The organism is Flavobacterium sp. LC2016-01 (assembly GCF_009711135.1).
In the GTDB taxonomy this organism is placed as follows: domain Bacteria; phylum Bacteroidota; class Bacteroidia; order Flavobacteriales; family Flavobacteriaceae; genus Flavobacterium.
In genome coordinates this window covers 1-57,671 of record NZ_WMIC01000008.1, presented here as the reverse complement: position 1 = coordinate 57,671, position 57,671 = coordinate 1, and the positions used below count along the sequence as shown (strand labels likewise).

Annotated in this window: 51 protein-coding genes and 2 tRNA genes (1 of these 53 running past the window's edge); 22 read left to right on the top strand and 31 right to left on the bottom strand. The window is 32.9% G+C overall.

What is annotated here, in order from left to right:
- The 5 genes from GKZ88_RS16500 to GKZ88_RS16480 form a co-directional block, all read left to right on the top strand.
- A protein-coding gene (locus tag GKZ88_RS16500; protein ID WP_155103453.1) for a glycosyltransferase crosses the window boundary here: on the top strand, positions 1-922 show its 3' portion. Its footprint begins 185 nt before the window's first position; only the last 922 of its 1,107 coding nucleotides appear in the window; the start codon falls outside the window, past its left edge; the stop codon is at positions 920-922.
- A complete protein-coding gene (locus GKZ88_RS16495) occupies positions 913-1,464 on the top strand; it encodes a sigma-70 family RNA polymerase sigma factor (RefSeq protein ID WP_155103452.1) in 552 nt (183 codons plus the stop codon). Before GKZ88_RS16500 ends, GKZ88_RS16495 begins: the two co-directional genes overlap by 10 nt.
- Positions 1,465-1,619: 155 nt before the next feature.
- On the top strand, positions 1,620-2,447 hold the full coding sequence (locus tag GKZ88_RS16490; protein WP_155103451.1) for an energy transducer TonB: 828 nt from the start codon (positions 1,620-1,622) through the stop codon (positions 2,445-2,447).
- 111 nt (positions 2,448-2,558) lie between these two features.
- Positions 2,559-3,296 carry a DUF4184 family protein gene (locus tag GKZ88_RS16485; RefSeq protein WP_155103450.1) on the top strand — a complete coding sequence of 246 codons (738 nt, stop codon included), beginning with the start codon at positions 2,559-2,561 and terminating at the stop codon, positions 3,294-3,296.
- A gap of 66 nt (positions 3,297-3,362) precedes the next feature.
- Positions 3,363-3,743, top strand: coding sequence for a PH domain-containing protein (locus GKZ88_RS16480; RefSeq protein WP_155103449.1), 381 nt, complete (start codon positions 3,363-3,365; stop codon positions 3,741-3,743).
- A gap of 54 nt (positions 3,744-3,797) precedes the next feature.
- Here the strand turns inward: GKZ88_RS16480 and GKZ88_RS16475 are convergent, their stop codons facing one another.
- On the bottom strand, positions 3,798-4,676 hold the full coding sequence (locus tag GKZ88_RS16475) for a M48 family metalloprotease (RefSeq protein ID WP_155103448.1): 879 nt from the start codon (positions 4,674-4,676) through the stop codon (positions 3,798-3,800).
- Positions 4,677-5,007: 331 nt separating this feature from the next.
- On the opposite strand from GKZ88_RS16475, the gene lipA reads away from it, so the two are divergent.
- From lipA to GKZ88_RS16460, 3 genes are all read left to right on the top strand, one after another.
- A complete protein-coding gene (gene lipA / locus GKZ88_RS16470) occupies positions 5,008-5,874 on the top strand; it encodes a lipoyl synthase (RefSeq protein ID WP_155103447.1) in 867 nt (288 codons plus the stop codon).
- A gap of 74 nt (positions 5,875-5,948) precedes the next feature.
- A complete protein-coding gene (gene gap, locus GKZ88_RS16465; RefSeq protein ID WP_155103446.1) occupies positions 5,949-6,947 on the top strand; it encodes a type I glyceraldehyde-3-phosphate dehydrogenase in 999 nt (332 codons plus the stop codon).
- A 26-nt stretch (positions 6,948-6,973) separates the two neighbouring features.
- Positions 6,974-9,148 carry an ATP-binding protein gene (locus GKZ88_RS16460; RefSeq protein WP_155103445.1) on the top strand — a complete coding sequence of 725 codons (2,175 nt, stop codon included), beginning with the start codon at positions 6,974-6,976 and terminating at the stop codon, positions 9,146-9,148.
- A gap of 24 nt (positions 9,149-9,172) precedes the next feature.
- Here GKZ88_RS16460 and lpxK read toward each other — a convergent pair whose 3' ends face one another.
- Positions 9,173-10,195, bottom strand: a complete 1,023-nt coding sequence (lpxK, locus tag GKZ88_RS16455; protein ID WP_155103444.1) for a tetraacyldisaccharide 4'-kinase — start codon at positions 10,193-10,195, stop codon at positions 9,173-9,175.
- 128 nt (positions 10,196-10,323) lie between these two features.
- Between lpxK and GKZ88_RS16450 the strand changes: the two genes are divergently transcribed.
- The 3 genes from GKZ88_RS16450 (at position 10,324) to GKZ88_RS16440 (ending at position 13,251) form a co-directional block, all read left to right on the top strand.
- On the top strand, positions 10,324-11,418 hold the full coding sequence (locus tag GKZ88_RS16450) for a Nif3-like dinuclear metal center hexameric protein (protein ID WP_155103443.1): 1,095 nt from the start codon (positions 10,324-10,326) through the stop codon (positions 11,416-11,418).
- Positions 11,419-11,421: 3 nt separating this feature from the next.
- Positions 11,422-12,201 carry a C4-type zinc ribbon domain-containing protein gene (locus tag GKZ88_RS16445; protein ID WP_155103442.1) on the top strand — a complete coding sequence of 260 codons (780 nt, stop codon included), beginning with the start codon at positions 11,422-11,424 and terminating at the stop codon, positions 12,199-12,201.
- Positions 12,202-12,390: 189 nt separating this feature from the next.
- The gene (locus GKZ88_RS16440) at positions 12,391-13,251 is read left to right on the top strand and encodes an alpha/beta hydrolase (RefSeq protein ID WP_155103441.1); all 861 of its coding nucleotides are present in this window, start codon (positions 12,391-12,393) and stop codon (positions 13,249-13,251) included.
- Positions 13,252-13,339: 88 nt separating this feature from the next.
- On the opposite strand, the gene GKZ88_RS16435 is transcribed toward GKZ88_RS16440, so the two are convergent.
- Entirely contained in the window at positions 13,340-14,032 is a 693-nt protein-coding gene (locus tag GKZ88_RS16435; protein WP_230392539.1) for a winged helix-turn-helix domain-containing protein, read from the bottom strand.
- Between the two features lie 62 nt (positions 14,033-14,094).
- Between GKZ88_RS16435 and GKZ88_RS16430 the strand changes: the two genes are divergently transcribed.
- From GKZ88_RS16430 to rluF, 3 genes are all read left to right on the top strand, one after another.
- Positions 14,095-15,246, top strand: coding sequence for a cytochrome P450 (locus GKZ88_RS16430; RefSeq protein WP_155103440.1), 1,152 nt, complete (start codon positions 14,095-14,097; stop codon positions 15,244-15,246).
- Between the two features lie 13 nt (positions 15,247-15,259).
- The gene (locus GKZ88_RS16425; protein ID WP_155103439.1) at positions 15,260-15,604 is read left to right on the top strand and encodes an antibiotic biosynthesis monooxygenase; all 345 of its coding nucleotides are present in this window, start codon (positions 15,260-15,262) and stop codon (positions 15,602-15,604) included.
- A 111-nt stretch (positions 15,605-15,715) separates the two neighbouring features.
- A complete protein-coding gene (gene rluF / locus GKZ88_RS16420; RefSeq protein WP_155103438.1) occupies positions 15,716-16,540 on the top strand; it encodes a 23S rRNA pseudouridine(2604) synthase RluF in 825 nt (274 codons plus the stop codon).
- Positions 16,541-16,597: 57 nt separating this feature from the next.
- Here rluF and GKZ88_RS16415 read toward each other — a convergent pair whose 3' ends face one another.
- From GKZ88_RS16415 to GKZ88_RS16325, 19 genes are all read right to left on the bottom strand, one after another.
- A complete protein-coding gene (locus GKZ88_RS16415; protein WP_155103437.1) occupies positions 16,598-17,356 on the bottom strand; it encodes a trypsin-like peptidase domain-containing protein in 759 nt (252 codons plus the stop codon).
- A 42-nt stretch (positions 17,357-17,398) separates the two neighbouring features.
- Positions 17,399-17,623, bottom strand: a complete 225-nt coding sequence (locus tag GKZ88_RS16410; RefSeq protein ID WP_155103436.1) for a hypothetical protein — start codon at positions 17,621-17,623, stop codon at positions 17,399-17,401.
- The gene (locus GKZ88_RS16405) at positions 17,620-18,168 is read right to left on the bottom strand and encodes a DUF2589 domain-containing protein (RefSeq protein ID WP_155103435.1); all 549 of its coding nucleotides are present in this window, start codon (positions 18,166-18,168) and stop codon (positions 17,620-17,622) included. Before GKZ88_RS16405 ends, GKZ88_RS16410 begins: the two co-directional genes overlap by 4 nt.
- The gene (locus tag GKZ88_RS16400) at positions 18,165-18,935 is read right to left on the bottom strand and encodes a hypothetical protein (RefSeq protein ID WP_155103434.1); all 771 of its coding nucleotides are present in this window, start codon (positions 18,933-18,935) and stop codon (positions 18,165-18,167) included. Before GKZ88_RS16400 ends, GKZ88_RS16405 begins: the two co-directional genes overlap by 4 nt.
- A 30-nt stretch (positions 18,936-18,965) precedes the next feature.
- Entirely contained in the window at positions 18,966-19,901 is a 936-nt protein-coding gene (locus GKZ88_RS16395; RefSeq protein WP_155103433.1) for a DUF2589 domain-containing protein, read from the bottom strand.
- A gap of 278 nt (positions 19,902-20,179) precedes the next feature.
- A complete protein-coding gene (locus GKZ88_RS16390; RefSeq protein WP_155103432.1) occupies positions 20,180-20,926 on the bottom strand; it encodes a response regulator transcription factor in 747 nt (248 codons plus the stop codon).
- Entirely contained in the window at positions 20,919-22,667 is a 1,749-nt protein-coding gene (locus GKZ88_RS16385) for a tetratricopeptide repeat-containing sensor histidine kinase (protein ID WP_230392538.1), read from the bottom strand. Before GKZ88_RS16385 ends, GKZ88_RS16390 begins: the two co-directional genes overlap by 8 nt.
- 101 nt (positions 22,668-22,768) lie before the next feature.
- The gene (locus GKZ88_RS16380) at positions 22,769-23,227 is read right to left on the bottom strand and encodes a hypothetical protein (RefSeq protein WP_155103431.1); all 459 of its coding nucleotides are present in this window, start codon (positions 23,225-23,227) and stop codon (positions 22,769-22,771) included.
- 215 nt (positions 23,228-23,442) lie between these two features.
- Positions 23,443-24,837 (bottom strand): DUF4173 domain-containing protein, encoded by a 1,395-nt coding sequence (locus GKZ88_RS16375; protein ID WP_155103430.1) that lies wholly within the window; start codon positions 24,835-24,837, stop codon positions 23,443-23,445.
- Between the two features lie 57 nt (positions 24,838-24,894).
- On the bottom strand, positions 24,895-25,185 hold the full coding sequence (locus tag GKZ88_RS16370; protein ID WP_155103429.1) for a transcriptional regulator: 291 nt from the start codon (positions 25,183-25,185) through the stop codon (positions 24,895-24,897).
- Between the two features lie 4 nt (positions 25,186-25,189).
- The gene (locus GKZ88_RS16365; protein WP_155103428.1) at positions 25,190-25,804 is read right to left on the bottom strand and encodes a hypothetical protein; all 615 of its coding nucleotides are present in this window, start codon (positions 25,802-25,804) and stop codon (positions 25,190-25,192) included.
- Between the two features lie 327 nt (positions 25,805-26,131).
- Positions 26,132-27,058: a magnesium transporter CorA family protein gene (locus GKZ88_RS16360; protein WP_155103427.1), complete on the bottom strand. Its 927-nt coding sequence runs from the start codon at positions 27,056-27,058 to the stop codon at positions 26,132-26,134.
- A gap of 222 nt (positions 27,059-27,280) precedes the next feature.
- Positions 27,281-28,168 carry a tetrahydrofolate dehydrogenase/cyclohydrolase catalytic domain-containing protein gene (locus GKZ88_RS16355; protein WP_155103426.1) on the bottom strand — a complete coding sequence of 296 codons (888 nt, stop codon included), beginning with the start codon at positions 28,166-28,168 and terminating at the stop codon, positions 27,281-27,283.
- A 166-nt stretch (positions 28,169-28,334) separates the two neighbouring features.
- Positions 28,335-29,687, bottom strand: a complete 1,353-nt coding sequence (gene ffh / locus GKZ88_RS16350; RefSeq protein ID WP_133525404.1) for a signal recognition particle protein — start codon at positions 29,685-29,687, stop codon at positions 28,335-28,337.
- Between the two features lie 338 nt (positions 29,688-30,025).
- Positions 30,026-31,708 (bottom strand): MBOAT family O-acyltransferase, encoded by a 1,683-nt coding sequence (locus tag GKZ88_RS16345; protein WP_155103425.1) that lies wholly within the window; start codon positions 31,706-31,708, stop codon positions 30,026-30,028.
- A 1-nt stretch (position 31,709) separates the two neighbouring features.
- A complete protein-coding gene (locus tag GKZ88_RS16340) occupies positions 31,710-33,128 on the bottom strand; it encodes a GDSL-type esterase/lipase family protein (RefSeq protein WP_155103424.1) in 1,419 nt (472 codons plus the stop codon).
- The gene (locus tag GKZ88_RS16335) at positions 33,121-34,602 is read right to left on the bottom strand and encodes an SGNH/GDSL hydrolase family protein (RefSeq protein WP_347343890.1); all 1,482 of its coding nucleotides are present in this window, start codon (positions 34,600-34,602) and stop codon (positions 33,121-33,123) included. The genes GKZ88_RS16340 and GKZ88_RS16335 overlap by 8 nt, the downstream gene beginning before the upstream one ends.
- 277 nt (positions 34,603-34,879) lie before the next feature.
- Positions 34,880-35,959, bottom strand: a complete 1,080-nt coding sequence (locus tag GKZ88_RS16330; protein ID WP_155103423.1) for an HmuY family protein — start codon at positions 35,957-35,959, stop codon at positions 34,880-34,882.
- Between the two features lie 17 nt (positions 35,960-35,976).
- Complete coding sequence (locus GKZ88_RS16325) at positions 35,977-38,082, bottom strand: TonB-dependent receptor (protein WP_155103422.1); 2,106 nt, start codon at positions 38,080-38,082, stop codon at positions 35,977-35,979.
- Positions 38,083-38,185: 103 nt separating this feature from the next.
- Here GKZ88_RS16325 and GKZ88_RS16320 point away from each other — a divergent pair, with 103 nt between their 5' ends.
- The gene (locus GKZ88_RS16320) at positions 38,186-39,091 is read left to right on the top strand and encodes a DUF6607 family protein (protein ID WP_155103421.1); all 906 of its coding nucleotides are present in this window, start codon (positions 38,186-38,188) and stop codon (positions 39,089-39,091) included.
- 413 nt (positions 39,092-39,504) lie between these two features.
- Here GKZ88_RS16320 and argS read toward each other — a convergent pair whose 3' ends face one another.
- The gene (gene argS / locus GKZ88_RS16315; protein ID WP_155103420.1) at positions 39,505-41,283 is read right to left on the bottom strand and encodes an arginine--tRNA ligase; all 1,779 of its coding nucleotides are present in this window, start codon (positions 41,281-41,283) and stop codon (positions 39,505-39,507) included.
- 323 nt (positions 41,284-41,606) lie between these two features.
- Here argS and GKZ88_RS16310 point away from each other — a divergent pair, with 323 nt between their 5' ends.
- On the top strand, positions 41,607-44,024 hold the full coding sequence (locus GKZ88_RS16310) for an outer membrane beta-barrel family protein (RefSeq protein WP_155103419.1): 2,418 nt from the start codon (positions 41,607-41,609) through the stop codon (positions 44,022-44,024).
- A gap of 89 nt (positions 44,025-44,113) precedes the next feature.
- Here the strand turns inward: GKZ88_RS16310 and GKZ88_RS16305 are convergent, their stop codons facing one another.
- Together GKZ88_RS16305 and GKZ88_RS16300 are read right to left on the bottom strand one after the other, a co-directional pair.
- Complete coding sequence (locus GKZ88_RS16305; protein ID WP_155103418.1) at positions 44,114-44,785, bottom strand: copper homeostasis protein CutC; 672 nt, start codon at positions 44,783-44,785, stop codon at positions 44,114-44,116.
- A gap of 144 nt (positions 44,786-44,929) precedes the next feature.
- Positions 44,930-45,937, bottom strand: coding sequence for a beta-ketoacyl-ACP synthase III (locus GKZ88_RS16300; protein ID WP_056200855.1), 1,008 nt, complete (start codon positions 45,935-45,937; stop codon positions 44,930-44,932).
- A gap of 263 nt (positions 45,938-46,200) precedes the next feature.
- On the opposite strand from GKZ88_RS16300, the gene GKZ88_RS16295 reads away from it, so the two are divergent.
- Entirely contained in the window at positions 46,201-48,612 is a 2,412-nt protein-coding gene (locus GKZ88_RS16295) for a prolyl oligopeptidase family serine peptidase (protein WP_155103417.1), read from the top strand.
- Between the two features lie 120 nt (positions 48,613-48,732).
- On the opposite strand, the gene GKZ88_RS16290 is transcribed toward GKZ88_RS16295, so the two are convergent.
- From GKZ88_RS16290 to GKZ88_RS16280, 3 genes are all read right to left on the bottom strand, one after another.
- Complete coding sequence (locus tag GKZ88_RS16290; protein ID WP_155103416.1) at positions 48,733-49,683, bottom strand: ABC transporter ATP-binding protein; 951 nt, start codon at positions 49,681-49,683, stop codon at positions 48,733-48,735.
- Between the two features lie 107 nt (positions 49,684-49,790).
- A complete protein-coding gene (locus GKZ88_RS16285) occupies positions 49,791-50,486 on the bottom strand; it encodes an OmpA family protein (protein ID WP_155103415.1) in 696 nt (231 codons plus the stop codon).
- A 30-nt stretch (positions 50,487-50,516) separates the two neighbouring features.
- Positions 50,517-51,020, bottom strand: coding sequence for a lipocalin family protein (locus GKZ88_RS16280; protein WP_196216488.1), 504 nt, complete (start codon positions 51,018-51,020; stop codon positions 50,517-50,519).
- A gap of 202 nt (positions 51,021-51,222) precedes the next feature.
- Between GKZ88_RS16280 and htpG the strand changes: the two genes are divergently transcribed.
- The 5 genes from htpG to GKZ88_RS16255 all read left to right on the top strand — a co-directional run bounded on the left by htpG (position 51,223) and on the right by GKZ88_RS16255 (position 56,452).
- Positions 51,223-53,106 (top strand): molecular chaperone HtpG, encoded by a 1,884-nt coding sequence (htpG, locus tag GKZ88_RS16275; RefSeq protein WP_155103414.1) that lies wholly within the window; start codon positions 51,223-51,225, stop codon positions 53,104-53,106.
- 172 nt (positions 53,107-53,278) lie between these two features.
- Positions 53,279-54,205: a thrombospondin type 3 repeat-containing protein gene (locus GKZ88_RS16270; protein WP_155103413.1), complete on the top strand. Its 927-nt coding sequence runs from the start codon at positions 53,279-53,281 to the stop codon at positions 54,203-54,205.
- Positions 54,206-54,631, top strand: a complete 426-nt coding sequence (locus GKZ88_RS16265) for a hypothetical protein (protein WP_155103412.1) — start codon at positions 54,206-54,208, stop codon at positions 54,629-54,631.
- A 144-nt stretch (positions 54,632-54,775) separates the two neighbouring features.
- The gene (locus GKZ88_RS16260) at positions 54,776-55,582 is read left to right on the top strand and encodes a hypothetical protein (RefSeq protein WP_155103411.1); all 807 of its coding nucleotides are present in this window, start codon (positions 54,776-54,778) and stop codon (positions 55,580-55,582) included.
- A 132-nt stretch (positions 55,583-55,714) separates the two neighbouring features.
- Positions 55,715-56,452, top strand: a complete 738-nt coding sequence (locus GKZ88_RS16255; RefSeq protein WP_155103410.1) for a DUF4369 domain-containing protein — start codon at positions 55,715-55,717, stop codon at positions 56,450-56,452.
- Positions 56,453-56,519: 67 nt separating this feature from the next.
- Here GKZ88_RS16255 and GKZ88_RS16250 read toward each other — a convergent pair whose 3' ends face one another.
- From GKZ88_RS16250 to GKZ88_RS16240, 3 genes are all read right to left on the bottom strand, one after another.
- Positions 56,520-56,978 carry a hypothetical protein gene (locus GKZ88_RS16250; RefSeq protein ID WP_155103409.1) on the bottom strand — a complete coding sequence of 153 codons (459 nt, stop codon included), beginning with the start codon at positions 56,976-56,978 and terminating at the stop codon, positions 56,520-56,522.
- Between the two features lie 381 nt (positions 56,979-57,359).
- A tRNA-Thr gene (locus GKZ88_RS16245) sits at positions 57,360-57,433 on the bottom strand.
- A gap of 107 nt (positions 57,434-57,540) precedes the next feature.
- Positions 57,541-57,614: transfer RNA gene (locus tag GKZ88_RS16240), tRNA-Thr, on the bottom strand.
- Positions 57,615-57,671 lie beyond the last annotated feature (57 nt).

The window sequence follows — 57,671 nt, the reverse complement described above, 5'->3', positions numbered from 1 at the left end:
AGCAGAACAAGATTATCCTGATTTTGAAATTGTTTTGATTGATGACGCTTCAAGTGACGAAACTTTAGAAGTTTTTGAAGAATTTGAAAAACAATATTCTAACATTCGTTTAGTAAAAGTTCAAAATAACGAAGCTTTCTGGGGAAATAAAAAATACGCTTTAACTTTAGGAATCAAAGCTTCTAAAAAAGATTACCTGTTATTTACAGACGCTGACTGTTATCCGGCTTCTAAAAACTGGATTACCTCAATGACATCACAATTTACCATGAACAAAACTATCATTTTGGGTTATGGAGGTTATGAAAAAATTGACCGTTCGCTGTTAAATAAAATCATTCGTTTTGAAACTATTTTAACTGCAGTTCAATATTTTGCGTGGGCAAAAATTGGAGTTCCCTATATGGGCGTTGGACGAAATTTGGCTTACAAAAAAGAAGAGTTTTTTAATGTAAACGGCTTCATTGACCATATTCAGGTGCGTTCTGGCGATGATGATTTATTTGTAAATCAAGCAGCAACCAAATCAAATACTACAATTGCATATAATCCAGAAAGTTTTACTTATTCAAAACCAAAGGAATCTTATAAGGAATGGTTCACTCAAAAAAGAAGACATGTTTCTACAGCAGAACATTATAAGTTTTTTGACAAAATGCAATTAGGGATGTTTTACACCTCGCAATTATTTTTCTTTATATCGTTTATTGTTTTATTGGCGTTCCAATTTCAATGGATTGCGGTACTGGCAATTTTAGCAACACGCTATACTGTTGCATGGACTGTAATGGGATTTTCGGCTGGAAAATTAAAAGAAAAAGACCTGAAAATTTGGTTTCCAGTTGTAGAGATAGTGCTTATATTAACACAAATTAATATCTTTATAACTAATATCTTTTCAAAACCGGTACATTGGAAATAAATTCTAAAATAGAAAAAGCAAAAAAAGGCGATCAGATCGCCTTTACTTTTTTATTAGATTTTTACTGGAATGAAGTGTACGGCTTTATGCTGAAACGCACAGAAAATGAAACAATTGCCGAAGATATTACCATCGAAACTTTCTCAAAAGCTTTCGACAAAATTGCCACTTACAACTCCGAATTCAAATTCAATACTTGGTTAATCAGTATAGCAAAAAATGTCTATATTGATTTGCTCCGAAAAAAGAAAACCAGTCTTTTTATCGAAATCACAGACAGTGAAGATCAACAGGCATACAATATCGCCGACCCTACTCCCTCTGCAGAAGATGCTTTAATTAAAGAGCAAAATTTATCCCGTTTGCTTTTATGCATCAAAGAACTGAAACCCCATTATCAGGAAGTTATTCAGTTGCGTTATTTTCAGGAAATGACATATCAGGAAATTGCTCTTAAGATTGATGAGCCTTTAAGCAATGTAAAAGTAAAATTACTGCGTGCTAAAAAATTATTAGCAGAAATCATTGAACGTAACAGATAATTCATTATCTTTAGGTAAAGAATAAAATATAATCATATTTTTTCTTAAAAAACTTAATTTCTAACATAATAAAACAACAACTTCCACGTTGTTTGCTAAAACCAAATCCTAATCGCGTATGATTTAAAGTTACTTAACCTTAAAATCCAAAAATCATGTCTAAATCAAGCATCTATGAAAGCAAGTGGATAAACCTTGTTTTCGAAAACAAAAACAAAGAGTACGGGGCGTATCAATTACGCCAAGAAAATTCTAGAACAACAATCAATGCCTTATTTATTGCATTGTTGTTAATCGCCGCCTTAGGAAGTGTATCGATGCTGATTAATAAGTTTAGAACACATGAAGCTGCTGGGCCTATCACTACTCTTCCAGATCCAATAGTTATTGTGAATGTAGATCCATTGGTAAAACCAAAAACAGAAGAAACTGTTGCTCCACCGGTACAAAAACCTGCAGTTACTGAACCAATTACTTCTGCACAATTAACAAATCCTGTGGTGTCTCGTACAGAAGAAGCTGTTCAGGAAATTGCAACTAATACTGAAAACACTCCTGTTGTAGACAATGCTACACCTGGGGATGGAACAATAACAAATGCAATACCAGGAAGTGGCAATACTGGAGGTGAAGCAATTAGTGAACCGCCAGTAATTAATGACCCTCTTCCTCCTACCGCATTAGACAAAATGCCTGGATTTCCTGGAGGAATGGACAAATTTTACAGCTATGTTGGAAATAATTTTAAAAGACCAGAATTGGATACTGAAATGACTCTTAAAGTATATGTTTCTTTTGTAATTGAAAGAGATGGCTCAATAACTGACATTATGGTACAAAAAGATCCTGGCTATGGAATGGGTAAAGAAGCTATTAGAGTATTAAAATCATTGAAAACAAAATGGACTCCAGGTATCTTAAACGGAAAACCTGTAAGAACAGCATATAATCTTCCTATCACAATTAAAACACAACCCGAATAAAATAATAATCGAAAAACTGAAAAAGCAGAACCTAGGTTCTGCTTTTTTTTTGATTTTCAGTTATTAAAATATCTTTATCTTTAAATCTATTTTACACAAACTAAAAACAAAATGCCATTTACATTTGCTCATCCTGCAATAATTTTACCGCTAAAATATTTCCCTAAAAAATGGTTTTCCTGCACAGGATTAATCATCGGAAGTTTAACTCCAGATTTTGAGTATTTTATTAGAATGAAAGTCCAGAGCAATTACAGCCATACAGTTGCCGGAATATTTTGGTTTGATTTGCCACTTGCAATTCTGCTGACTTTTGTATTTCATAATTTGATTCGAAATGAATTATTTTTCAATCTTCCAAATTATTTGAAATCAAGAACAATTGTTTTTACAGAATTTAATTGGACGAATTATTTTAGCAACAATCTATTTATTGTTTTATTATCTACAATCATTGGCATTGCTTCTCATCTTTTTTGGGATGCTTTTACTCATGAACATGGCTATTTTGTAAATCACATTCCAGAGTTGAAAAACACTTTTATTGTTTTTGGAAATAAAGTATCTTTTTGGAAAGCAACACAACATCTAAGCACTTTAGTTGGTACAATTGTCATAATAACAGCATTTTTGAAACTTCCAAAAAAGCATTCTTATAAATCTCAAGAAAATTTAAAATACTGGCTTATCATCATTATTGTTTCAACAGTTGTTCTTATACTGAAATTTTCCATTTCTTTTAATTTAAAAACTTACGGAAATATAATTGTTTCTATAATTTCATCCTTTTTACTTTCATTAATTATCACTCCTTTTTTAATTAAATCAAACAGCAATTATAAAATTTAACAAAATCCGTTACCTTTACATCTCCTTAAAAAGCAAAACAATTTTATTAAAATTAAAAACTAAAAAATGGGAATATTTTCTGCACTAATGGGCAACGCAGGTACTGTCAGCCAAGATGATCTATTAAAAAAATACGGTCAGCTTTTAACTGATAATGAAGAAATTGAAATGGGTTTCAAATTAATTCGTGATACTTTTATTTTCACAAATAAAAGATTAATCCTGGTTGACGTACAAGGAATTACAGGAAGCAAAACGGAATACAAATCAATCGCTTATAAAAGCATTACCCGCTTCAGCGTAGAAACTGCAGGTACTTTTGATTTGGATGCCGAATTAAAAATTTGGGTTTCAAGTGAATTACAGCCAAGTATTGTAAAGCAATTCAATAAATCTGTAAATGTGTATGATGTTCAAAAAGTTTTAGCACATCACGTTTTAGGATAATCTTTAAAATAAAAAAAACGGCAAATTCAAAATTTGCCGTTTTTTTATAGATTATTATTTCTTCTTAACCGTTGTTTTCTTAGTTGTTGTTGCTTTTTTTGTTGTAGTAGCTTTTACAACTGGAGCAGTATTTACAATTTTCTGCTGTACGTATGGTTTGTATAGACCATCGCTTTCAGCTCTCTTTTTTGCATCGTCAGCTCTTTTGGCAGAATCAGGATGCGAGCTCATCATTTTATCAAGAAAAGAAGCTTCATTTCCTTCGCTCATTTTTGCCAAAATTCTAAAAGCAGATTCTTCAGCATTGACATTATATCCGTTTTTCTTTAGAAAATTATACGAAAACAAATCGGCCTCAGCTTCTTGTTTACGGCTATGTTTACTGTCAATCATTGCGCTTCCAATTTTTCCTAGCTGACTGTCAGTGACAGCACTGATTTTTACAGATTGTGAAGATGCTCCATCGATTAAAGCTTCTTTTTGGTAAGCAGCGCGCATAGCATCTCTTGTATCATTATTGGCAACGTGACCAATTTCGTGACCAATAACTGCAAGCAATTCATTATCATCCATGATATCCATTAAACCAGAATATACACGAACGCTTCCGTCAGCTGTTGCAAATGCATTTACTTCTTTCAATTTATAAACTTTATAATTCAGCGTATATCCTTCACCTGAAGTATATTTTCCAAAAACTCGGTTTAATCTTAAAGTATAACCATCATTTGGTCCTGCAACTTCATTCGTAGAATCTAATTTACGAACAGCTTCTTTAGACAAAGCTACAGCATCTGCATTAGTTAAGGTAAAACTAGTAACACCTTTTTGCAGCGCTCCCATCGCTTTATCACCTAAACTAATTTGCGCATTCATTTTAGTTAACCCCAATGTGGCAAACAAAACTCCTAAAACTATTAATTTCTTTTTCATGTTTTTAATCTATTACAATTTAACAACAAATGTACTACATTATATTTCTATTTTTATTTTGAAAAACGCTATTTTATAACAAATAAAGGTATAAAAATTAAAGGATTAAAAGTCAATTAGATATCATAATTATAGGACTTACAGGCACAGAGAAACAAAAACAGAAATATTTTTACAAATGCGATTCAGAAAAACTTCATTTTTAACATTTAATGCAAATTATACTCAAAAACAGCTTCACCCTTCATAAAACATCAATGCATCAAATTAACCCGTAAACAAATCCCTAAATAAACTACATTGCTTATCTTTGTGTTTTGAATTTTGATATATGGAAACAGTCATTGAAAATATACCAGCAGGAAAACCGAAATGGTTAAAGGTTAAACTTCCTATTGGACAAAAATATACTGAACTTCGAGGTTTAGTTGATAAATACAGCTTAAACACGATTTGCACTTCTGGAAGTTGCCCAAATATGGGTGAATGCTGGGGTGAAGGAACAGCTACTTTTATGATTCTTGGAAATGTATGTACTCGTTCGTGCGGCTTTTGCGGTGTAAAAACCGGAAGACCTGAAACGGTAGACTGGGATGAACCTGAAAAAGTAGCACGTTCTATTAAAATCATGAACATCAAACACGCTGTAATTACAAGTGTTGACAGAGATGATTTAAAAGATGGCGGTTCTATCATCTGGATAGAAACTGTAAAAGCAATCCGCCGAATGAACCCAAATACTACCTTAGAAACTTTAATTCCGGATTTTCAGGGAATCGAAAGAAATATTGACAGAATTGTTGAAGCAAATCCTGAAGTAGTTTCTCATAATGTTGAAACGGTTCGCCGTTTAACTCGTGAAGTGCGTATTCAGGCAAAATATGACCGCAGTCTTGAAGTTTTGCGTTATTTAAAAGAAAAAGGAATCAACAGAACTAAATCTGGCATTATGCTGGGTCTTGGCGAAACTGAAGAAGAAGTTTTTCAAACTATGACGGACTTACGCAATGCAAATGTTGACGTTGTAACTATTGGTCAATACTTACAGCCAAGTAAAAAACATTTGCCTGTAAAGGAATTTATTACTCCCGAACAATTTGAGAAATACGAAAAATTTGGACTTGAATTAGGTTTTCGTCATGTCGAAAGCGGGCCGTTAGTTCGTTCTTCATACAAAGCACAAAAACATATTTTATAAAAAAGTTTAGCCGTTTAATCGTTTAATTGTCAAACCGATTAAACGAATAAACGATTAAACAAATCAACTAAAAATTGAAAACAAGAATTGCTATAAATGGTTTTGGAAGAATTGGAAGAAATTTATTCCGCTTGCTTTTAAACCATCCCGAAATTGAAGTTGTTGCTATCAACGATATTGCTGACAACAAAACAATGGCACATTTAATAAAATACGACAGCATTCATGGTGTTTTGCCTTATGCCGTAAGCCATAATGAAGAATCAATTATTGTTGATGGAAAACCGTTTGTATTTTTTCATGAAAAAAGCATTTCTAATTTAGACTGGAAAAGCCATAATATTGATTTTGTAGTTGAATCGACTGGAAAATATAAAACGCACGAAGAATTAAATGCGCATCTAGAAGCCGGGGCAAAAAAGGTGATTCTTTCAGCTCCATCAGAAGTTGACACAATTAAAACAGTAGTTTTAGGTGTTAATGAAAATATTTTAGACGGAAACGAAACAATCGTTTCAAACGCAAGCTGTACAACAAACAATGCTGCACCAATGATTAAAATCATTGACGAATTGTGTGGTATTGAACAAGCTTACATTACAACAATACATTCATATACAACTGACCAAAGTCTTCACGACCAGCCACATAAGGATTTACGCAGGGCGAGAGGCGCAAGTCAGTCAATTGTTCCAACAACTACAGGTGCAGCTAAGGCATTAACAAAAATTTTTCCTAAATTGCATCAAAAAATCGGAGGATGTGGCATTCGTGTTCCAGTTCCCGATGGTTCATTAACAGATATTACATTTAATGTAAAACGTGCTGTTACTATTGAAGAAATTAATAACGCATTTGAACTAGCCTCAAAAACAAATTTAAAAGGAATACTAGATTACACAGAAGATCCTATCGTTTCTGTTGATATAATTGGCAATACGCATTCGTGCTTATTTGACGCGCAACTTACTTCAGTCATTGATAAAATGGTAAAAGTAGTGGGCTGGTACGACAACGAAATTGGTTATTCGTCAAGATTAATAGATTTGATTTTACTGATAAGAAAAAAATAGAATTCATTGTAAAAGCATTGCCATACATGAAATACCGCATTCTTATTCTTGTTTGTTTTTTAAATTCATTTTTGTATTCTCAATCTAAAAAGAATACAGATAGTGTTTCCTATTATAATAAACTAGTCAACTCAAATCTTAATAAGAAAAAGTATAATCAGGCCGTTTTTTACACAAAAAAATCTATTGATTTTTGCCAGACTAACAACAAAAGTGAAAATCTAGCCAATCAGACTTTCAAACTGGGAAAAATTTACTACAACCAGCAAAAATTTGATGCGGCATTAAAAAACTTTCATAAAAGCGTTTCTTTATTTGATAAAGTAAAACCAACTTGTACCAAAATATTGGCTTTACATTATATCGGCGCCACCAATACAGCACAAGGAAACTTTGAAATCGGTAATATTTATTATAAAAAAGCCGACAGTCTATTAAAAGAGCTAAAACTTGTTGATCACGCTGAAGTTTTGAATTATCAAAAAGCAACCGCGCTTAAAACTGGTAAAAACTTACCGCTTGCCGCTAAAACTTTTCAAAAAATAATAAAGAAACCTGATAATCCAAAAATCATTAAAACCAAAGCCGATTCTTATTATCAGCTTGGATTGATTGAAACAACATTGAAACGAAATGATTCTGCTTTAGTTTATTTTGACAACGCATTGGATTATAGCGCCAAAAACAATGACTTGTTTCAAAAATCGAAGATTATTCTCGCTATCAGTCAGTACTACAAAAAAAACAGAAACTTCGACCTTGCCTATTCTTATCTCGACGAACATTATCAGATCGAGAATTATATTTTAAAACTTAAAAATGCGAAACTGGATCTCAACGAATTTGAGAAATTCAAAAAAACGCAGTCGATCAATAATACACTTAAACGCGAAAGCGATCAAAAAATTCAATTAAAAACGTATCGTTATTCAAAATTGGTCAGTATTTTGGCAATTGCCTTAATTTCGATTTTATCTCTTTTGAGCTTGGCTTTATACAAAAACAATATTATTCGAAATCAGAATAATTTACTTTTAAGAGAAAAAAACAAGGAACTTATTCTCGCCAAAAACAAAGCCGAAAAAGCATCAAAAGCCAGATCTGAATTTTTATCGACAGTGAGCCACGAACTCCGGACACCGCTGAATGCCATAAACGGAATTACACATTTGCTTTTAGAAGATAATCCGAAAAAAAATCAGCTGAAATATTTAGAATCACTTAAGTTTTCAGGAAACTATCTGACAACCTTTATTAATGAAATTCTGGAAATTAATAAAATTGACTCTACAAAAGTTGAAGTTGAGTATATCAGTTTCAATTTAAAAGAGCTTTTATTCAATATTCAGAGTTCGTTAAAAGAATTGGCTACTGCTAATAAAAACTATTTCAATCTTGAAATTGATGAAACAATTCCAGATAATTTAATTGGAGATCCAACAAAATTATCTCAAATCATACTCAACTTAATCAACAATGCTTTAAAATTTACTCAAAACGGTCATGTCAATGTGATTGCAAAATTATATGCAATTGAAGAAGAAAATGCAACCGTTTATTTTGAGATTGTTGATACCGGAATTGGTATTCCTGAAGACAAACTGCAGACGGTTTTTGAAAGTTTTTCACAAGGTTCTATCGAAGTAAACCGTAAATATGGCGGTACAGGATTAGGACTGACTATTGTAAAAAAATTAATTGAACTTCTGGGCGGCGAAATAAAACTTAAAAGTGAAGTTGGCAAAGGATCAACTTTTACCTTTAAATTGAATTTCAGTATCAACAAAGAGCCTTTAGAAGTGGTTGAAGAAACGATAAAACTTTACAGCGACAAGCAATTAGAGCACAAATCGATTTTATTAATTGAAGACAATAAAATCAATCAGATGATTACTCGAAAAATGCTCGAAAACAAAGCAATTCAGTGTCAGATTATCGACAATGGTGAAGAAGCTGTAGAACTTTTGAAAGTAAATCGTTTTGATATGGTTTTGATGGATGTGCATTTGCCTGGCATCAACGGAACAACAGCCACAAAACTGATTCGAGAATTTGACAAAACTACACCTATTATTGCCTTAACTGCTATTTCGCTTGACGAAAACAGAGACATGCTGTTATCTTTTGGAATGAACGATGTAATTACAAAACCGTTTGTTCCTGATGAGTTTTACAGCACAATCGCGAAGTTTTTTGACTAATTAAGGTTCTGAGATTCTAAGTTGCTAAGACCCTGAGCTTATTTTTACATATTCTAAAACCGTCGCATCAAAATTTTGTTGATGATTGATAAAAGTACTTTTTATTGGAAGATAATACAATTGCGAAACCAGTTTAGAATCTTTTAAACGAACATAATCTTTTTCGGTTGTAATGATTTTTTTGCCATTTGCTTTATTCTGAATTGATTCTAAATCTGCGTCAGAAAAATGATGATGATCAGGAAAAGTCAAACATTCATCATTTTCATTTTTAAGATAATCGAAAAAAGGTTTTGGTTTTGCAATTCCGGCCAAAAGCAATTTCGATTCAGATCTAATCTGATTGACTGCTATTTTTCCTTCTTTACTATAAATTTCATCGTCGTAATCTATAAAAGTAAAAAAGCTTTGCTGCGAACAGCTTAAATTTAATTTTAATCGAATTTCAGCTTGTTTTTCATCTGACAATTCACTCGGGCATTTTGTTACAATTACAATCTTTGCTCGATTTGCTCCACTTCTGCTTTCACGCAAATTTCCTGTCGGAAGCATAAAATCATCCGCATACAAATCATCATAAGAAGTCAATAAAATATAAAAACCTGCTTTTACTTTTCGGTGCTGGTACGCGTCATCAAGCAAAATTACCTCTGGTTTGTTTTTCTGCGAAAGCAATTGTGTAATTCCATTTGTTCGGTTTGCATCAACTGCAACCTGAATATTGGGGAATTTTTGATAGAATTGAAAAGGTTCATCTCCTAAAATTTCAGCGTTAGAATTTGCATCAGCCAAAACAAAACCTTCAGATTTTCGTTTATATCCACGGCTTAAAGTTGCAATTTTATAATGATCAGAAAGTAATCGGATTAAATATTCGATTTGAGGCGTTTTCCCGGTTCCGCCAACGCTTAAATTTCCAACCGCAATAACAGGAATATCAAATGAAGTCGATTTCAGAATTCCTTTATCAAAAAGAAAATTTCTGATTGAAGTAATAAATCCGTACAAAATAGCGAACGGGAAAAGTATTTTTCGGAGTAGATTCATTTTACGAAAGTATAATTTTTTTCGTTAATTTGTTTTACGAATTTGTTTCAGGTTTCAAGTTTCAAGTTTTCTTAACAGCATGAAACTTGAAACAAATAAAACCTGAAACTTGAAACTAAAAGTAAAAAATGAAAATCAAAAATATTATATCTGTCCTCGAAGAAATGGCACCTCTGGCTTATGCCGAAGATTTTGACAACATCGGCCTTTTAGTTGGAAATTCTGAAACAGAGAGTACCGGAGTTTTAGTTTGTCATGACGCTTTAGAAAATGTAATTGACGAAGCTATTTCGAAAAACTGCAATCTGGTCGTTTGTTTTCACCCGATTTTATTCTCGGGAATAAAAAAAATCACTGGCAAAAATTATGTGGAACGTGCCATTCTAAAAGCCATTAAAAACGACATTGCCATCTATGCCGTTCATACTGCTTTAGACAATCATTCGGCTGGAGTAAATAAAATATTCTGCGATGCTTTGGGTTTAACAAATACCAAAGTTTTGATTCCGAAACAGAAGTTCATTCAAAAATTAGTCACTTACACAGTTCCTGAAAATGCTCAAAAAGTTCGCCAGGCTCTGTTTGATGCTGGCGCTGGAACAATTGGCAATTATGAGAATTGCAGTTTTAATTCCAACGGAATTGGAACCTACAAAGGAAATTCTGAAAGCAATCCTGTAATTGGAGAACGTCATGAATTAACAGAAACTGAAGAAATAAAAATCGAAGTTACATTTGAAAAGCATTTACAATCCCGAATTTTAAAAACACTTTTTGCCAATCATATTTATGAAGAAGTAGCTTATGAGATTTATAATCTTGAAAATTCCCATCAAAATATTGGTTTAGGAATGATTGGTGAGTTTGAAAATGAAATGGACGAGAAAGAATTTCTTCATTTTGTAAAAGATAAAATGATTGCAGACGGAATTCGACATTCAGCCTTTAGAGGAAAAAAAATAAAGAAAGTTGCGGTTTTGGGAGGTTCTGGAAGTTTTGCCATAAAAAATGCAATTCAGGCTGGAGCCGATGCTTTTTTGACTGCCGATTTAAAATATCACCAGTTTTATGAAGCCGAAAATCGATTACTTTTAGCCGATATTGGTCATTTTGAGAGCGAACGCTATACAAAAAACTATATTGTTGATTATCTTCGAAAAAAAATCCTTAATTTTGCATTCATTTTATCAGAAGAAAATACAAATCCAGTTAAGTACTTATAGAATATGGCGAATACGAAAGAATTAAGTGTTGAGGACAAGTTAAGAGCAATATACGATTTACAGCTTATTGACTCTAGAATTGACGAAATCAGAAACGTAAGAGGAGAACTTCCTTTAGAAGTGGAAGATTTAGAAGATGAAGTTGCAGGTTTGAGCACTCGTTCAGAGAAACTGAAAAGTGAACTTGAAGTGATTGAAGAGCAAATCAAAGCAAAGAAAAACGCTATTGAGGAGCACAAAGAGGTTATCAAAAAATACACAAAACAACAAGAATCAGTTCGTAATAACAGAGAATTTAATTCTTTGACTAAAGAAGTTGAATTTCAAGAATTAGAAATTCAATTGGCTGAAAAGCAAATCAAAGAAATGAAAGCTTCTATCGAACATAAAAAAGAAGTTATTTCTAATTTAAAAGAAAAACTTGACGCAAAAAGCTCACATTTAAAACATAAAAAATCTGAACTTGATGCAATTATGGCTGAAACTCAAAAAGAAGAAATCTTCTTATCTGAGAAATCTGCTGAATTTGCTGCGCAAATCGAAGACAGATTATTAGCTGCTTACAACAGAATCAGAAGCAGTGTTCGTAATGGTTTAGCAGTTGTTTCTATCGAAAGAGGAGCTTCAGCAGGATCTTTCTTTACAATTCCACCACAAACTCAGGTTGAAATTGCTTCAAGAAAGAAAATCATCACAGATGAGCACTCTGGAAGAATTTTAGTTGATACTCAATTAGCTGAAGAAGAAAAAGAAAAAATGGAACAATTGTTCTCTAAATTCTAAATAACAAGGTCCCGATTTAATCGGGACTTTTTTTTTGTTAAATATTTTTTTGCCACTAATTTCACTAATTTCCACTAATTTTCAATTTGTTTCTAAATGGAATAAAAATTCGTGCTAAATTTGTGTAATTCGTGGCGAAACTTTTTTTAATCGATTCCCGCATATTATTTTACATTTAAATTACTTGTTTTGGGAATTAAAAAAGGAATTCGTTTTATTACATTAAAATCAGTTGGGTCATATATTAACTTTTTGAGTTATGTTCGTCCGCAAAAGGCTGTTGAGCTTTCATACGCACTTTTCAGCCAGCCTAGAATTGGAAGACTGCAAAAAGAAACACTTCCAAAAGTTTTAAAAAACACAGAAACCGAAACTTTTCACCATAATGAACATCATTTTCAGACTTATATATGGAAAGGAAATGAAACCAAAATTTTATTAGTACACGGCTGGGAAAGCAATGCCTCACGCTGGAAAAAAACCTTGCCACATCTTCAAAAATCAGGAAGTACTATAATTGCTATCGACGCACCTGCGCACGGGCAAAGCAGTGGAAAAGAATTCAATGTGCCGCTTTATGCTGAATTTATCAATAAAGCTGTCGAAAAATATCAACCGGAAATTATCATCGGACATTCTATTGGCGGCGCGGCTTGTGTTTATCATCAATATTTATTTCCAAATACCAGCATCAATAAAATGGTGATTTTGGGCGCTCCATCAGAATTAAAAACTTTGATTGACAATTATATCGCAATGTTAAGTCTGAATACCAAAATGTTTTCACTTTTAGAAAGCAAATTCATGGAACGTTTCAACTTTAAACTGGAAGACTTTTCAGGACAACGATTTGCTTCCGAATTTAATGTTCCTGGTTTAATTGCGCATGATACTTCAGATAAGATTGTTGCTTTTGAAGAAGGAAAAAAAATCGCCAGCAATTGGAAAAACAGCCAGTTTATTGAAACTAAAGGTTTGGGTCATGGCATGCATGATGATGAATTATATGATAAGGTGATTGAGTTTTTGTTTTCTGAAGGCTCAAAGTAACAAAGAGACAAAGGAACAGAGGTTTTACCGCATTTTTATCATTCCTCGTTCCTCGGAATGACAAACTTTATCAATAAATCTAAAGAGTCTAAACAACAATCTTAAAATACTTCAGTAACTCCTTCTCTCCTTTTCCCGTAACAATTATTGCGCGTGAATTTTCAGTTTTTCTGAGCCAGTCTTCTTTTATCATTTTATTGAAAAGCAAAGTTCCAACTGAGCCTGCAATATGATTTCTTCGTTCACTCCAATCCAGACAAGGTTTTAAAAATATTCGTTTTTGTTTTTGAGCTTCTGCTAAATTAATTCCGAAATCCGAAAACCATTTTTCTCCTTCTTTGCTAATTTCGAAAACATTGCTTTTTTCTACAAGTATTTTTTGCTCCAATAAACTATCGGTTAAAGCAACTCCAATTTTTCCGGCCAAATGATCGTAACAAGTTCGGCAGAATTTTATTGGCGGATAATTTTCGGTTTTATTTTTTGAAGAAAGTTCAGGCTTCGGAACTAAACTTGCCATTGCTTCAAGCGCATACGCCACTTCTTTATTCGAAAATCTGTAATATTTATGGCGTCCTTGTTTTTCTACACAAAGTAAATCGGCATCAAGCAATTTTCCTAAATGCATGCTTATGTTTTGTGGTGAAGTATTTACAGCAACAGCTAATTCTGTAGCCGTAAAAGCTCTTCCGTCCATTAAAGTCCACAGAATCGAGGCGCGCGTTGGGTCACCAATTAAGGATGCCGTTTTTATAAACTGATCTTCCATTTCGATATTCATAGTTAAGCGCAGAATGAAGTATTGCTTTGTAAAGTTAAATAACTTTGTCAAAAACATTCAACATGAATTCGACTTTATTCCTTCAATCTGATGTCAGCAATCCTTATTTGATCTATAAAACCATGTTGCAAAACAATCCTGTTTATTGGGATGAATCTAATAAAATATGGGCGATATATTCTTATGAAGATTGTATATCTATTTTGAAAAATCCACAGGCTGAGATTCCGGTTGTAAATCAAAACAACGAACAAAAACTGAATCAAAAGGCATTGGAAATTTTAAATAACCTGACACGATTATCAAATGGAATTCAACATGAAACTTCAAAAGAAATCGCGATGTTGTTATTTTCTAAAATGAAATCGGTTGAAACTACTACCATCATTTCTCAATTAATAAAAGATAATTTAACCGAAAATAAAATCGATTGGGTAAATTCGGTTTGTAAAAAATTACCCGTTTTGGTTGTTTTGAAAAGTTTTGGCTTTGAAGAAAAAGATAGTGATTTCATTTCAGACCGAATTGAAACTTTAGTTAAAATAATGCTTCCGCAGAAAACAGAAGCACAAGTAAAATCTATTAATGAAATTTCATCAGCCATATTTTCAATTGTCGAAAAACAACTTTCTTCATTAAATTTTTATGAATCTTTGATAGTTAAAATTCATGAATCGAATTCGCTTTCGCCTGACGAAATAAAAACAATAAGTATTAGTAACTTGATTGGACTATTTATTCAGAGTTTTGATGCAGGACGTGGACTTCTAAGCAATTCATTACTGCAAATTCTTGATCATAAAACATTTTCCAATAGAACTGAAATTGAAAAATCGGTTATTGAAACTGTGCGTTTTGATCCTCCAATTCATAATACTCGCAGAATTGCAACTGACGATTTTTACATCGGCGAAAGCCAAATTAAAAAAGATGATTTAATATTAGTCGTTCTTGCATCAGCCAATCGCGATCCTGAAAAGTTTGAAAACACACTGGATTTTGATATTGAAAGAAACAGCAATAATGAAAATCTAACTTTCGGAATTGGCGGTCATATGTGTCTGGCAAAATATTTTTCCATTCATTTGACAACTGAAGCTTTATGGTTTTTATTTGACAACTATAAAACGATACAACTTTTAGAAAATAATATTCAATACGAACCCATGATCAACGCCAGATTACCAAAAACGATCTGGATTTCATTACAATAAAAAAACAAAAAATATGATAGCTGTAATTTTTGAAGTTATTCCGAATGAAGGAAAAAAAGAAGAATATCTAGACATTGCCGCGGGTTTACGTCCAGAATTAGACCACATTGAAGGATTTATTTCGATAGAACGTTTTCAGAGTTTTAGCAATCCAGAAAAAGTTTTGTCATTGTCTTTTTGGAGAGATGAAGAAAGTATTCAGCAATGGCGAAATCTTGAAATGCATCGCCATGCACAAGCTAAAGGACGAAATGAAGTTTTTAAAGATTATCATTTAAGGATTGCGCATGTAGTTCGCGATTATGGAATGTTTGATCGGAAAGAGACACCGCAGGATAGTTCTGAATTTCATTCTTAAGATTCTGAGATGCTAAGTTGCTAAGGTTCTAAGTTTTTTTCTTTTCTAAATATCTAAGAAGTCTAAAATCTAAAATTCTAAGAAGTCTAAACTTTTGCCTATTTTTGCAGTATGGAAGAGAATTTAAAACGTCTGAATAAATTTATTGGAGAAACCGGGTATTGTTCTCGTCGTGAGGCCGATAAATTAATTGAAGAAGGACGCGTAACAATTAATGGAGTTGTGCCTGAAATGGGAACTAAAGTTTCGCCAGATGATGAAGTACGCATAGACGGAAAATTGATTGTGGAGAAAAATGAAAAACTGGTTTATCTGGCTTTCAATAAACCGGTTGGAATTGAATGTACAACGAATCTTGAAGTTCGAGACAACATTGTGGATTATATTAATTATCCAAAACGTATTTTCCCGATTGGAAGATTGGATAAAGCCAGTGAAGGATTGATTTTTATGACCAATGACGGTGATATTGTCAATAAGATTTTACGCGCCAGAAACAATCACGAAAAAGAATATACGGTAACGGTAAACAGACCAATTACGGATCGTTTTATAGAAAGAATGGGAAATGGTGTTCCGATTTTGGATACGGTTACCCGAAAATGTAAAGTAGAGCAAATTAGCAAATACACTTTCAAAATTATTCTGACACAAGGTTTAAACCGTCAGATTCGTAGAATGACTGAATATTTGGGTTATGACGTTACGGCTTTGAAACGTATCCGAATTATTAATATTTCTTTAGATGTTCCGGTTGGGCGTTACCGCGATTTGACTGATAATGAAATTAAAGAATTAAATCAGTTAATTGAACCTTCGAGCAAAACCGAAGAAGCAAGTTTACCTAAAGTTGAAAGTCCAAAACCAGCTTCAAATAGAAGAACAACTTTTATTTCGAAACATGATCCTCGATTTAAGAAAAGAGGAGATAATTAAATATAAATCAAAAATGGTCGCTATAAAATATAGCGACCATTTTATTTATTAGACTTATTATACCATCCAGCTAAGAAGTTTATCTTTAACTTCTTGTGTAATACGTACGCCTTGATTAACTTCCTTATCGGTTTCACGAGTATGAATCCCAATTATTTCTGTTGTGCCATCTAGCACTAATGCAGATCCACTTGCTCCTTTAACAGTTGAAATTGGATAGCGAAGACTTAAAGGATTAACTTCTGTTAAATTGCCTTTCGCTGCCGACATAGCTTCATTAAACCATCCATAACCATTAATTTGTAATGGTTTGTTTTGAAGTCCTACATCTGTTTTTACTTGCATTAAAGGAAGAGTTCCTCCCGGTTTAATGGCTTTTTTCAATTTAACTATGCCATAATCCAAATTAATATCTTCTTCAATAAGTTTTTCATTTAAAAATCTTAAAGGAACATCATCTGGTATTGATACGCTCTCGTATCCTTTTGGATAAAACCATCCTTCTGCCTCAACCTCTCCAAAAGGTACTATTGGAACGTTGCTTGCTCTTATAAATTTAACACTCACTGCTTTTCCTCCGCGGTTTTTAGAGTATAGATTATGAGCGCAGGTTAACAGATACAAACTTTCTTCGTCTCCATCATTTTTCCCAATTAGGGTGGCTGTTCCTATAAACTCTTCAGTAGTGCTAGGAAATACAGTAACTAATAATCCAACCGTTTTATAAGGTGCAATTGTAGTATCTGGAACTCTTAATGGAGTATTTCCATGAATGGGTTTAAAAACATTCTCTTCTTGTAAATCATTAATTTTCATAGTTTTAATTTTTAAAGGTTAATTAACTTATTATTTTCTTACTTATCTTGAAAAAGTACTCGACTCTCTCACCATCTGTTCTGCTAATGAGATTTCCTGCAAATGACGTTTCATGTCTACTGGAACATCCATATCCATCGTTAAATGACATGCAGGACAAATAATGTTTTTCTTCATCACAAGATCCATCATCGTAAACTTAATTTTGAATCTGCAGGCAGGACATTCAAGTCCGTTAGGCTCCTCTTTTGGTTTTGAATTTTTCATAACTCTATTTCTTTTATGTTATTAATTTCACCCATCATTGCTAAAAGCTGAATAATACCACCTGGCATATCTCCATCAATCATGTTGAGTCTAACCTTCATATTAGATTTCATAGTCTCCATATTACTAGTGGTACTTGGAGTCAAAAAAGCTTTTATCGCTGATTGTCTTTGAGGCAATCTTGCAGTTGTCCCATCATCATCTAACAATGAAGGAGGTTGCTCCTCTTCGTCTATGTCTACAGTTATCATTTTAACTTTCATATCAAAATTGGCGTCTTTGATCCGTAGCATAGGAAGCTGGATTAAGGACAGTACAGGCAAACTAAAAACTTCAATTTTACCTTGTTCGTTTGTATACGAAAAGCTGACCATTTTCAGTTTTGGCAATTTTCCTTTTTTGTCCCAATCATCAAATCCATAGTCCATTATAAACTTGGTTATTCTCTCAGATAAATCAATATCAGCCTGAATAACTGCTTCGAGAGGGGCCAGAAAAATATCTGTTAGTCTTGTTGCCCCTGTACTGAATAATCCTTTTCTCATTTTTCTGATGTATTTGCCGGTACTCTTTCTACCATTATATTTCGCATTTTCATGACTACTTTAGCTTTTTGTATTGCATCTGGCGGAAGCTCTTTTAAAAGTTGCGCATCTACAATTATATTTATGCTTTTTGGAATATATTTTACAGAAGACTTAACAGAATCATCAATTTCCTCAATATGTTTATCGAGATTGTTTTTGACTTTCTCTGAAACATGATCAAGACTAATGTGCTTACTAAACGGTGCCATATGCTGATGGTTTAAAACATTTCGTTCCACTGTATCTTGTGCAAGCGGAATTAATGTATTTGCCACAATCTGATAGTGCTCCAACTCTTTCTCATTTGATTTATTAAGAAGAGTATCGAGCTCATTAACAAAAGGCGTTTTTATATCAGTAAGCATAAAATCAATTAATTTTCCCGATGAAAGATTTTTTTTGATCTCCAGCCATTTGACATTCGAAGATTCCGGAGAAAGATCGACCTCATCAATAATCTTCTTTTGATATCTTAGTAAAGTCTTTTTTATCAATCTTTTCATCTTGCTAAATATCAAGGCTATATCAAAACTTTCTTGATACCCTATTTCATCTTTTTTCTCGTAAGCATAGTTTATATCTAGCGTAATCTGTTTTATTTCAGCAGTAGGAATAGGGAGCAGGTTGTTATCCCGCTCACCTAATTTCTGAGAAAATACGTAAGATTCATACTGTGCCTCTACGAGGTTATTAAGAACATCTGTAAATAAATTTTCCACTGTCATGGCTGTACGTATTTAAGGTTAAAAAATCAATTAAGTCGTTGGTAACTGACCAATGAAAGATAGTACGCCAGACGCGCTTAATCCTTGTTTAGCATCTGCTAGTGTAAAGCCTACTGCTTCGCTGTAAGCATCTACAGAAGTTAATGTACCATTTACAGTAAAGGTTACATTACCATTATCGTCTGTTGTTTGCTCTGGTACAGCATCAAAAGTGATGTTTTTACCTGCATCAGGTGTAAACGTAACTTTTTCACCAGCTAAAACAAGTCCGTTAGAGTCTTTAATATTTGCAGTTATATTTACAGCAAATTTTCCGTCTTTAGCTAAAGTAGCTGCATCAACCTGAGGATTTGCAGGAGAGAAAGTAAACGTTCCTTTTGAATTTGCATCTGTAATACTTGATTGCAGAATATTCAAAACCGTTGCAAGTCCGGCAGGCATGTCTGATTGTCCTGCATGTACTTGTACATCCATCGTATATTCTACAGAATATTTAGACTCTTCAGAAGCTTTTGAATCTTTTTTACTTGAATAATTCGCTTTAAACTCGGCTGAAACACTAAAAGGTCCATAACCAAAACTTGCTTTTGCACTACCTCCTGCTTCTGTACTTTCGGATGAAGAGGTTTCAGAAACTGAAGATGAAGATGCCGAAATATTAGCCTTAAAATTAATTTGCACCTCATCTATCGCGATATACGGTATTGGCACAATAGTCAAGAGCGGAACGATAAGCTTTGTCATTTGTCCGTTTTTGTTGTAATAAAACGTTACGTTAACTGCTTCTCTTTTTCCTGTCGCTTTGTCTTCGTTAAGACCTACTTGTTGAATAAATTCCCAACTTGTTTTAGCCGCCATAGCTTGGGCTTTGATTGCAGCATCAAGAGGACCACCAATAAGGGATGAAAACGGTAATGCCTGTAAGGCATTTGTCGCCACTGTGGACGGAGTAGTATCGATTGGCATGATAAAAATTATTTAATTACCTACTCGTTTGGTTTTTCGGATACACCTCGTTTTTTAAAGTGGATTCTGAACTCCACTATACTCAACAAAAATCAAAAAACGCTAGCAACAATTTGATTTTCAATAGTAAAGCTATCTCATAATTTAAGTTGTAAATCAAAATATGGTATGAGAGCAGTATTTATTGGTACAAGATTTAATAAGTGAGGTATAAGATTATTTAAAAAAAAAATCCTTCAAGAAGAAGGATTACTTTTGTCAATTATATAAATTCCGGATTATTTTAATATGGTAAACTTGCTCACAAAGTCTTTATATTTTTCACTAAGTATTACAGCATGATTTCCTTTTAAAATTACCATATTATCGCTCAGAATAATTTCAACAATTTTATTTGAGTTTACGATATAATTTCGATGTGTTCGAATAAATTTTACCGGATCTAATATTTCTAAAATTTTAATTAGCGACATTAGAATTAGAAACTTTTCTTTCTCGGTAATAATATTGCAATATCTATCTTCAACTTCTATATAAGAGATATCTTCTGTACGTACTTTTTTGAGTGCTTTGTTTTTTTTAATAAAAAGGTATTTATCACTAATCACCGCATTTTGATTTTTACCCGTTAGAATATTTGGCTGATGATAAAATTTTTCCACTGCCATTTCGAGTGAGTACAAAAGTTCTAATTCGTTAAAGGGTTTTAGTAAAAAACTAAAAGGCCGAGTCAGTTTTGCACGATCAAAAATTTCACGATCTTTTGAACTTGTCAAGAATACGAATGGCTTTAAAGCATTAGGAACAATACTAATCGTTTCGGCAAAAGTAATACCATCTGGTTTGCCATCTAAATAAATATCTATAATGATGATGTCCACAACATTATTATAAAATAGATCTAAAGCCTGTTTAAATGTTGTAGCAACACCGGCAACATTGTAACCATTTGCAATGAGAAGAGAAGCAATTAAACTACTCTCTTCATTATTGTCTTCAATTACCAGTACATTTATATTATCCATTTTTTTTACTCTTAGGCAGTATTATAATGAATTTAGTCCCTTGATTTTCTACACTCTTAATCTTCAACTTTCCATTATTTTTGCTTATTAAGTTTTTACAGAGCTGCATTCCCAGCCCAGTTCCTGTAGTATCATCTGAATGTTTTTTTGAAAGCAGAAACGATTCTTCTAAAATTTCTTTTTGAAGAGAAGGACTCATCCCTATTCCAGAATCTTCAATTATTATATGACAGAAATCCTCTTCGATGTCACAATCTGTATAAAGAGAAATTCTTCCCTTCGAAGGTGTAAATTTGATTGCATTATCTAATAGATTTCTAATAATTATTTTTAGCGAATCTAGATCGGCAAGAATATAAACTTCTTCGGAAACTTTATTTTCAAAACTTATTTCTTTATCCAGTAATAAGGCTTTGTAGTTATATTGAACTTGTTCGACAATTGAATGAAGATGAAGAGATTCAATATAAAAATAAGATTGTGCCGTTTGCAGTATTGCCCAATTGAGTAAATTATCTAATAAATTATAGGCCGCATTTGTTATTGCAGTATTTTTTGCCAGCAAAACATCTAATTCTGAAAAATTTCTGTTTTCAAGATTTTCTAATAATTTAGAATTACTTCTTTTCAAAGCACTAACAGAAGAACGCAAATCATGGCTTACGATGGAAAAGAGCTTATCTTTTGTATGATTTAATTCGTTTAATTCATTTTTCTGAATTAGAATAATTTTATTGCTTCTACTTTTTTCTCTATAAAAATAAATACCGGCACCAAACAAAAGCAGTAGTAATACGGATACAATAAGAAACATATTTCTTTCTGCATTTTTGAGTTTATTTTCGGCTTCAAGAACATCGATTTCTTTTTGTTTTTGCTTTACTGCAAATTTCTTTTCTAAATCTGCCACCGCCCAAACTTTATTTTGATCACGTAACGAATCTCTCCATGATTCATATTCTTTGCGGTACACTAAAGCTTTTTGGAGGTTTTTTCTGTTTTCTTCAACAATTGCCATATTAAGAGTGGCATTTTGTTTTAGTTCAAACGATTTAACTTTTGCCGCTAGCTTATATGCTTTTTCGAAGTAAGGAATTGCTTGACTGTCTTTAAATTGATTATAATACAAATTAGCAATGTCCATGTAAGATCCAACAAGTAACAGGGTATCTTTTTCAATTTCTTGTAATTCTGAGGCTTTAAACAAATAAGTCTCTGCTTTATCAAACTGGCCAAGATGTAAATAACATAATCCTATATTATGAAAAGCATTGCTTTTTTTAAAATTGCAATTATAATTTCCCGGCTTTTCTACAGCATGAAAATAAAATAAAGCATCTTTAAATTTATTTTGTTCTAAAGCAATTTCACCAAGATTGATTTGAACCTTGCAATAAAATTTAAACTTTCCAGAGATTTTATTAAAATCTTTCACAGCCTCTTTAAACAACTTTTTTTCTTTAAAACTGAATCCTCTAAAATAATAACAGTAATCTGTTACTGCCGAATTCCTATTACTTTCAAGTTGCCTTACAGAATAAACTAAGGTCGAATCCCAATTCTTTTTTGTGAAATAATATTGTGCCTTATAAAAATCGATATCGTCTTTATATTCTTTTGCTTTTAATTTTATTTCTTGGGAAAAAAAATCATTCTGAATGACTTTTCCTTGAGAATAAAGATAAAAAGGGGAAGAGAATAGTAGTAAAAAATTAAATAGTATACTTTTTAGCATTGCCATTTTTTAGGTGATCGAAAGAAACAGAATTGTTATTTCTAATCACAAACAATACTAATATTTTAATTGTTTGTGATTATAGAGATCAAAATTACAGAACTAAATTAGGCTGCTGATTGTACAGTTGTTACAGTACCTCTCGAGGTTACAGGATCTATATCCCATAAAAAAGTCTGAATCGTTTTTATGTGAGATATTTGATCCTCAAAAGGATGAGATTTTGCTTCGAAGGTAACCTCATACACGAAAAAATCTTTAGAAACTGTTTCAGACATATCATATGATACAAAAAATTGAAGTTGCGGAAATCCTTCAATATCTGTATACCAGTTTTGGTAAATCTTAAGATCTAGCGCTTCATTCGGAAAAGGTGGTACAAAAATGACAGCTGTTATAGTTATTGTATCATTATCATATAAAGCTTCTACGAGAGGTGATAAAAGAGATTTTGATTTGTTTTCAGGAAATTTAATTAATCCTCTCGAATTTTTTACAACTTCTGTAATTCTTTCTCCAGGCGGTTTAACTGTCTTTCTCCTTAATTGGTCGTTGTTGTTTTCCATAATACTATTTATTAATTATATTTATGTAGTTTACTTTGGGATAACAAAAAATCTATTTAAGAACTGCGTAATCAAAAAAGTATCGAAAATTATTACAAATCAAATATAGTAAAGATTTTCTTAAGAATTTGCTTTCGCAGATTGCTAAATCATAAAATTTAAAAGTCTCATTATACATGATAATGAGGCTTTTAAAATATTTACAATTTAAATGATTACTTCTTTTTATTCAAAAAATCGTAGTACAATGCTTTAGACAAAAAAGTAGAATTTTGATAAAAATCAATCAATTCCTCTCTTTGCATTTCAGTTTTATTTCCATCTAAATGATTTTCTAAAAAATACGCTCTTCGAGTATCATCATTAAAATTCAAACTGCTTAGAAATTGTGGCGTTACTCCTTTATTTACAGAAATATTATAATTTGTAATTAGATTCCCCCAATTCACATAACTGCACAAAAGAACCGTTCCATAAAAATACCAGACCATTTGATTGACCAAATAAGCATTTGTTTTTTGCTTCGTAATTTTTAAATAAGAATAAACCAAGCCAATAATTGCTAAGACAAGAAAAGCAAAAACCCCCAAACGTTTATAGGTTAATCCAAAAAATGAAACATATTCAGCATTTTTGACAAAGGTGCTTACAATTAAAATTCCATTTAAAAAGATCCAGATTTTTGCCAATCTTTTAAGCCAGATTGCTTTTTTGTCAAAATTGAATCCTCCTTTGAAATAAAATAATATTACACCAACCGCCATCAGAATTGAAAAGATAACAGAATTTACCCTTTCATGCGTATCTGCACTCAACTTAGAAGCCTGTGCTGTAACTGCTTCAAAAAACTGTTCGTAATTGTAAGTTGCAATAAAAACCAAAAGCATCAAATTTAACAGCACTAAAGTAATCACACCGCTTTTTCTTTCGAAATCTAAATCAAGGAATGAAAATGTATTCTGGTTTTTGACTTCGTCTATATTTTTAAATTCATTGTCAAGTAGTTCATTTTTTTCATAGCAAACTTCCGGTACCCAGTAATTCCAAAAACTGAATGAAATATAAAACCCTGCAATGCTAAGGAGTAAAAGCTGTGGAACGTCAACATCTAAAGTATAATCTGTAAATAATGATGAGAAATGGTCGCTCCCAAAAGAATAGACAATAAAAAACAGTCCAAGGAAAATGGCAGGAATTACAAAAAACGCAATTAGTTTTTTGGCAAAATTATTATGGATTTTCTTCTCTGGAAGCCATTGCTTAAAGATCCAAATACGCCCTAATGAAACAATTCCGTTTAAGAACACCAGCGGGAAAATCTGAATGATTTTTAATTTGTTGTCCTGCGTTTTGAATTGTAAAAACAATATTGACATTGCCATAGCAAAAAACGAAGGTGCGTCACCGTACCAACCAAAAGCCAGACATGACAGAATTGATGTTACAACTAAGATCAAATGTGTTCTTTCAGTAAATTTATCCTGAAAGACATAGCAAATAAAACCAGTTAGCACAAGTCCGAAAATAGACCAGTTAAGTCCTGGATCTTCTCTATAAAAAAGCAGTAAAAAAATAAAACTGCAGACAAAAATAATGTGATGTTTTTTCATGATTAAAAATTAAAAGTACTTTGCATTTCAAAGTTATTAAACAAAAAAATAGAGTTATTACGATTTCATTAATTTTTCAAGATAAGAAAGGTGCTCTTTGAATGCCGCGCGGCCACGCGGTGTTACCTGATAAGATGTTTTAGGCTTTTTGCCCACAAATTCTTTCTTAACCTCGATATATTCTGATTTTTCTAACGCGGAGGAATGACTTGCTAAATTACCATCGGTGATATTCAAAAGCGTTTTCATCTCGGTAAAATCTACCCAGTCGTTAACCATCAGAACGGACATAATACCCAGTCTGACACGGCTCTCAAAATCTTTATTTAGTTTATCAATAATTCCCATTGGGTTATTTGTATTTTTTGAACATCACTAATCCGTACGCGATATGCAGGATTCCAAATCCAAAGATCCAAAAGATTAAACCATATCCAATATAGAAAAGCGAAATACATCCTAAAATTAGTTCCGAAAAGCCTAAATATTTTACATCTGAAAAAGTGTATTTTTCTGCATTTACAACTGCAAGTCCGTAAAATATTAAAGTTGACGGCGCAATCAAACCGTAATTTCCTTGATAGATTAAAGCCAGACAAAATATTCCTCCAACGGCAAGCGGAACAGCTAAATTGAACAGCATATTTTTTGTTGCCGATGTCCAAATAGGCAAATTGTATTTTCGGCTTTTTCTGATGGTAAAAAAGGCTCCAAATACAAAAGCACATACTAAAATTACAACACCAGTTAAGAATAAATGAAAAACCAGTTTACCAGACAATAAAATGTGATCATCTGTAAAATATTCAATACCATTTATTTTAAAAAGCTGGTAAACATACAAACCGCCTATTAAGGCCGTAAGTCCAGCAAAAACTCCTGAAAGTCCGCTTAAGGATATAAATCTTGAAGAACGCTCCATCATGGAACGAATATGCGCTAAATCTTCTTGGTGTTTCTGATTCATAATTAAAGTACTTTGCAGTACAAAGTTATTATTTATTTTGAATTGGCAAGCTAAAAAAAATAATTTTTTATTTATCCGATTGAAATTATACCTAAAAGGTTTTGTCCCGAAGCTTCGGGATTGAAGGAACGTACGATCTTAAGAACTACGAGTTGCGTGAGGGATAGGAGCTGGCTACCGAAGTAGCGCGGATAGCCCGACCGTATTTGTGAAAGGCGCACCTAAGCGGTTTGTTAAATAGCGCCTTTTACAGATACGGTCACGCCCAAAATATAAAAGCGAAAAGCCCATTCTTAACGAACAGGCTTTGTTATTTAGGTATTGGAATTAAAACCATCTTCTTCTTTTGAATAAAAAGACTCCAAAAGCGGATAAAATTATGGAGACTAAAAGCAAAATCCAGATTCCGTATTTGCTTTCTTCCAAACCATTTGGCACGTTCATTCCGTACAAACTGGCAATTAGGGTTGGAATCATTAAAATGATTGAAATGGAAGTCATCTGCTTCATGATGTTATTCATATTATTTGAAATTACAGAAGCATAAGCGTCCATCATTCCAGTCAAGATATTACTGTAAATATTGGCCGTATCCTGCGCCTGGCTTAATTCGATTTCGACATCTTCTAACAAATCAGAATCGTAATCTGCTTTATGCGCTTTTAAGTTTTTGATGCGTTGAAATAATACGTCATTTGCCTTTAAAGAGGTAATAAAGAAAACCAAACATTTTTCGATTTGAAGCAAGGCCTGCAATTCTTCGTTTTTGATTGATTTTTCTAAATTATCTTCGGCAAGTTTAATTTTTTGATTGACTTGTTTTAAATATTTCAGATACCAAACGCTTGATGACAGAAGTAATCTCAAAACCCAGTCAAAATTATCCTTAACTTGAATGTTTTTACGTTTTGAATACAACATAAAATCATGTATAATTTCTGTTTTGTAAAAGGTAATCGTTACGCAAACATCATCTTTAAAAATTACTCCTAATGGAATGGTTTGAAAAGGAAGTTTAATGTCGTTGCTTTTTATAGGAACACGCATTATAATCAAAGTCCAGCCGTCTTCAATTTCTATACGGGGTCTTTCGTCGATATCTTCGATATCATTGTAGAATGCTTCGGGAATTTGAAGTTCTTCTAGTAAATATTTTTTTTCTGCTTCTGTTGGAGATTCAATACTAATCCAGCAATTTGGAGTCCATTTTTGGATTTCTACCAATCCGTTGTTGTTTGTGTAAAGGGCTTTCATTTCAAAATACAGGGTTTTACTGCAGCATTTTGAAATTTCAAAAGCTGCTTTAATTAAATACTAACGAATAATAATCGTCCATTTGGAGAAGTGTTATTTTTTTTAAGTGGTGCAAAAGTATCCTTTATTTTTAAGACCCAAAAGTTTAAACTATTAATTAAATATTAAAAACAACAAAGCCTGCTCAAACGAACAGGCTTTTTTTAGTATTTTGAAAAGAAATTATTTATTTCTTGCGCTTCTCATTTTGCGTGCTAAAAGCGTATTTTTAAGCAACATTGCAATTGTCATTGGTCCTACTCCACCAGGAACTGGTGTAATAAATGCAGCTTTTTTGCTTACTCCGTCAAAATCAACGTCACCTTTTATAACATATCCTTTTGCGTTCGATGCGTCTTCTACACGTGTAATTCCAACGTCAATGATTGTTACTCCTTCTTTTACCATATCCGCTTTTAAAAATTCTGGAACTCCTAAAGCTGTAATAATAATATCAGCGTTTTTAGTGTATTCTTCTAAGTTTTTAGTACGGCTGTGAGTCAAAGTAACTGTAGAATCTCCTGGGTTTCCTTTACGGCTCATTAAAATACTCATTGGACGTCCAACGATGTGGCTTCTTCCAATTACAACAGTATGTTTTCCTGAAGTTTCAACTTTGTAACGCTCTAACAATTCCATGATACCAAATGGTGTTGCTGGAATGAAACTTTCCATTTCCAATGCCATTCTACCAAAGTTTGTAGGGTGAAATCCGTCTACATCTTTATCAGGATCAATTGCTAATAAGATTTTTTGCTCGTCAATATGTTTTGGCAAAGGCAACTGAACGATATACCCGTCTAAGTTGTCATCTTCATTTAATTCTTTAATTTTAGCAAGCAGTTCTTCTTCGGTAATTGTTTCCGGCAGACTTACTAAAGTTGAATCAAATCCGATTTCCTGACATGATTTTACTTTACTTCCTACGTAAGTTAAACTTGCACCATTGTTACCAACCAAAACTGCAGCTAAATGAGGTACTTTTCCTCCCGCAGCTTTTATAGATTGAACTTCGATTGCAATTTCGTTTTTAATGTCGTTAGATGTTTTTTTACCGTCTAGTAGTTGCATTGTTTTGTTTCAAGTTTTAATTGTGTTGTTTCAAGTTTCATGTTTCATGTTTCATGTTTCATGTTTCATGTTTCAAGTTGAAACGAAACCCTCTTTCTTTTATCGAAAAAAGTTTCAAATTTCAGTCTCAAAACTTGAAACCTGAAACTTGAAACTTTTAATTTTATTATCTCGGCATTCCGCCTGGCATTCCTTTCATGCCTCCCATCATTTTCATCAAGTTTTTTCCGCCCGGACCTTGCATCATTTTCATCATTTTGCTCATTTGGTCAAACTGCTTCATTAACTGATTTACTTGCTCGACTTTCGTTCCGGAACCTTTAGCGATTCTGGCTTTTCTTTTTACGTCGATTATGGCAGGTTTGCTTCTTTCAATTGGTGTCATCGAGTGAATGATTGCTTCGATATGTTTGAAAGCATCATCTTCAATTTCTACATCCTTCATGGCTTTTGAAGCACCTGGTATCATTCCAACCAAGTCTTTCATGTTACCCATTTTTTTAACTTGCTGAATCTGCGTTAAGAAATCATCAAAACCAAATTCGTTTTTAGCAATTTTCTTTTGAAGTTTTCTAGCTTCTTCTTCATCAAATTGTTCCTGAGCTCTTTCAACAAGCGATACAACGTCTCCCATTCCTAAGATACGCTCAGCCATACGTTCTGGATAGAAAACATCAATTGCTTCCATTTTTTCTCCAGTACCAACAAATTTGATTGGTTTGTTTACAATCGATTTGATTGAAAGCGCAGCTCCACCACGAGTATCACCATCTAATTTCGTTAAAATAACTCCATCAAAATTTAAGATATCGTTGAAAGCTTTTGCAGTGTTTACTGCATCTTGTCCTGTCATAGAGTCTACAACGAACAATGTTTCCTGAGGTTGAATTGCTTTGTGAACACGTGCAATTTCGTCCATCATTTCCTGATCTACTGCAAGACGTCCGGCTGTATCGACAATTACGACATTGAAACCGTTTGCTTTTGCGTGTTTGATTGCGTTTTGAGCAATTTCAACAGGATTTTTATTTTCTGGTTCTGAGTAAACCTCAACACCTATTTGATCTCCAACCACATGCAACTGATTGATCGCCGCAGGACGGTAGATATCACACGCTACAAGAAGTGGTTTTTTATTTTTCTTAGTCTTTAAAAAGTTGGCTAATTTTCCAGAGAAAGTAGTTTTACCAGAACCCTGAAGTCCTGACATCAAAATAACAGTTGGATTTCCTGATAAGTTAACACCAGCAACATCTCCACCCATTAATTCCGTCAACTCATCTTTTACCAGTTTTACTAATAATTGTCCTGGCTGTAATGTTGTAAGTACGTCCTGACCAATTGCTTTGTCTTTTACTCTAGCTGTAAAATCTTTAGCAATTTTAAAGTTAACATCGGCATCAAGCAATGCACGACGAACTTCTTTTAAAGTATCGGCAACGTTTACTTCTGTAATTTTACCGTGCCCTTTTAATATATGGAACGCTTTATCTAACTTATCGCTTAAATTATCAAACATATTATTTTCTTTATTTGAAGTGCAAAGATAATCTAATTAGATATTTCAAGCAATTTTTATTTAAATGGTTTTAACCGCAAAGTTCGCTTTAATTTAACCGCAAAGAACGCAAAGTATTACGCAAAGCACGCAACTTTTTTTTGCTCGCAATCCCGATAACTATCGGGAGCGAAATCGCAAAGTTTTTTGTTTCTCGCAGATTTAGCAGATCAAACAGATTATTTTTTAGATTGAGTATGAAAAAAATCACTTATATCTGCAAAATCTGCGAGAGAAAAAAAGGCGCAAAGAATAAAACCTTTGCGCCTTTGTTACTTTGTCTCTTTGAACCTTTTAAATTAAAATTGAAAATAAATAAACGGCTGTGATCCCGCTACTGCTGTTGCGTAAACAATCCAGTAAACGAAACCTAGAATTACCGCTTTTATTAACAACGGTGTTTTATCAAAAACAGATTTCATTCCGTTTGTGAAAGATTCTGGCAAGAAATGCCAAACATAACCAAATAACATTAATCCGAATACGTTTTTATAGCCTATAACGATTGTTTTCCAAAGTTCTGGTTCGAATGTTAATTGTCCAATATTATTAATTACCTGCAAGGCTGTTTCAAAATCTCTGGCTCTGAAAAAGATCCAGCAGAAAACCACAAAATGGAATGTGATTAAAATTGAAAAGAATCTCCACAAGAAATTCGGTTTTTTATCTTTTTTAGAAGGAAAAAATTCGACAAAAATTTTATGAATTGCCAAAGCTAATCCGTGCAAAGCTCCCCAAACAATGAACTGTGCTCCTGCTCCGTGCCACAATCCACCCAAAAGCATTGTGGTGAATAAATTCAGATTCGTTACTAAAGTTTGTTTCTTTTTGCTGGAAAGCAGAAATGACAAACAAAAAAGCACTATTGAAACTGATGCAACAATCAGCGGAATTATACTGGTATTGTAACTTGTAATTCCCCAAAGCAATAATCCGAAGAAGAATAAACTTGGGAATAAATATCCGGCGAAAGAACCTTCACGGTTTCCTCCCATCGAAATATATAAGAAATCTTTCAGCCAAGTTGAAAGCGAAATATGCCATCTTCTCCAAAAATCGGTAATCGAAGTTGATTTATAAGGCGTTCTAAAGTTGACCGGCAATTTGAATCCGAGCAATAAAGCGATTCCGATTGCCATATCTGAATATCCTGAGAAATCGCAATAAATTTGAATTGCATAACCATATGAAGCCATCAAATTCTCGAACGAAGTATAACTCATTGGCGTATCAAAAACACGATCAACGAAGTTTATTGAAATATAATTTGAGATTACGGTTTTCTTGATTAATCCGCCAATAATCAAAAACAAAGCATTGTTTACATCTTGTTTTGTCAGATTTAATTTTTGATAAATCTGCGGAAGAAAATCTTTTGCACGTACAATTGGTCCGGCAACTAACTGCGGGAAAAATGAAACGAAAAATAAATATTCGATGTAATTTTTTGTTGGCTTAATTTCTTCACGATAAATTTCGATAATATAACTCATCGACTGAAAAGTATAAAACGAAATTCCGACAGGAAGAAAAACATCATGAAGCTTAAAATTACCATAAAACATATCATTGAAAGTCACAATCATGAAATTCATATACTTGAAATAGCCCAGCAATCCTAAATTCAAGATTACACTGATTACAAGATATATTTTCTTGGTACTGTCTTTTGTTGCTCTATAAATAATCTGGCTCAGTCCATAATCTACAACTGAGGAAAGTAATAAAAGCAAAAAGTAAACACCGCTTGACTTGTAATAAAAGAAAAGCGAGAAAAGAATAACATAGGTTAATCTCAAATAAAATGTTTTGCGTAAAAAAGCATACACAAAATAAAAAACCAGAAATAATCCTAGGAATAAACCCGTATTAAATAATAGTTTTTCGTCTGGATTATAAACAAACCAGCCTTTAACTTGTTCTATTGCAATTGCACCAAAATTTTGGATGAACCAATCATTAATGCTATCTATTGTTATCAATTTAATTCTTTGATTTAAAATTATCGTATGCTTTTAAAACTGCCTGTGCAAACAAGTCGCCTTGTTTTTCATATCCTTTTTTAGAATAATGAACCCAGTCTGGACCAATTAATTTCTGAGTTTTTAATTTCCGAATTCCGTCCATTCCTCCAAATTCATCGTATAAATCCCAAACGGCAAAACCGTCTTTTTCTGCGATTTCCAAAATTTCTTTTGTATAATCTCGAATGTAAGTATTGGGCTTTTTTCTAAGCAAAGATGGCGGCGGCGTCATCACGATTATTGGAACATTTATATTTTGAGCTTTGATATTGCTTATAAATTCTCTCAAATGTCTAATATAACTTTCAGTTTCTAATTTGTCATAACTTTCATTTGTTCCGAGTGAAAAAACAAGTAAATCTGGATGCACTGCTTTCAGCTGTTCAAAAAACAAAGGATATTTATTGTAATCTGAATATTTAGCGCCGTTTACGCCAATACCACTGTATAATATTCCCGGAGCATCTTTTTCTAAAACAATTCCGTTTAATTCGTATTTTGAAACTTCTTTATTCGGAACCAAATAAATTTTCTCTAAAGCTTTATCTGAATTGTAATAATGACAAAAAGAATCTGTTTCTAAATTTAAAGGAACAAATTCAGAACTTTTAATCGTTTTCTGTTTCGTTTCGTTTGTCGGAATTTTCAATGTTCGGCCCGCACGAATATTATTTGATTTTAATCCGTTAGCTTTTTTAATATCCGTAACCGAAATATTGTATTTGTCTGCAATCGTCGAAATTGCTTCTCCTTTTTTAATTTTATGCGTGATTACTTTTTTCTCTGAAGACTGAATCAAATTGACTTGAGATGAAGTTGCTAAATCAAACATATGCTGATTTTGCGGCGTAATAATTTTTATCGTATTAAATTTATAAGCCATGTCCTTCACTCGCAATTCTACTGCAAAACCGCCGTTGTCACGCCAAAGCCCGATACCGCTTAAACCAATAGGAGCATTTTTTGTTGGAAGAATATTTCGATAGCTTTCCCAAGTTCTGTTTGAATAAAAACGTTCATTATAAGATCCGTTTGTCTTAGCAAGCTGATACGGAAAAACTAAACCTCTGCCGGCATTTCCAAATTGCTGCTGCAGTTTTTTACGCACTTCATTGGTCATTAAATCGCCCTGAATATGCGAATCGCCAATATGAACAATGTTTATTTTTTGATTGTTATGGTTTTCATTTTCCTTTAACTTTTCGAAAAAATCATTTAATACTTTCGCATTATAAATTTGATCATCAGAAGCAGGATCAGCTACGATTGAATCGACTTTATGAATCATATTTTTTGTTGTTGGAAGTGAATCTGTTTTTTGTGTCTTATCATTTGGAGATAAAAAAAGACAACAGAAAAAAATAATCAGTTTATTCATTTACACTATCTTTTATAACAGAGGTAGAATCTGCATTGGTTTTTCGAGCTGCTCTTTTCTGATTCGAAACAGCTTCGCGTTTTTCACGCAATATTTTATATTCTTCGTAACCTTTATTTAATTGAGTATATAATAAATTTCCAATTGCTTTTGCTCCACGCTGGTTAAAGTGCGTGTAATCTTTATTGGCTTTGGCCGGAGTTTCATCAACCCATTTTACCATCGATCCGTCGCCGCCCATCAAAGTATATAAATTCACAAAACCAGACTCCGTATCCAACGCATATCTTTTTTGTGATCGCATTAAAGGCACAACAGCCGAATCTGTTTTCATTTCCAAATCATATTTGGTCGATTTATCTGCTGTTGAAACAATTAAAATTGAAACGCCTGGAAAAGATTCTTTTATCTTATTTACTGTTTTCGTCATTCCTCTTTCGTACCAAGCATAATTTTTGGTTCCGTAATTCAACACGTTCGTTCCGTAATGCAAAATAATCAAATCATATTTCAGACTGCGATTAAAACCTTGCATTACATTGGCATTAAACATCGAAATTGGCAATCCTGAATTTCCTCTTTGAGAGAAGTTATCTACGTGAACACCGCTTCCGTTATCAAAATTGAAACCATAAATTGGAATCGAATCTGCACTTACGAAATTAGCTTTAAAAGCTTTTAAGTGACCCGAATTTACTTTTAAAGTATTAACTAAATTATTCGGATTCAGATTTTTCTTCAGCGTATCTTTTCCGATAATAAAATTCACTTTACCATTTTTAGAAGCTTTTCCGTAAAACAAAGTTGGATTATCTAAAGTAGTAGAATATTTATTAGTTCCAGCTTCGTATTGCACCCAAGTTGGATTGGTTTTATCATTGGCAAAAAACACATGTCCGTTTACTCCAAAAGGGCTTGAAGGTCTTTTCACATTTAAATACGACTGTGTTTTCCAGTTTTTAGAATAAGTAGATTTTACAGAACCGCGCGACGCCGCAGATTCTGAAGTAATCGAAACGAAACCAACGCCATTTCCTCCAAAACGTTCCTGATAATTGCTTCTTACATCTTGAACAATTAAGTCGCCATCGGTCATTGAATCACCGTAATACGCAATTCTGACATTCGATTCTGGATTTTTTTCTAATTGATATAACTTTTCATAAAACGAAATCAGGTATTGATATCCTTTATAATTATCAAAAGTTTCAGATGGAAATTCAATTCCTTCGATATTTTCATAAACGATTTCTTCTTTTCCTTGAGCGTCTTCGATTGCGTCAATGCTGTCGTTTTCTGTTAAAGAATCTTTAGCAACAGCTTCCAAAAGCAAACTGTCGATTAATACGTTTTTCGAATTGATTTTGCTTTCAGAAAAAATTTTATTAGGCAAAACTTGCTTGAATCCAATAAAAGCAACAAATGCTAATGCAACAATGGCGAAAGACTGAAAAAAATATGATTTTGTATTCACTAGTAATTTTAAATTTTAAAGGATTAATTACAAAAACTAATTTGAACGAAATTTCCTCTAATTTATTATGAAAAAATATGTGCAAAGATAAGATTAAACCTTAATTAACAATTGTTTTTAGCAACAAAGTAAAAAACAAAAAAAGAGGCCAGACGAATCTAACCTCTTTATCAAAAAAAAAATAAAAAAAACAAAGCTAATGATTAACTAAATATCGATGCCGAAACATCATAAGTTAAAATGAAATGATCTTTTTAGATTTTTTCATTTTTACGAATTATTTTAAAATTGCATACTCCAAAGTAGTATTTCCTCTTAAACCTGCATCATTTGTCATAGCTAGGAACTTAACTTTATAGTAATTTCCAGCTGCATCTTTTACAACATAAAAACGATCTGTTCTAATACTTGGTAATGAAGTTGGTCCACCACCATTTCTCCAGTTAGCTCCAATTATTCTTTGATCTGTTGCAGAAACAGTAAAGTTTGCTTCAACTACATCTGCTTTTGCAAAAGCCTCATAAGTTTTAACAGAAGTTAATACCTGATAAACTTGTGTTCCTCCTTTTGAGTTTGTAGTAATAAAATCAGCATAACCGTATGTTACTTCACCACTTCCCATGTTTAAGTAATTCGTAAAAGTTGTGAAATTCAAATCCCATTTCGCTTTTGCTGGTTCTACTGAAACAGTATTACCTGAAACTAGACTAAAAAATGAAAAATTAAAGTCGGTATCTTTTGAGATTGTTTTCTCTGTAAAAGTTGTCGAAGTCAAATCAGCATATTGAATTTTATATCCATTTCCGCTTCTTAAGATTCTAACTTTTTTCCATCCTCTTGCATCTCCATCAACACTTACTGAACCAACACCTGGCGTAGTAGTAGAAATTGCAAATCCTAGATTTACTAAGTATACTTTGTTGTCAGCATCTGTAGCAGAAATTTCAGCAATTGCTGTTCCTTTACCTGCTCCCTCGCCAGCTAAAACTCCAGTTGGGTTATCAACATAACCATTAGATACAAGAGTTTCACCTGCTCCAACTGAAACATTTACATCAGCCACCTGAGACAAAGTAATATCTGAAGTAGCTAATTTTTTTACAGCCATTTTAAGAGAACCATTGATGATTACTCTAAAATCTGAACCAGAAGAAAATCCCAAATCCCAAGACGCTCTGTTTACTGATTTAGTTTCTGCAGCACTTAAATCAAGATAAAGTTGATTTGGTTGGTTTGGCCCACCAACAGAAGTCTTCAAAGTTTCTCCCACAGTTGGGATCTCAACTTTATTATCGTCATCATTTGAGCATGATGCTAGTGATAGTAACGCGATTGATAAAAATAATAACTTTTTCATTGTATTCTATATTTATATTAAAGATTAAGGTTATATGCTAATTTTAAAAAGTAAGAACGTCCATATGCGAGCATTACATCTGAGCCTGAAGCATGAGCTCCTGTACTACCATTTGTTCTGTTTACATTAACTATATTAAAAATGTTTCTAGCGCCAAGGGAAACTTCTAAATGATTTTTGAAGAAATTCTGTCTAATTGAAGCATCAAGCCAACTACTTGGATCAACTTCAGACAAAACAAAACCAGAACTTCCTTCGGTAAATTGCTGTGCTTTTCCGTTGTATTTATAATATCCCGAAACAACTGTTTTCCATTTTGGAAACATATAAGAAATACTTGCGTTTAAATTTAAAGTGTACAAAAATGGATCACTCACGCCGTTTTCTCCATTATCAATATTTTGAGAAACCCCAGCTAAAGTCGCACCAATATTAAAAGTCAGATTATCCAACCTAAACTGATTGGTCGAAGAAAAGTTCCACATTCTGTATTTACTAATATTGATAAATTGATACATCGGACTTCCTGTGTCTGGATTATCTCCAACAAATGCCTGATCGATTTTATCTTTTAAATCTAAATAACTTCCAGCAAATGTATTTGCCATTTGCAGTCCAGATGAAAAAGCCGTTACTTTTTTGACACTCACTTCATAAGAAGTACTTTTTTCAGGAACTAAATTTTCATTTCCCACAAAAAAGTGGCCATCGAAAATTTGTTTTGAATATAATTCGTTAAAATTTGGCGTTCTAAATCCAGTGCCAAAAGAACCTCTTAGCTCTAAGCCTTTATCAAATAAATATCTCAAAGCAATTGAGGAAGCGTATTGATTGTCAAATTTTGACTGAGCAGAAAAACGTATTCCTGGTTTTATAGAAAATCGTTCTGTCGCTAAAATTTCTGCAGAAGCGAAGAAATCATAGTTTTCTAATGTTTTTTGAACGGGAACATAAACTTTGTTTGCCTCCTGAACTAGAGAAAAACCTTGATTATTTACAAATTCGTATCCTAACTGAAAATCTAATGTTTTACTTTCAAAAAAGTTATTGAATGTTCCCATCGAAGAAAGCACTTCCATCGATTGGTCTTTTACTCTCACATTAAGTGATTCATCTCTGGTATATAAATTATATCTAAAATCTTCAATATCTCTTTCTTGCTTTTGATGCGTAACGGTAATATTATAATTTACTTGCGAAAACATTTTACCAATAGCATTCAAATTATTAAAATATCGATTTGTAAAATACCTGCTATCTTCAGCATAACGATAAGAGGTAGTATTAAAACCAGATTGCACGGTACTATTATAATAATCTACATCTTCGTCTAAAAATTCAAATCGGTAAAAAAAACGGAAATTAGCTTTTTGATACGAAATCAAAGCTGTACCATTTAATTGCTCTTTTGGCAACCAGCTATATCCTCTAGTACCATCATTTTCTATATAATTTTTGCCATTCTTATCTCCTAAATAACCCTGAAAATCATTTCTATTAATTCCGGCACTTACATACCAATTTTCACTAAAAGTATGACCAATGCGTAAATTCTGAATATGCCTTCCTTCATCAAAAAGAGAATATTCGTCACCAACTGTTTCTTCTTGAGCGGCAACATTAATATCCCATTTATACTTCGAATATTTTTTTGTAATAATATTAAGAACACCGCTTACTGCATTTGCCCCATAAACAACTCCCATTGCACCTTCTACAATCTCGATGCGTTCTACATCATTAAGGTTAATTTGCGAAAGATCAGTATTGTTTCCTAAACCGCCCTCGTTAACCAATGGAACATTATCAACCAAAATTTTAAAATATTGCGCATCCAATCCAAATAATGAAACTGTCGAACGACCACTTGTCCCACTTGGTGTAACTGTAATATTTAAATATTGATTTAACACATCTGATAAATTATTTGCTGCCAAATTCTTGATATCCTTATTAGAAATAACTCGAACATTGTATACAGACTTTTTTATAGATTGAGGCTCGATTTGACCAGTAACAACAACCTCAGAAAGTTTTTCCTGAGAAACAATACTATCTTTTTGCTGAGCAAAAGAGTAAGTACAAAAAAGAAGTCCAGCAAAAAAGGTAATTTTAATTTTCATTATTTTTATTCAGTCTTAATAATGGCGCAAATATATAAACTATTTTTATTTGTTCTAAATAAAATTTATATATTTGCAAAAATTAAAAACAAAACAATAAGTTATGATTACAAAAAGCCTCTATTTATCGGCCGTAATGGCTTTGACTTGTACTCTTGGTTTCAGCCAGGACAAAAAACAACAAGACATTAAATCAATAAAATCAATGTGCGGTTGTTATGAAGTAAAATTCAATTTCACAGAAACTTTTTCATACCCTAAAGATTCTCTTACTTATAAGCCATCAGAAACTAAACATGAATCTGCTTTAGAATGGGTTCAATTATTAGACGATACGCCTAATAAAATTGTAATGCAGCATTTATTGATTGTGAGCGATGATATGATCATCAAACACTGGAGACAAGACTGGCTTTATGAAAACACAGATTTATATTCGTTTGATAAAGGAACTTCTTGGAAGTACAAAAAATTAGATAAAAAAGCCGTTAAAGGTCAATGGACTCAAAAAGTATATCAAGTAGATGACAGTCCAAGATACGAAGGATCATCAACTTGGGTACATGTTGACGGACAAGACTATTGGTCAAATGTTGCTGATGCACCGCTTCCTAGAAGAGAGCAGACAAAACGTAACGACTATAATGTTTTAAAAAGAAGAAACATACATGAAATTACTGCTACAGGATGGAACCATGAGCAGGACAACGACAAACTAGTTAGAGATGACAGTGGAAAAGATGTTCTTTTAGCTCAAGAAAAAGGATTTGATGTTTACACTAAAGTTCCAGATTCTAAATGTGCTGCTGCTCAAAAATGGTGGGCTACTAATAAAGATCTTTGGCAAAACGTTCGTAACAAATGGCAAGTTCTTTTTGACAGAAAACAAGACTTAAACTTAGAAGCTAAAGTTGATCGTAAAGCTTTGTATTCTCTTTTATTTGACTTAAAACCAGATGCAACAAAAGCAGAATCTGATGCTATTATCGACAAGTTCGTTAAGAAATAAAAATATTTTGTTAGTTAAAAGCCGGTAATCCCCAAATTACCGGCTTTTTTTTTTATTTAAAACTGAGTAAACAATTTTAACAATAACTCTTTATTTTTCAACATCAACACTTATGATATTAAATTTGTAATTAATGAATTTAATAAATAGACTAATTACAAAATAGGTCATAAAAAAAACCGCCTATTTCAAATTTAGGCGGTTTGATCCTTTTACAATTTTCACTAAAAGCATACTAATTCAAATAGTTAAAATAAATATAAGGAAGCATCTTTAAAAGATTTGTTTCATTTTACTCAAAGCAAAAGTAGCCCAGAAATAAGTAAATTGCAGGAATAATACGACACAAAAACAATAAAAAAGGCCAATAGTTAGAAAACTATTGGCCTTTCAATATTATAAGTATTTAAATTTTACATTCGCTCCGGAACTTCAATTCCTAATAAAGTAAATGTTGATTTAATAACTTCGGCAACTTTTTGAGAAAGCTGCACTCTGAAAATCTTTTTAGTCAAATCAACTTCGCCTAAGATATGAACGGATTGATAGAACGAATTATATTCTTTTACTAAATCGTAAGTATAATTTGCAAGCAGTGCCGGACTGTGATTTTGTGCTGCATTCTGAATTACTTCTGGGAAAAGTTCGATTTGTTTTACCAATTCTTTTTCTTTTTCGTGAAGTTCTTCAATATTTGTTTTGGCAGAAAAATCAAAATCGGCTTTACGGATTATCGATTGAATTCGCGCATATGTATATTGAATAAACGGACCCGTATTTCCAGCAAAATCAACAGATTCTTCAGGATTAAATAAAATACGTTTTTTTGGATCTACTTTTAAAATGTAATATTTCAACGCACCAAGACCAATTGTTTTATACAATCTCGCTTTTTCTTCCGTAGAATAATAGTCGAGTTTTCCTAAATCTTCAGAAATTTTTTGAGCCGTATCGGTCATATCCTGCATCAAATCATCAGCATCAACTACAGTTCCTTCACGGCTTTTCATTTTTCCTGAAGGTAAATCGACCATTCCATATGATAAATGATATAAGCTTGAAGCCCAGTCAAAACCAAGTTTTTTCAAGATTAAGAATAAAACTTTAAAGTGATAATCCTGCTCATTTCCAACAGTATACACCATTCCACCAACATCTGGCATATCTTTTACACGCTGAATCGCAGTTCCAATATCTTGCGTCATATAAACCGCAGTTCCGTCAGAACGCAAAACAATTTTACGGTCAAGACCTTCATCAGTTAAATCAATCCAAACGGAACCATCTGGATCTTTTTCGAAAACACCTTTATCAAGACCAACCTGAACAACGTCTTTTCCTAATAAATAAGTATTGCTTTCGTAGTAGTATTTATCAAAATTAACTCCAAGATTAGTGTACGTTGTAGCAAAACCATCATAAACCCATTGGTTCATTTTTTTCCAAAGTGCAATTACAGCATCATCTCCAGCTTCCCATTTTTTAAGCATTTCCTGTGCTTCAATGATAATTGGAGCTTGTTTTTTTGCTTCTTCTTCTGTTTTTCCAGTTTCAATTAATTGATTGATTTCTGCTTTGTACGCTTTATCAAACTCTACATAATATTTCCCAACTAATTTGTCTCCTTTTAAAGCTGAACTTTCTGGAGTTTCTCCGTTTCCGAATTTTTCCCAAGCCAACATCGATTTACAAATATGAATTCCTCGATCGTTAATGATTTGAGTTTTGTATACTTTTTTACCAGAAGCTTTTAAAATTTCAGCAACAGAATATCCTAATAAATTGTTACGAACGTGACCTAAATGCAAAGGCTTATTTGTATTTGGCGAAGAATATTCGACCATAATTGCTTTGTCATCTGGATTTGGAGTTACATAACCAAATTTAGTATTGTCTTTAATTTCATTGAAGAAATCCAGATAATGACGATCGGAAATTACAATATTCAAGAAACCTGAAACTACATTAAAGCGCGCAACTTCAGAAACATTTTCAACCAGATAGTTTCCAATTTTATTTCCTAATTCGACAGGATTGCTTTTAGTTACTTTCAGCAGAGGAAAAATTACCATAGTAATATCGCCTTCAAACTCTTTTCTGGTAGTCTGAAATTCGATTTTATCAACTGAAACATCAAATAATGCCTGTATTGCTTTTTGTATAGAAGGTGTAAGAATTTGTGATAATGACATGTAAACTTATTTTAAAGTGAGCAAAGATACTGCTTATTCATCAATTACAGAAAATGAATAACATATAAAATCGCACAAAACGTTTAGAATTTCTTAAAAATGTTTCTCATATGAATGTTAAAATTATCAAAAAATTAAAATGCTAATCTCCTACAGAACAGCAACTCGCAGAGTAAATAGAAAAAATTTTAAGTTTTTCTTGTAACATATCAATCATAAAAGAGTCTTAATAGAGACTTTGAATTTATTTAAAGCAAAAAAAATCTAACAAAAACAAAAAAAACAATCATCATCAATCAAATCAAAATAATCAGTTATTAATTATGAAATTAAAATTTTTTCTGTTCGCATTATTCAGTTTAATTGCAACAGCACAGGCCCAGAATTCGGGGACGGTCTCCGGAAAAATTATTGAAAAATCAAATAATGCACCTATCTCGTATGCAACTGTTTCTATCAAAGATAACGGCAAAGTAGTATCTGGAGTGAATACAGATGATAATGGTGATTTTTCTATCAAAAACTTAGCATTAAAAAGCTACACAATCGAAATTCAATACATTGGTTTCAGAAAATATGTTGGCTCAGTAATTTTAAGCGAAAACAAAAAAACAGCTACAGTAAATGTTTCTCTTGAAGAAGAAGCAACACAGTTAAAAGGTGTAAATATTGTAAGCGAGCGCTCTACAATTGAGCAAAAAATTGACCGTAAAGTAATTACTGTCGGGAAAGATTTAACTACTGCCGGGGCTTCTGCATCTGACATTATGAGCAACATTCCTTCAGTAAATGTAGATCAGGACGGAAAACTTTCGCTTCGCGGAAATGAAAATGTACGTGTATTAATTGACGGAAGACCATCAAATATTGATCCTGCACAGTTATTGAAACAAATTCCTTCAACTTCAATCAAAAAAATTGAGTTGATTACAAATCCAAGTGCGAAATACAATCCAGAAGGAATGTCTGGAATTATCAATATCGTTCTGCACAAAAATGCCAACACTGGTTTCAACGGAAGCTACAGTGGTGGTATCACTTTTGGAGAAACTGCAAAATACAATCAGTCTTTAGATTTGAATTATAAAACTGGAAAAGTAAATTTCTTTGGAAACGGAGGGCAAAATTTTGGTACATATTACAATAAAGGCCACATTCAAAGATTTGACCAGGATATTACACAAAACTTAAATATTTCAAATGAGAACGACAATTACCTATACAAACTAGGTATGGATTATTTGATCAATGATAAAAATACTTTGTCATTTTATACGAATCAAAATAAATCAACTGGAAACGGAAATGTAATTACAAATATTGATTACAAGAATGGTGATCCAAATATTTTAAATATTTACCAAAATTCAATTTACCAAGGACCAACCAAAACAGGAACTTATAATTTAGCGTACAAACATATTTTCAAAAAAGAAGGTCATACTTTAGATTTTGAAGGTAATTACAGTGATACTAAAGTAAGCCAAAATGCTACTTTTGACACACAGACAACTAAACCAAATAATTCGGCAAACGATGTTGTTTACAGCGATAAAATTGGTGATCAAAGAAAATTGAGCACTATAAATGTTGATTATGTAAATCCGTTGAATGACAAAACTACTCTTGAAGCTGGTGCTGAAGCGAGAATCACAAGAACAAATAACGATTACAACACAGGTAATCCATTAGTTCCTGTTAACGAACAAATTTCAAATTATACTTATGATACTGATATTTACTCAGCGTATGTAACATTTGGTCAAAAATTCAAAAAATTCAGCTATCAGTTAGGAACTCGTTTTGAAAGCTATAAAGTTGCAGCAAACTTAAATCACGGTCAAGACAAATTTAATGATGATTATATTACTTTATATCCATCAGCTTATTTAACTTATAATTTAAATGAAAAAAATGTATTGCAATTAAGTTACAGCCGTCGTGTTGACCGTCCTAGTTTAGAGCAGACAAAGCCTATTCGTGAGTTTTCAACTCCGTTAGTAACTTCATACGGAAATCCTGAATTAAGACCTCAGTTTACAAACTCTGTTGAAGTAAATTACACTAAAACTCTTGAAAAAGGAAGTGTAACGGCTGGTGTTTTCGTAAGAAGCATCAACGACCAAATCAGCAGAACTTTAAGCCCAGATCCAAATGATGCATCTGGATACAAACAAATTTTAAGTTACACCAACTACGATCACAACAGTGCTTACGGGTTTGATGTTTCGTTAAATTACAAACTTACAAAATGGTGGGATATCCAACCGTCTATTGATTTTTCAAGTATTAAACAGCAAGGTGTTGTGTTCCAATTCAATCCAGCAACTGGAACAACTTCGCCTCTTGAACGCAGTGTAACAACTTCGGCATTCAATGCTCGTATGAACTCAAACTTCAAACCAACAAAACGTTTAAGCTTTTTATTATTTGGTTTTTACAGAGGTCCAGTTGAAGATGTACAGCAGAAAAGAAATGAAATGTACAAAATGGATATTGGCTCACGTTATACATTGTTAGACAATAAGATGAACATTAGCGTACGTTTCAATGATGTTTTCAAAACCATGAAATATTCTTTTGATGGAGTTTATCCTTACCCGCAAACAGGTGAGTTTACTTGGGAAAGCAGAACAGTTTATTTAGGTTTGACTTACAACTTTGGAGGCGGAAAAATCAAAAATTTACAACGTAAACAAAGAGAAGATAACACTAATAAAGGTGGTGGCGGAATGTTTTAATCCCACTTTGATTAGTAGATTTTAATAGTTCTTGTAGAAAAAAAAATCCTGGAGTATGCCAACTCCAGGATTTTTTATTTTATAATTGTCTATAAAAAATTTCGCAATTCTTTTATTTCTTCGGGATTTGCAATTTCTGATTTATCTGTAATTGCGGACGAATGATAAAAAGTCGGCGTTAATCTGTCCTGCAGTAATTTAATATTTGAAGATCTCAGTCCTCCGCCCGGCATAATTTCGATTCTGTCTTTGGCTAATTTCTGAATCAATTCTAAATCGAAAATTCCTTCTTCAACATTTTTTCCTCTTCCCGAAGTCAAAATGGTTTTAAAACCACAGTCGATAACATCTTCAAGTCCTTTTTCAACAGCATCGACAACATCAAAAGCACGGTGAAAAGTACACGAAAGCGGATGCGCTAAATGCACTAATTCTCGATTTTGTTTTTTATTGATTTTCCCGTTAGGTTTTAATATTCCAAAAACAAAACCGTCCACTCCAAGCTTTTTATACTGCTTAATATCCTGTTTCATTTCGGTAAGCTCTTCATCAGAATACACAAAATCACCACCACGAGGCCGGATAATAACGTGCATTTTTATATTTATGCTTTCGCGGACTTTCACTACCAAAATAGAATTTGGCGTTGTTCCTCCCAATTCCATGTTTTCGCACAGTTCAATTCTATCTGCACCACTTTCCTGAGCAATCAAAGCTGACGCGTAATTAAAACAGGCAATTTCTAGTTGATTTTTTTTCATTATGATTTAAATAATTTTTCTCCAAAGGAGACCTGACAGCTTTTAAAACCTTTTAGGTCTAAGTGCGCAACGGCACAAACAAAATTATAAAAAAACCTGCTCCAAAATGAAGCAGGTTTAAAATATAATGCAAGATGAATTAATTTACCATTTTATAATAGCACTCGCCCAAGTGAATCCACTTCCAAAAGCGGCTAAAACTACTGTATCTCCAGATTTTATTTTTCCTTGTTCCCAAGCTTCAGTTAAAGCAATTGGAATAGATGCTGCCGTTGTATTTCCGTATTTCTGAATATTATTGTGTACTTGATCATCAGATAATTTGAATTTATTCTGAATGAATTGCGAAATTCTCAAATTTGCCTGATGCGGAATCAGCATATCAATATCTGACACCTGAAGACCATTTGCTTCTAAACCTTCATTGATTACTTCTGCAAAACGAACTACTGCATTTTTAAATACAAATTGTCCGTTCATGTATGGATAATAACTTTCGTCATTTGGATCGTTATCAGCAATAATATCAGTCACCCAGCGTGCTCCCATTCCCGGTGCCTGCAATGCTAATTCTTCAGCATGCTGACCTTCTGAATGCAAGTGCGTTGATAAAATTCCTTTTGTCAAATCTTCTTCACGGCTCAAAACAGCTGCTCCTGCTCCATCTCCAAAAATAACTGAAACTCCGCGTCCGCGAGTAGTCATATCCAAGCCTGTAGAATGCACCTCAGAACCAATCACCAAAATATTCTTATACATTCCGGTTTTAATATATTGATCCGCAACAGAAATAGCATAAACAAAACCAGAACACTGATTTCTTACGTCTAAAGCTCCAACAGTTCTTAAACCTAAATCGCGCTGTACTAAAACTCCAGGACCTGGAAAATAGTAATCTGGACTTAAGGTTGCAAAAACTACAAAATCAATATCTTCTTTGGCTACGCCAGAACGTTCTATTGCAATTTTAGCTGCTTTTACTCCCATTGAAGTTGTGGTATCTTCTCCACGAATGATATGTCTGCGCTCTTGAATTCCGGTTCTTTCCTGAATCCATTCGTCATTGGTATCAATAATCTTCGACAAATCATCGTTGGTTACAACATTTGAAGGAACATAATATCCTAAGCCCGCTATTTTTGAATGATACATATTCTTTTATTGTTTGTTAAAAAATTGGATTGCAAATTTACGTATAGTTTAAAACATAAGCACCCAAATTACTATTTTTTTCGTTATTGACAATTTAATATACTTTAATTCTAAAGTTCTTTAAAACTTTTTCTTTTAAGAAAAATCAGTGATTTGTTAAAAATGATGAAAAGTATTGAAAATATGCTTTAAAATGTAACAAGATTGAAGTACTTTAGTCAAACATTACGAATACCATTTTTTAAACCCCTAAAATTCAAATTATGAAATTAAAGGTTACACTGCTCTTATTTCTAAACTTTGGTTTTTTTGCCTTTGCCCAAGAAAGCTTAACTTACCAAAAACCACCAAAATCCATTTTAGATTTAGCCGATTACGAACGTGCTCCGACAGTATCAATGGATACTAAAAAAGAATACATGTTGCTAATGTACAGACCCACTTATAAAACATTAGATGACTTAAATCAGGAGGAACTGCGTTTGGGCGGATTAAGAATTAATCCCATTACTAATATTTCAAGTACGGTAACGTATTTAAACAATTTAAAAGTACGCAAAATCAACAGCACGGCAGAAGTGCAGGTTTCAGGTTTGCCAACCAATCCTAAGATCAGCAATATTTTGTGGTCGCCAAATGATAAAAAAATATTGTTTTCGCACACAACTGCAACTGGAGTTGAACTTTGGGTTTTAGATGTTGCAACTGCAAGTGCCACAAAACTTACTGAAGGTACTGTAAACGCAAATCTTGGAAATCCGTTTAGCTGGTTTTTAGACAATGAAACGATTTTAGTAAAAATGCTTCCTAAAAACAGACAGCCTTTATTAGATGCTAAAAAAGATTTGCCAACTGGACCAATTATCTCAAATACTTCTGGAGAAAAATCTCAAAACAGAACTTATCCAGATATGTTGAAAAACAAAAATGATGAAGCAAATTTTGAAAATATTGTTACTTCTGAATTGTATAAGGTAAACCTTAAAGGAGATACTGTTTTATTTAAAGATGCTGCAATGTATTTTGGAGAAAGAATTTCGCCAGATGGAAATTACATTATGTTGACTACAATTCAAAAACCATTTTCATATGTAGTACCGTTATATCGATTCCCTTCAAGAACAATTGTTTATGATGCAAGAGGAAAAGAAATCAAAATAGTAAATGAAGTTCCGTTAAACGAAATAATACCGAAAGGCTTTATGGCTGTTCGAAAAGGAAAACGTGAAATGGCTTGGAGAAATGACAAACCCGCTACACTAGCATTTGTAACAGCTTTAGACGAAGGAGATCCAGCAAACAAAGTCGAATTTAGAGATGAAGTTTTTCTTTGGGACGCACCTTTTACAAACAATCCAACTTCATTGGTAAAAACACCACAGCGTTTTAGTGATGTAACTTGGGGGAATGATAATATTGCTGTTGTTTCTGATGAATGGTACGATACACGTAATACAAAAACGTATTTAATCAATCCTTCAAATCCAAGTGAACAGCCAAAACTGATTACAGACAGAAATTCACAAGATGTTTATTCTGATCCGGGTACATTTGAAACAAAGAAAAACGAGTACAACAAATATGTTTTGGCTATTGAAAACGATAATGCATTTCGTATTGGACAAGGATTTACTAAAACTGGCCAGTTTCCTTTTATCGACGAATTCAATCTGAAAACATTAAAATCGAAACGTATTTACACCTCTTCTTTTAAAGACAAAAAAGAAGATTTATTAGAAATTGAAGATTTTAAATCAGGTAAAGTTTTAGTTCAAATTCAGTCTAAAAGTGAATATCCGAATTATTATTTCAGAAACATTAAAAAACAGAATAGCCTGACTCCAATTACAGCTTTTAAAAACCCTTTTGAAAGCATTAAAGATGTAAGCAAAGAAGTAATCAAATACAAACGTAAAGACGGTGTTGAACTTTCTGGAACTTTGTATTTACCTGCAGGTTACGACAAAATTAAAAAAGAAAAACTGCCTTTGTTAATCTGGGCATATCCAGCAGAATACAAAGACAAAAACAGTGCTGGACAAGTAACTCAAAATTCAAATGAATTTACTGTTCCTTATTACGGTTCATTTGTATATTGGGTAACAAAAGGATATGCGGTTTTAGATGATGCTGCTTTCCCAATTATTGGAGAAGGTACCACAGAACCAAACGATAATTTTATTTCGCAGTTAGTTGACAATGCCGAAGCAGCAATTAATGCTGTAGATGCTTTAGGTTATATTAACCGCAAAAAAGTAGCCGTTGGCGGACATTCATATGGTGCTTTTATGACTGCTAATTTATTGACGCATTCTAATCTTTTTGCCTGCGGAATTGCAAGAAGCGGTGCATACAACAGAACTTTGACTCCATTTGGATTCCAGACAGAACAGCGCAACTATTGGGAAGTTCCTGAAGTTTACAACACAATGTCGCCTTTTATGAATGCAGATAAAATGAAAACTCCCATTTTATTAGTTCATGGTGAAGCCGATAACAATCCTGGGACTTTCACTTTACAGACAGAGCGTTATTTCCAAGCTTTAAAAGGTTTAGGTGCCAATGCAAGAATGGTAATTTTACCAAAAGAAGCACACAGTTATGTTGCTAAAGAAAACATTTTACACCTTCTTTGGGAACAAGATCAGTTTTTAGAAAAATATTTGAAAAACTAATTTTTCCTCTAACAGATATAAAAAGTAAACCCGACAGATTTTAAAAATCTGTCGGGTTTATTATTTTAAGCATTAAAAAATTATCTAATTGACTCATTCTCTAATTGACACATTTTCTAATTAAAGATAATTTAAACTGAGAAATATTTCCTGTTCCAAAGGCAAATCAATTTCGCTTTCGAAAAAGATCAATTGTCTTTTATAAACGGTTTCAATTAAATAATGATTTCCTCTAAAATAAGTTCTTCTGATTTTTACAGGAAGTTTTGATTCAGCAACCATTTTAAATTGATGCGGATATACTAATGTTTTATGCGCTTCATCAGTATAATCAAGCAATAAATGTGTGGCGATTTCATTTACTTCACCAAATAATGAAGCAACATATTTGGTTTCGGGATCTTCGTAGATTTTTGTAGGATCACCTTTTACAATCACTTCTCCATTTCGCATTACAATGGCTTCATCTGCAAACGACAACGCATCTGTACTGTCGTGTGTAGCGATGATGCAGGTAATTCCTTTTTGCTTTAAATATCTAAATAAATTTCGGCGTAAAGCATTTTTTCTAAAAGCATCAATCTGACTGAAAGGTTCGTCAAGCAAAATTACTTCGGGTTCTAAAGCTAAAACACGAACCAAAGCTACTCTTTGCTGTTGTCCTCCACTCAAAAACTTCGTTTTTACATTGGCAAAATTTTCCATTTCGACCATTTCCAATAATTCCTGAACACGCAGTTTTTTCATATTGGCAAAACCATTCGACAAGAATTTCCCAACATTCTCAGCCACTGTTTCATATGGAGACAAATCAAAATCCTGAGCCAAGTATTTCATATACGGCATTCCCGGAATCAAATTGTATTTTGGACCTAAAACTGGTTTTTCGTTATAAAAAATCTTGCCTTCGTCTAAATCATACAAACCATAAATTAGTTTTAGCATGGTGCTTTTTCCACAGCCGCTTTCACCAATAATGGCGATATTCTCACCTTTATTTATAGTAAAAGAAACGTTTTTTATAACGGGTGTATCAATGTACGAAAAAGAAATATTTTGAATGTCGAGCATGAGTTGAATTTGAGAGTTCAAATTTACAATGTTTAATTCCTAAAGTCAAAAAAAAAGCTGCTTCAATTACTGAAACAGCTTTTAAGATTTTTTATTGTCTTCTGAAATTATTTTCCAGATTCAGCTTTTGCGTCATTAACCATTTTGTCATTTGCAGTAATTGAGAACTCTACACGACGGTTTTGAGCTCTTCCTTCTGGCGTATCATTTGTTGCAATTGGATCAACAATTCCCAAACCTGAAGTTTTGAAACGGCTTGATTTTAATCCTTTAGAAACTAAGTAAGCCTGAACAGAAGCTGCTCTTTGTCCTGAAAGTGTCAAGTTGTACTCTGGTTTTCCAGTGTTATCTGTATAACCAAAAATCTGAATATCAGTATCACCGTAATCTGTAAATACAGGAACTAATTTATCTAAATTTGCTTTTGCAGTAGCAGTCAAAGTCGATTTGTTAGTATCAAAACGTACAGCATTTTCGTTAAGCGTCAAGTGAATTCCTTCACCTACTCTTTCAACATCTGCACCAGGAAGCGCCTGATCGATTTCACGAGCCTGTTTATCCATTTTATTTCCAATAAGGGCTCCGGTTCCTCCACCTACAGCTGCACCAATAGCAGCACCTAAAGCAGCGTTTCCTCCATGTCCTAAATTGTTTCCTAGAATACCACCAATAAGACCTCCGGCAACTACTCCAATTCCGGCACCTTTTTGCGTATTATTTGCATTTTTTACTGAATCACAGCTTACAAAAAAACTAGTCAATATAAGTAAACTACTCAACCCTAAAACAGTTATCTTTCTCATGTGTATATATTTTAATATTAATTAGCTTTCTTAGTTAGCTCTTTGAAATTGGTATGTAACGTCTTTAACTTGTCCGCCTACATTAATGTTGTCGATTAATTGAAAAGAATTATCACTCAGTCCAGCAACTTTAAGCAAATAACCTTCTTTCACGTTTTTAGATTTTGTTCCAGGATTAACAATTTTAAGAACAAAAAGTCCCTGATTGTTTATACTCCAAACAATTGGTGAAGTAAATGCTGTACAGCTAGGTGCAGTCAAAGCCATAGTACCTTTATTATTGTTAGAAATAAAATTCCAAGTACTGCCAATAAAACATTTTGAATCGGCAAGATCAAATGAAGTCACCTTAATATAATCAGAACCCGGATAAGATACATTGGTTAATACCCAATTTCCTTTAATTGCTACTTGAGTCGATTTGTCAAGTTTAGTAGAAAGTGTTGGCGCTTCTGTTGCAGCCGTTGTAGACGAAGATGATTTACACGCGAAAAACATCGTGGCGATCATGCAAATGAAAATAATTTTCTTCATTTTGTACATTATTTAAGTTAATACTTACGCGTTTAACAATTATTATACCACAAATATACGACTCGTTGAGATAAATTCTCTTCCAAAATCTATTTATTTTCTTTCAAAATTAACACTTCCGCCAATTTGTCACCCAAAAAATAATTGGTATTCTATTTGAACAAATGAAAATCATCACATTAAACTCAAAAATTAAAAAAATATGACAACAGGTAAAATTAATGTTTCTGTAGAAAACATCTTTCCCTTAATCAAAAAGTTCTTATACAGCGATCACGAAATCTTCTTGCGTGAGCTGGTTTCAAACGGAACAGACGCTACTTTAAAATTAAAACACCTAATCAGCATTGGCGAAGCTAAAGTTGAATATGGAAATCCGGTTATCGAAATTAAAGTAGACAAAGAAGGCAAAAAAATCCATATTATCGACCAAGGTTTAGGAATGACGGCTGACGAAGTTGAAAAATACATCAATCAAGTTGCTTTTTCTGGTGCCGAAGAATTCTTAGACAAATACAAAGATTCTGCAAAAGATTCTGGAATTATTGGTCACTTTGGTCTTGGTTTCTACTCTGCATTTATGGTTGCTGAAAAAGTAGAAATCATTACAAAATCATACAAAGAAGAACCAGCTGCACACTGGACATGTGACGGAAGCCCTGAATTTACTTTAGAGCCAGCTGACAAAACTTCACGTGGTACTGAAATTATTCTTCACATTGCTGAAGATTCTTTAGAGTTCTTAGAAGATTCTAAAATCAGCGGTTTATTGAGCAAATACAATAAGTTCATGCCTATTCCAATTAAATTTGGAACTAGAACAGAAACACTTCCAAGACCAGAAGATGCTCCTGAAGATTACGTTAATGAAACTGTCGAAATTGACAACATCATCAACAACCCAAACCCAGCTTGGACAAAACAGCCTTCTGAATTATCTGATGAAGATTACAAAAACTTCTACAGAGAATTGTATCCAATGCAATTTGAAGATCCGTTGTTTAACATTCATTTAAATGTAGATTATCCTTTTAACTTAACTGGTATTTTGTATTTCCCGAAATTAGGAAACGACATGCAGATCCAGAAAGATAAAATTCAATTGTACCAAAACCAAGTTTACGTTACTGATAACGTAGAAGGAATTGTTCCTGAATTTTTGACCATGTTAAAAGGTGTAATCGATTCTCCAGATATTCCATTGAACGTTTCTCGTTCAGGTTTACAGGCAGATGGTGCAGTGAAGAAGATTTCAAACTACATTACACGTAAAGTTGCTGATAAATTAAAATCTTTATTCAACGAAAACCGTGCTGATTTCGAAGCAAAATGGAACGATATTAAAATCGTTTTAGAATACGGAATGCTTTCGGAAGATAAATTCTACGAAAAAGCAGGCGCATTTGTATTGTACCCAACTGTAGATAATACGTATTTTACTTTAGAAGAATTAAAAGAAAAACTAAAAGAAAACCAAACTGACAAAGATGGTAAACTTGTAGTTCTTTATGCTGGAAACAAAGATGCACAACATTCTTATATTGAAGCTGCAAAAGATAAAGGATACGAAGTATTACTTTTAGATTCTCCAATTATCTCGCATTTAATTCAGAAAATTGAAGGTGACAACAGTGATTTAACTTTTGTTCGTGTCGATTCTGATCATGTTGATAATTTAATCAAAAAAGACGAAAACACAATTTCTAAATTATCTGACGAAGAAAAAGAAACTTTAAAAACTTCTTTAGAAGCTTATATTCCAAAAGCATACAGCGTACAATTAGAAGCTATGGATTCTCAGGCAGCGCCTTTCATTATTACGCAGCCAGAATTTATGCGAAGAATGAAAGAAATGAGCCAGACTGGCGGAGGCGGAATGTTCGGAATGGGAAATATGCCGGAAATGTACAATTTGGTGGTAAATACAAATTCTGATTTAGCTTCAAGCATTTTAAACACTGAAGATAAAACACACCAAGAACACTTGGTAAAACAAGCTTTAGACTTAGCAAAATTATCACAGAACCTATTAAAAGGTGAAGCTTTAACTGCTTTCGTTAAAAGAAGTTTTGAGATGATTAAATAAGATTTTAAAATCTTACCCTTTATAACTGAAAACCTGCAAGTTTATATTTGCAGGTTTTTTTATTCAATTAACTGAAAAACAATTACTTATAATAAGTTTAGTTGGAATATTTTTTTAACTTTATAATTCCAAAAAAGCTAGAAAACTTAATCTACAAGAAAAAACCAAATAGATGAAGAAATCAATACTCTTGATCGTTTCTTGTATATTCTTTTTTTCCTGCGTTTCAAACAAAGAATTTCGGTCTAAAGAATTGGAAGTTGCCAAGTTGCAAAAGCAATTAGACAGTATTTCAAAAAATGGCTTATTAGATAGTGACAGCGACGGCATAATTGACAAATATGATGCTTGTCCAAATTTGAAAGGAGAAGTACCTGCACAAGGCTGTTCCGACAGAGATGGCGATGGCGTACCTGACTCAGAAGATAATTGCCCTGATCATCCAGGACCTAAAGAAGATAACGGATGTACGGTGGCAATGATGAAAAATCCGTTGCCTAATTATGTTACTTATTTCCAAAAATTAAATCCAACCAAAACGGTTTACCTCACTCCTTACTTCAAAAAAGGAATTCCTTTAAAACAGCTCAATTCACAACTCACTGGTGTTTTAGAAAAAAGATTAAAAATCGAAATCGGGAATTATAAATATTTTGATGTCGGAAACGGAAATTACGCCATCATTACCCGAAAAGAATGCATTACAAAAGATGGAAAAACAATCTATACAGAACAATGCAAACCCAACAAAGAATGTTCATGGTTTCAATTTTCTTGTGTCGAAGAAGGATATTCCAGATTCTATTTATTCTTAGTAACTAAAAAAATTCTTGGAGAAAACCCGGCTGGATTTAGCTTAGAAGAATTTAGCAAAATCTATGAAACTGATGCATTAGACTCGAATTGGAAATCCATTCCAGAGCTAAACAAATTACTTTCAAATCCTGAAAATAAGTTTACAGATGAATATTCGATAATCGTCAAATTATTCGAAATAAAAAAAGAAGGACAATTGGGAGATGCCAAAGTACTTGAAGATCCTACTTATGAATTTGAAAAACAGATCAAAAACAGTTTTAAACCTAATACGCCACACTAAATGACATTTTTTATAGCACAAAAACAATTAATCAAACTGTGGTTTATCTGGACCATGTTATTATTAATTTTTGTTGGTTATCACTTGCTTTTTGGTATTTTTAAACCAATACCAAAAGAAGTTATGACTTGGTTTGCCAAATATCTGGCATCTATATTTGCCTTGATAATGAGCAGCACTTTTTTTAGTCAAAAACTTTTCGAAGAACAGTTAAAGGATAAAATATATTTTTACCTCGCGATAGGAACTTCTATACTTTATCTTACTTTTATCACTGTTGTTCTAGTCATATTGCCACGAACAGAAGAAATTAATTCTAAAGAAGATTATATTGCTCAATTAAAAAATATGGGTTTAGTTTTTAATTTTCTTCTGCCGATTCTAACTGGAGTTCTTGGCTATTTTTTCTACAAAAGCAAAAAGTAAAATTGTCTTAAAACAATACGATTTTATTTGCATATTTAGCACTGTAGGTCCCATTATGCGTACTCTATTATTTTTTTCTATTGCAATTATTTTTTTTTGTTACATTTGAACACCTTTAAATCTAACTTTAAACAAAAAACTGCTATGAAAAAAATTGCCATTTTTGTTACAACTATTTGTGTAACAGCGCTAACCTACATTTCTTGTTCTAGCGACAATCAAACCGTAAATCAAACCGACACAACTGCAGTAGGAGCTTCAATTTCAATTGACGCTGCAAACGAAATGGATGTAAACACCGGATTATCTGTAACAAACAGTTCGGGTACGTCAAAACCTGCAGCCGCAGTTTGCGCAACAATTACTGTTTCTGGAACAGCTTATCCTAGAGTTTATACAGTAGATTACGGAACTACAGGCTGTGTAGACAATCAACTTACAAGAAAAGGAAAATTAAAACTTACACTTTCTGGACCCGTGACTACTACAGGAAGCAAATTAACAATTGAAAGAATTGATTATTCTATTAACGGAATAAAATTGGAAGGAACAATTGAATACACAAATACTACAACTGTTGCAACAGTTCCTCAATTTACCAGAAAAGTAACAAATGGAAAATTTACTGATTTATTAGGAAGAGTATACACAAATTCTGGATCATACACAGTAAAACAAACTGCTGGTGTTGACACTCCTCTTGTTCTTGAAGATAATGTATACGAAATGACTGAGGGAACTCATACGGTAACAACAGACAAAGGCGCAACATTAACATTGACAGTTCAAGAAACTTTAGTTAAAAAATATTCTTGCCAATACATTTCAAAAGGAAAATTAAAAATTGAAGGCGGGTTCCTAAAAGGAGTTATTGACTACGGAAACAATGACTGCGACAGCAAATTTACGTATACACACGAAAGCGGTGTGGCTTACAACCTGCAAATGTAAAAGTCTCATTTTTATAAAAATACAATGAATCCCAATTTAGAAATAGATTGGGATTTATTTTTTATTAAAATTTAAATCACCATAGCTGCATTCAAACTATTTTCTTTATTTTGCACCAAAATCTAAAAACCAATGAAAAAATCAATTATTGCCTTTGCTGCAATTGCCCTACTAGCATCATGCAGCAAAAAAAATGAATCTGCTGACAACCTGCACATCACAGGAAACATTAAAGGATTAAAAAAAGGAACTTTATATATTCAAAGAATTGTTGACACTTCGCTTGTTGCAATTGACAGTATCAAAATTGACGGAAACGCAGCTTTTGAGTGTGATATCAAACTTGAATCTCCAGAAATGCTTTACTTGTTTTTAGACAGAGGCGTAACAAATTCAATGGACAATAATATTTTATTCTTTGCAGAACCTGGAAATATAAATATTGATACAAACTTAGATAACTTTATTTATAGCGCTAAAATCACAGGATCTAAAAATCAGGAATTATATGAAGAGTACAGAAAAATAAACAGTCGTTTCAATGACGAAAGTCTGGCTTTGGTTGAACCAAGATTTAAAGCAATGAAAAGAAACGACCAAAAAGCGATCGACAGCTTAAACGCAAAACAAGAATCAAATATCAAAAGAAAATATTTGTATGCAACAAACTTCGCTCTTAACAACAAAGATCATGAAATTGCACCTTATATTGCTTTAGCTGAGATTTACGACATCAATATTAAATTCTTAGATACAATTCAGAAATCGATGACGCCAAAAGTAGCACAATCGCTTTACGGAAAGAAATTAACCAAGTATGTTGCTGATATTAAAAAGCAGGAACAAAAAGCTCCTACAGCTACAGAATAAAACAAAAAAACGTCCTGAAATTCAGGACGTTTTTTTTATATCAAAATTCTAAGTTTTTATTCGAAAACTATCTTCCTAATAAAACTCCAGTAATAGCAAGCAAGAAAAACAATGCATACAATACCAAAATAGAAACCATTAAAATACCAATAAATTTATAGTGCGATTTTAAATATCCCAAAGACGATGTTAACGCTTCAGAATCATTATCTCTGAACGCTCTCTTAGCATTTGAACCAAATTTGAATAAATAGTAAACAGGGAAGAAATAAACCGCCGCAATTAATAAATAAAAAAAGCTCATTAGCGCGCCGAAAGAACTTCCGTAAGCTCCCATTCCCGGCATTGCAGCTCCCATTGAAGAGAAAAGCGCTCCTGCAAAAACTGCAATTAAAACAAAAAACCCAATTCCGACAAATCCTAAAATTGCTAAAAAATAAGCCCACTTAGCGGTTTCCTTTAAAAAATCTTTTGCAGATTGATCGAGCTGCATCTCAAAATTTTCAAATACTGAAGTTTCTTCCATTATTATAGGTTTTTGGTTAAGAAACAAACATAAGAAAAATATTGTTACTATAATATTAAATCGAAGTTCTGATGATTTTGTTTCAAGTTCTATGTTTCAAGTTTCAAGTTCCATGTTTCAAGTTCCATGTTTCAAGTTCCATGTTTCAAGTTCCATGTTTCAAGTTTCAAGTTTCAAGTTTCAAGTTTCAAGTTTTACGTTCTGATTACGCTGTCAGGCTGAGCGAAGTCGAAGCCCTTTGCGCAACGATATACACTTTGCTCAAGATGATAATGTGCGTCCCGAACCTGAAACCTGAAACCTGAAACTTGAAACAAAAAACTAAACCCTAAATTTTAGGCATAAAAAAAAACCACCCTAAAAAGGATGGTTTTTATGTTGAGCCGGCGGAGGGACTCGAACCCACGACCTGCTGATTACAAATCAGCTGCTCTAGCCAACTGAGCTACGCTGGCGACTCATTACGGGTGCAAATATAAAGCGGATTTTCGTTTTTCCAAAATAAATTTACAACATATTTAAAATAAAAAAACCATTCTAAAAAGAATGGTTTTTCATGTTGAGCCGGCGGAGGGACTCGAACCCACGACCTGCTGATTACAAATCAGCTGCTCTAGCCAACTGAGCTACGCTGGCGACTCATTACGGGTGCAAATATAAAGCGGATTTTCGTTTTTCCAAAATAAATTTGCA

Bases quoted from the DNA above. Each gene is read 5' to 3' on its own strand.
- GKZ88_RS16490 (WP_155103451.1), top strand. From the start codon at position 1,620: ATGTCTAAATCAAGCATCTATGAAAGCAAGTGGATAAACCTTGTTTTC.
- GKZ88_RS16485 (WP_155103450.1), top strand. From the start codon at position 2,559: ATGCCATTTACATTTGCTCATCCTGCAATAATTTTACCGCTAAAATAT.
- GKZ88_RS16480 (WP_155103449.1), top strand. From the start codon at position 3,363: ATGGGAATATTTTCTGCACTAATGGGCAACGCAGGTACTGTCAGCCAA.
- GKZ88_RS16475 (WP_155103448.1), bottom strand. From the start codon at position 4,676: ATGAAAAAGAAATTAATAGTTTTAGGAGTTTTGTTTGCCACATTGGGG.
- lipA (WP_155103447.1), top strand. From the start codon at position 5,008: ATGGAAACAGTCATTGAAAATATACCAGCAGGAAAACCGAAATGGTTA.
- GKZ88_RS16460 (WP_155103445.1), top strand. From the start codon at position 6,974: ATGAAATACCGCATTCTTATTCTTGTTTGTTTTTTAAATTCATTTTTG.
- lpxK (WP_155103444.1), bottom strand. From the start codon at position 10,195: ATGAATCTACTCCGAAAAATACTTTTCCCGTTCGCTATTTTGTACGGA.
- GKZ88_RS16450 (WP_155103443.1), top strand. From the start codon at position 10,324: ATGAAAATCAAAAATATTATATCTGTCCTCGAAGAAATGGCACCTCTG.
- GKZ88_RS16445 (WP_155103442.1), top strand. From the start codon at position 11,422: ATGGCGAATACGAAAGAATTAAGTGTTGAGGACAAGTTAAGAGCAATA.
- GKZ88_RS16435 (WP_230392539.1), bottom strand. From the start codon at position 14,032: ATGAATATCGAAATGGAAGATCAGTTTATAAAAACGGCATCCTTAATT.
- GKZ88_RS16430 (WP_155103440.1), top strand. From the start codon at position 14,095: ATGAATTCGACTTTATTCCTTCAATCTGATGTCAGCAATCCTTATTTG.
- GKZ88_RS16425 (WP_155103439.1), top strand. From the start codon at position 15,260: ATGATAGCTGTAATTTTTGAAGTTATTCCGAATGAAGGAAAAAAAGAA.
- rluF (WP_155103438.1), top strand. From the start codon at position 15,716: ATGGAAGAGAATTTAAAACGTCTGAATAAATTTATTGGAGAAACCGGG.
- GKZ88_RS16415 (WP_155103437.1), bottom strand. From the start codon at position 17,356: ATGAAAATTAATGATTTACAAGAAGAGAATGTTTTTAAACCCATTCAT.
- GKZ88_RS16410 (WP_155103436.1), bottom strand. From the start codon at position 17,623: ATGAAAAATTCAAAACCAAAAGAGGAGCCTAACGGACTTGAATGTCCT.
- GKZ88_RS16405 (WP_155103435.1), bottom strand. From the start codon at position 18,168: ATGAGAAAAGGATTATTCAGTACAGGGGCAACAAGACTAACAGATATT.
- GKZ88_RS16400 (WP_155103434.1), bottom strand. From the start codon at position 18,935: ATGACAGTGGAAAATTTATTTACAGATGTTCTTAATAACCTCGTAGAG.
- GKZ88_RS16395 (WP_155103433.1), bottom strand. From the start codon at position 19,901: ATGCCAATCGATACTACTCCGTCCACAGTGGCGACAAATGCCTTACAG.
- GKZ88_RS16390 (WP_155103432.1), bottom strand. From the start codon at position 20,926: ATGGATAATATAAATGTACTGGTAATTGAAGACAATAATGAAGAGAGT.
- GKZ88_RS16385 (WP_230392538.1), bottom strand. From the start codon at position 22,667: ATGGCAATGCTAAAAAGTATACTATTTAATTTTTTACTACTATTCTCT.
- GKZ88_RS16380 (WP_155103431.1), bottom strand. From the start codon at position 23,227: ATGGAAAACAACAACGACCAATTAAGGAGAAAGACAGTTAAACCGCCT.
- GKZ88_RS16375 (WP_155103430.1), bottom strand. From the start codon at position 24,837: ATGAAAAAACATCACATTATTTTTGTCTGCAGTTTTATTTTTTTACTG.
- GKZ88_RS16370 (WP_155103429.1), bottom strand. From the start codon at position 25,185: ATGGGAATTATTGATAAACTAAATAAAGATTTTGAGAGCCGTGTCAGA.
- GKZ88_RS16365 (WP_155103428.1), bottom strand. From the start codon at position 25,804: ATGAATCAGAAACACCAAGAAGATTTAGCGCATATTCGTTCCATGATG.
- GKZ88_RS16360 (WP_155103427.1), bottom strand. From the start codon at position 27,058: ATGAAAGCCCTTTACACAAACAACAACGGATTGGTAGAAATCCAAAAA.
- GKZ88_RS16355 (WP_155103426.1), bottom strand. From the start codon at position 28,168: ATGCAACTACTAGACGGTAAAAAAACATCTAACGACATTAAAAACGAA.
- ffh (WP_133525404.1), bottom strand. From the start codon at position 29,687: ATGTTTGATAATTTAAGCGATAAGTTAGATAAAGCGTTCCATATATTA.
- GKZ88_RS16340 (WP_155103424.1), bottom strand. From the start codon at position 33,128: ATGAATAAACTGATTATTTTTTTCTGTTGTCTTTTTTTATCTCCAAAT.
- GKZ88_RS16330 (WP_155103423.1), bottom strand. From the start codon at position 35,959: ATGAAAAAGTTATTATTTTTATCAATCGCGTTACTATCACTAGCATCA.
- GKZ88_RS16325 (WP_155103422.1), bottom strand. From the start codon at position 38,082: ATGAAAATTAAAATTACCTTTTTTGCTGGACTTCTTTTTTGTACTTAC.
- GKZ88_RS16320 (WP_155103421.1), top strand. From the start codon at position 38,186: ATGATTACAAAAAGCCTCTATTTATCGGCCGTAATGGCTTTGACTTGT.
- argS (WP_155103420.1), bottom strand. From the start codon at position 41,283: ATGTCATTATCACAAATTCTTACACCTTCTATACAAAAAGCAATACAG.
- GKZ88_RS16310 (WP_155103419.1), top strand. From the start codon at position 41,607: ATGAAATTAAAATTTTTTCTGTTCGCATTATTCAGTTTAATTGCAACA.
- GKZ88_RS16305 (WP_155103418.1), bottom strand. From the start codon at position 44,785: ATGAAAAAAAATCAACTAGAAATTGCCTGTTTTAATTACGCGTCAGCT.
- GKZ88_RS16300 (WP_056200855.1), bottom strand. From the start codon at position 45,937: ATGTATCATTCAAAAATAGCGGGCTTAGGATATTATGTTCCTTCAAAT.
- GKZ88_RS16295 (WP_155103417.1), top strand. From the start codon at position 46,201: ATGAAATTAAAGGTTACACTGCTCTTATTTCTAAACTTTGGTTTTTTT.
- GKZ88_RS16290 (WP_155103416.1), bottom strand. From the start codon at position 49,683: ATGCTCGACATTCAAAATATTTCTTTTTCGTACATTGATACACCCGTT.
- GKZ88_RS16285 (WP_155103415.1), bottom strand. From the start codon at position 50,486: ATGAGAAAGATAACTGTTTTAGGGTTGAGTAGTTTACTTATATTGACT.
- GKZ88_RS16280 (WP_196216488.1), bottom strand. From the start codon at position 51,020: ATGAAGAAAATTATTTTCATTTGCATGATCGCCACGATGTTTTTCGCG.
- htpG (WP_155103414.1), top strand. From the start codon at position 51,223: ATGACAACAGGTAAAATTAATGTTTCTGTAGAAAACATCTTTCCCTTA.
- GKZ88_RS16270 (WP_155103413.1), top strand. From the start codon at position 53,279: ATGAAGAAATCAATACTCTTGATCGTTTCTTGTATATTCTTTTTTTCC.
- GKZ88_RS16265 (WP_155103412.1), top strand. From the start codon at position 54,206: ATGACATTTTTTATAGCACAAAAACAATTAATCAAACTGTGGTTTATC.
- GKZ88_RS16260 (WP_155103411.1), top strand. From the start codon at position 54,776: ATGAAAAAAATTGCCATTTTTGTTACAACTATTTGTGTAACAGCGCTA.
- GKZ88_RS16255 (WP_155103410.1), top strand. From the start codon at position 55,715: ATGAAAAAATCAATTATTGCCTTTGCTGCAATTGCCCTACTAGCATCA.
- GKZ88_RS16250 (WP_155103409.1), bottom strand. From the start codon at position 56,978: ATGGAAGAAACTTCAGTATTTGAAAATTTTGAGATGCAGCTCGATCAA.